Here is a 54,341-nt window from a genome sequence, read left to right on the forward strand (position 1 = left end):
TGCCGGGCGTGCCTGCGTCCGACGCTCGGCAACGCGACCCTGCCGCTGCTGCGAGCGCGCCGCCTGACGCTGCGCCGAACGCGACTGCGTCCGACGCTCGGCAACGCGAGCCTGCCGCTGCTGCGAGCGTGCCGCCTGACGCTGTGCCGAACGCGACTGTGTCCGACGCTCGGCAACGCGCGCCTGTCGCTGCTGCGAGCGCGCCGCCTGACGCTGCGCTGGCCTTGCCTGCGTTCGACGCTCAGCGACACGTGCCTGGCGCTGTTGCGAACGCGCGGCCTGACGCTGCGCTGACCGCGCCTGCGTCCAACGCTCGGCGACACGCGCCTGTCGTTGCTGCGAGCGTGCTACCTGACGCTGTGCCGAGCGTGCCTGGGTCCGACGCTCGGCAACGCGTGCCTGTCGCTGCTGCGAGCGCGCCGCCTGACGCTGTGCCGAGCGCGCCTGCGTCCGACGCTCGGCAACGCGCGCCTGCCGCTGCTGCAAACGTGCCGCCTGACGCTGGGCCGAGCGTGCCTGCGTCCGATGCTCGGCAACGCGAGCCTCTCGTTGCTGCGCGCGGGCCGACACGCGCCGATCTGCGCGTGCAGCGGCGCGGTTGGCGTAGCGCCGTTCGCGCTGCGCCTCGCGTTGGCGGTCCGCCCGGACCATTCGGCGGCTGTCGGCGCGCGATACCGGGCGATCGGCACGTGCTCGATAGAAGCGTGGCGCCTCGCCGGCGAAATCGTTGCGGCGCCAGTCGGCGAAGCGTTGCGCCGCCGCGCGTCGGGCGCGGCGTTCATAGCGGATGCGCGGTCGGTCGTTCAGTGACTGGCGGGCGCGATAGTCGCTCCACGCCGACACGCGGTCGCGCGCGGCGGCCCATTGCTGGCGCGCGCGGCGCACATAGGGCTGGCGCTCGGCCCAGAGCGGTGCTGCGACACGGCGGCGCGCGCCGCGATACGACACACGGCGCAGATCGCGGCCGCGCGCCAGATACTGGCCGGCGAGCGGAAGAAACGCGCCCGCTGCGGCATAAGGAAGGATTCCACCGCCATTGTCATACACGGCGACGAGGCGATCATCAGCGAAGCCATAGCTGCGCCACGGATCGCGGACCATAAACGGGGCAGCGCCGCCGGGTTCGTAATAATAATAGCGATACCCGTCGTCGATCGGTTCGGCATAGATCGAATGGCCGCCGGCCGCATCCCAGCCCCAGGGCTCGATGCCGTCGTCATAGGCGAATCCGTAATCGGGCGGGGAATCGCCGATTACGTCGAACAGCGTGTCGGCACGGTCGATCCAGGCATAGCCATCATCCCCTGCCCCGCCCCAGCGCGCCGGCGCTGCGGGCGCAAGTGCAGCCGCCGGCGGCGCGACCCGATACGGCGTCTGCGCCACCGGCGCGAGCGGCAGCGCATCGGGCAGCGGCGGCAGCGCCGCGGTGTCGACCGGCGGGTCGAGCGCTGGCAGGAAGGCCTGAAGATTGGCAGGCGCCGTCGCGCCGGTTTCGGCGGGTTCGCCACAGCCGGCGAGAAGCGTCGCCGCGCCGAACATGCCGGCCGTCAGCAGGCGGCGTCGCATCGCGTCGAGCATGGTTGATCTCCTTGAACACAAGCATCAATCGCCCGATGCTAGCGTCCGGTTCCTGAACTCGCCGTGGCCCCGCCGTTCATCGGCGAGCAGTCAGCCGCGCAGCGCCAGCAGCGCGAGCAGAAAGGCGCCGATCAGCGCGAGCATGTGCACCAGCGGCAAGGGAAGCAGGCCGACGCGGTTCCAGTCGTCGCGCTTCGCGCGGCGGCGATCAGCCCAGCCGCTTGCAACTGCCACGACAAGCAGCGCAACCACTGCGCCCCATAGGGGTTGTTGCGGCCATATCGCCTGTTGCATCGTCGCCATCTTCATCTACCGTCCGCCTCACCCCTATGCTCGAGGAAGCATCATGCGCCAGACCCTGATTGCGTTCGCCATTGCCACTACCGCGGCGGCGGTCACGTCGGTTGCGGTCGGTGCCCCGCAGAACCAGCGCGCGGCGATCGAAGCCGCCGTTGCGGCGCCGACGCGGACGCTGGCGAACGTCGCGCGCGATGGCGCACGCCACCCGGTCGAGACGCTCGCCTTCTTTGGCGTCGAGCCCGACGATACGGTGGTCGAGCTTTACCCCGGCGGCGGCTGGTATACCGAGATTCTCGCGCCCTATCTGGCCAGCAGCGGCAGCCTGTGGGTCGCCGCGCCGATGCCCAACGGCGTCAAGGGCGTGCAGACACTGATGGCGAAGGACGCCGCCACCTATGGCAAGCTGCGCGTCGCCTCGTTTCCCGCGGGTGATGCCAAGGTGCCCGATGGCGCCGCCGACGTCGTGCTGACGTTCCGAAACATTCACAACTGGCACATGGGCGGCGCCAAGAATGCGCAACTAGCGTTCGCCGAAGCCTTTCGCATGCTCAAGCCCGGCGGCACCTTCGGCGTCGTCGAGCATCGCCTGCCCGAGGCGCGGCCCGACGGCGATCAGGACAAGTCGGGGTACATGAAGACCAGTACCGTCGTTGCCTATGCCAGGAAGGCCGGGTTCGAGGTCGTCGGGCAGAGCGAGGTCAACGCCAATCCCAAGGATACCGCTGACTGGGCGCAGGGTGTCTGGACGCTGCCGCCGGTGCTGCGTCTCAAGGATCAGGACCGCGCGAAATATGAAGCGATCGGCGAGAGCGACCGCATGACCATCCGCTTCCGCAAGCCGGCCTGACGCGCGGAGCCGCGCCGCGTTCAGGGCATGCGGAAACTGATGGTCTGCTGCGTGGCACTGCACGCGACTTCGGTATCCGGGCGGTGTGAGGCGCTGAACCACATTGCACGCGCCATCTCGTCGGCCGATGCGCTGAACATGCGCGGCGGATATGCCATCAAGGCGCGCTGGTTGGTCGCCCTTCCCTTCGCGGTCACGTCGAATTCGAGCCGGACCCAGCCTTCGAACCCCATATTGATCGCCTCTTCGGGATAGCTGATCGCGTGACCGCGCGCGGCAGGCGCCACGCCGATGACGGCACATTGCTGCGCGGTAAGTCCGGTGGCCGCGATACTCTGCTGCGCTTTTGCCACATCGCCGGCGCCCGCGGCGAGATCGGCCCGTTGCAGCAGCGCGTTGATGCGCAGCGGACGCGTCGGCTCCAGGCGGTCGTCGGCCACGACTGCATCGATCAGCCGCGCCGCGTCCTCCGGAGGCTTGCTGCGCGCACGCGACCGTGCCGTCTCCAGCCGCAGCGTTGCCGCCGTCATCGGATCGCCTGCATAGTCGGGCTGCGCCAGCAACGCGCGTGCCGCCTCGCGGAAGCCGCGTGCGCCGTCATTCTCGAGGATAGCCCGCTGGATCGCGATCCTCGCGTGGACCACGACCGGAGCCTCTAGCGTCCGCGCGAGAGTCTCGGCCGCGTTTATCGGCCCCCTGCTCGCCTTCGCATCGATCAGCGGCGACGTTGCGAGCCACAGCGCCGCCTGTAACCGCATCGAGGGTGTGGCGGTCGTGCTGTCGATCGCGCGCTGCATCTCGAGCAGCAATCGCGCATCGGGTGTCAGCGGGTCGATCGGTGCGGCGCATTGAAGCTCGAGCCATTCAGCGACCGCGCGATTGAGCGGTGCGAGGAGCGAGAGCCGGTCGCCGGCCTCGGTGCAGCGCAGCTCGATACGCGTCGCAGCGCGATAGAAGGCGGGAACCTTCGATGCCGACTCGGCGCTCCATGACCAGCCGAGCACTGCCTGCGCGAATGCCAGCGCCTTGCTGCGTCCGCCCGTGACATAGATCGGCTCGGCATAGGCGACCCAGCCCTTCTCGTGCAGGCCGAACTCGATGATCGCGTGATCGTCGCGCGTCGGCCCGCCCGGCAGGCCGCAGGGCGGCGCCTCGAACACCGCTGCACTCGTGAACGGCGCCTCGCTGATCCTGCCGGCGCCGGTATAGGCGAGATACTTGCGCGCGGCTTCGCGATCGCCCGTCATGTCGGCGGCCAATGCAAGATCGCCGCGCGTGGCCACCTCGCTCAACGTCGTGCGCAACGTGAGGCCGCCCTGCGCCGTGAGCGACTTGCGCAACTCGGCATAGGCCTCCTCGGTGCGACCCGCATTGAGTAGTACGCGGCCATGCTCGGTGCCGATACGTGCGCGCAGATCGGGCGTGGCATCGGGGCCGGCAAGGCTCGACGCCTCGAACGCGTGGCGCTCTGCGGCGCCGTCGCCATCGAAGCGCTTGAGCGCCGCGAGCATCAGCAGCGGCTGGATTCGCGCCAACGCCTCGGACAGCGCGAGCGCGCGCTCGGCGTCGGTGATCGCGCTGGCATAGTCGAGCCGCCGACGCGCCGACGCCGCCAGTTGCAGATAGGCCGCGCGCACGTCTCCCTTGAACTCATCGCCCGCGCGCTCGAGCACGGGCAGGCCTTTCCGGATCGTCGCCTCGCCCGCCTCGGGCTCGCCGCGCAGGATGAGGCAGCCGCCCTTGCGCACGTTGATCGCCGCGCCGACGATGCCGCGCCGCCCTGTCGGAGTCGCCTCGACCGCCTCGAACGCCGTGATCGCTTCGGCACAGCGCCCTTCGGCCGCGGCCTTCGATGCTGCATCGAAGCGCTGCTGCAACGTCTGCGGTGGCTGCGACGCTGCCTGCATCGCCAGCGCCAGCGCGCCGCTCGTCACCATCGTCGCCAACATCGTACCTGCCCCCCGCCAGACGACCATGCTATCGAGCGGTCATGCGGCTGTCGAGAAACCATCGGATACAGATGCTTGGCGCTGCTCTGCTGCTGCTGGCGCCCGGTGGCGTCGTGCACGGCAGCGCACAGCCCGTGGACGATCCAGCGATCGTCGCGGCGCCCGACACGCTCTATCTTTTCGTCGCCTCGTGGTGTGCGCCGTGCCGGATCGAGCTTGGCCAGCTCGACGCGATCGCCGCCGGCGCGGCACCCGCGCGCGTGCGCGTCGTGCCCTATGACCGTACGCGACCGACCCATGCCATGCTGCGCGCGATCGCGCCCGAGCGGCGCTGGATCCCCGAGACGCGCGCCGACCGCGCGCTCGCCTCCGCGCTAGCACGCAATGCCCACGCGCTTCCCTATAGCTTTCTCACCGATGCCGCAGGGCGGCCGTGCGCATGGCATCGCGTCGGCCTTACCGGCCGTGCGGCGGCCGCGATGCAGGCCCATTGCCGTCGCGGTGCGCCAGGCGAGGATGCGTTACGGTAAGACCTTACGGCGGGGGCGAGAGCGACCTTCAGCCGGCGGCGACATAGCATTCGACGCGGCAGCGCCACTGATCCGCGCTGCGCACCCATTCGGCCAGATACTGCCCCGACAGCGCCGGCGCCGATCCGATCGCGCCGCCGGACCATCGGCCCGTCTCCGCCGCGACGTTTCCGCGCGCCTCTATGCGCAGCGGCGTGCGCACGTAGGTCTGGCGGTCGTCGCCCCTAAAGGCCGCGCGCCATGCCTTGCGGATCGCGGGGATGCCCACCAGCGCGGTGCCGCCCGCGGGCACCAGTATCGCATCGGCGGTGAGCATTCGTACGGCGCCATCAGGGTCGCCCTCGGCGATCGCCGCATTCCACGAAAGACGGGTTGCGCGGATCGCCGTTTCGGCGTCGTCGGCTGCTGCGAGGATCACTCGGCGGCCTTCGCCACCCTGCCGCCGTTCATTACGAAGGTTACGCGCTTCAGGGTCGTCACATCGGTGAGCGGGTCGCCCTGGACGGCGATCAGATCGGCCGCCTTTCCTGCTTCGATCGTGCCGATCTCGGCGGACAAACCCAGCAAATCCGCGGCGTTGACCGTGGCCGCGGCGATCGCCTGGGCGGGGGTCATGCCGTATTTCACCATCAGCTCGAACTCGTCGGCATTGCGGCCATGTTTCGACACGCCGGCATCGGTGCCGAACGCGATCTTGACGCCCGCCGGCACCGCCTTGGCTAAAGCCTGGCCGGTGATCGAGATGCGCCAGTCGATCTTGGCACGCACATCGGGCGGGTAGGCATCTGGATTCGCTGCAATTCTTTCGAGATAGCCATTCACGGTCGACAGCGTCGGCACGTAATAGGCACCCGTCTTGCGGAAGAGTGCGATGCCGTCATCATCGAGCAATGTGCCATGTTCGATCGAGTCCGCGCCCGATGCCAGCGCCAGCTTGATGCCGTCGGCGCCATGCGCATGGACCGCGACCTTTTTGCCATAGAGCCTGGCGGTCTCGACGATGGCCTTCGCCTCGTCGTCGAACATCTGCGCGCCCAGCCCGGCGCCGATGCGGCTGTTGACGCCGCCGGTGGTCGCGATCTTGATGACGTCGGCGCCACGGCCGATCTGGATGCGCACCGCACGGCGGCAATCGTCGGGGCCGTCGCACAGATTCTCGGTGCCCGGATGGTCGCGCAGGTCCTCGGCGAGACCGAGCCGCGCGTCCATATGGCCCGAGGTGGTCGAGATCGAGCGGCCGGCATCGACGATGCGCGGCCCTTCGACCCAGCCGCGCGCGATCGCATCGCGCAGCGCCAGCGCGCTTCCCTCGTCGCCCAGATTGCGGACCGTGGTGAAGCCCGCGAGCAGCGTCTTGCGCGCGTTCCACAGCGTCTCGTACGCGCTCAGCTGATCGCTCTCGGTGAAATCGGCGAGCAGCCCCTCCTGCCCCGCGCGATCGGAGGCAAGATGGACGTGGCTGTCGATCAGGCCGGGGAGGACCGTCTGCGTCGAGAGATCGATCACGGCGCTGCCGTCGCCCGGCCGCTGATGGCCGTCGAGAACCTGCGCGATGCGACCGCCGCGGATCACGATCGTCGAGGGGCCGCGCGGCGCCTGTCCCGGCACGGCGATCAGGCGCCCGGCGAGCACATGGGTAACGGCTTCGGCGGCGGGCGGCGGCGGCGACTGCTGCGCGGCAAGCGGCATGGCGGCAGTTGCGAGCAGCAAGGCGATAAGGCGCGACATCATTTCCCCCGTCAGACGATACCGCCTTCATCGGACACTGCGCAGGGGAAGGCAACGCGCGTTTCAGCCCGACTGCATCGCCGCGATCAGCCGGTCATCCTCCGCCTTGGCGCGCCGATACGCCTCGCGTTGCGTCAGCCGATCGGCATAGGCACGGAACGAAGGGCGATCGGGCAGCGAGCCGAAGCCGAGGCCCCAGATCACCTGCGCGCCGACATAGACGTCGGCAGCCGTGAAGGCGCTGCCCGCCACATAGTCGCGCCCGTCGAGCCAGCCCGCGAGCGTATCGACCATGCGATCGAAGCTGCCGAAGCCCGCCATCGCCTCCTTGTCCGCGGGCACATCGTAGCCGAGCGCGCGCGCCGTTACCGCCTGTTCGACCGGGCCGGCAGCGAAGAACAGCCAGCGATAGTAATCGGCGCGATCGGCCGGCGGCGGCGCCAAGCCGTTCTCGGGGAAAGCATCGGCCAGATAGGCGCAGATCGCCGGGCATTCGGTGACGACGCGATCGCCGTGGCGGATCGCCGGCACCTTGCCCATCGGATTGATCGCCAGATATTCGGGCGCCTGCATCGAACCGCCATAGTCGAGGATTTCGACGTCATAGGGCGCGCCGGTCTCCTCGAGCATCCAGCGCGCGATCTGCCCGCGCGACATCGGGTTGGTGTAGAGCGTCAGGTCTGCGGCCATTGTATCTCTCCGAGTCTTGGCGGAACGGATAGTGAACGTTACGACCGTGGCGTCAAGTCAGTTCGCGTTCGAACAGCGCCATGGTACGGTCCCATGCGAGCTGCGCGGTCGCGGCGTCGTATCGCTCGGCCGAGGTGTCGTTGTTGAAGGCGTGTTCGGCGCCCGGATAGACATGTACGTCGACGCGCTTGCCCGCCGCCTTGAGCGCCTCGCCCCAGGGCACGCCCGTGGTATTCACGCGCGCGTCGTTGCCGGCGAGATGGATCGCCATCGCGGCCTCGACCTTCGGCGCCTCGGCCGGATCGGGCGCGGGGCCGTAATAGGGTGCGGCTGCCGCGAGTGCCGGGCCGGCGGCCACCGCCAGCCGGTTGACGTAGCCGCCACCCCAGCAGAACCCGACCGCGCCCACCTTGCCCGTGCCGCCGCGCAGACGCGCGAGCCGCGCGATCGTCGCCTGCCCGGCCGCAAGCGCGGCGTCGTAATCGAGCGTGCCGATAAGGTCGCGCGCCGCGTCGGGATCGGCGGGGGTGCCGCCCTGCGGCGTCAGGAAATCGGGCGCGACGGCAAAGAAGCCCGCGAGCGCCACGCGTCGCGCGACACCCTCGATATGCGCGTTGAGGCCGCGATTCTCGTGCACCACGATCACTGCGCCCACCTTGCGCCCCGGATTGCGCGGTGCTGCGAAATAGCCCGTCATCATCGTACCGCCGCCGATGGCGTAGCCGCCCTTACGCGTGACGATGCGCGGATCGGCGGGGTCGATCTGCTGCGCAGCGGCGGCGGCGGCGGGCGCGATCGTCGCGATCAGTGTCTCGGCGGCGGCGACCGATCCGGCGAGCAGGCCCATCTCCCGCAACAGCCGCCGGCGGTCGCGATGCTCGTGCGTGAACGCGTCATAGAGGTCGATGGCGCGGCGACGAAGATCGGACATGGGCGGACGCTCCTGCTGGGAGCGCCGAGCATAGGGCGAGCACGGCGGCCCGCAAGCCGTCAGCGGCGGAACGGGTCCTCGAACAGCGGCTTGGGAGCCTCGCCCGCCTCGCCAAGTTCGGCATCGCGTGCCGCCTGTTCGCGCTCGGCGCGCAGCTGGGTAAGCAGCGCCTCGCGATCGCCCTCGAGCCGCGTATCGGTGGGCGCCTCGATGCCGGCGGCCTTGGCGGCCTTGGCGACGAGCGCGTCGAGCTCGCGCTGCGAGCACAGGCCGAGCGTCACCGGATCCTTGGGCGTGATGTTGCCGATGTTCCAGTGCGTCCGGTCGCGGATCGCCGCGATCGTGGTGCGCGTCGTGCCGATGAGCTTGCCGATCGCGCCGTCCGAAATCTCGGGGTGGTTGCGGATGATCCACGCAATTCCGTCGGGCTTGTCCTGCCGCTTGGATACCGGCGTGTAGCGCGGGCCCTTGGTGCGGCGGACCTGCTCGGGACCTTTCAGCATCTTCAGGCGGTAGGACGGATCGTCCTGCCCCTTCTCGATCTCCTCCATCGTCAGCTCGTGCGCGCGCACCGGATCGCGGCCGGTGAGCTTGGCCGAAGCGGTATCGTCGGCGATGGCCTGCACCTCGAGGATGTGGAGGCCGCAGAACTCGGCGATCTGCTCGAACGAGAGCGCGGTGTTGTCGACCAGCCAGGAAGCGGTCGCATGCGGCATCAGGGGCTGGGCCACGGTGAAGTCTCCGGCGAAAACAATAAGGGCCACCCCTTCCGGGGTGGCCGCTGACCTGCCCGACTTAGTGCACGCGCCGCCCAAGGGCAAGCGTCACGCCACCGCGCGCGTGTCCGTGCCGATGGGAACGAGGGCGGCGAGGAACTGCGCGGCGCTCGCTTCCCAGGTGAAGCCCGCTCCATAGGCGGCGCAGGTAGCGCGGTCGCATCGCAGTGCCGCGGCGATCGCGGCTTCGAGATCGTCGTCGAGCGCGCCGACCTGCGGGCCGATGACGTCGACCGGGCCCGTCACCGGATAGGCGGCGACGGGCGTGCCGCAGGCCAGCGCCTCGATCATCACCAGCCCGAAGGTGTCAGTGCGGCTGGGAAACACGAACACGTCCGCCGCCGCATAGGTCGCGGCAAGCGCGCTGCCAAAGCGCGGGCCGAGGAACAACGCTTCGGGATAGCGCGCCTCAAGCTCGGCGCGCGCCGGCCCGTCGCCCACCACCACGCGCGTGCCGGGGCGGCGCGTGGCGAGAAACGCCTCGATATTCTTCTCGACCGCGACCCGGCCGACATAGAGTTGCACCGGCCCCGGCAGCGCCGCCAGCGCCGGATCGGGAACGACGCCGGCGTGAAAGCAGCCGAGATCGACGCCGCGGCCCCAGTGGCGCACCTGTTCGAGACCATGATCGACCAGCGTCTGCCGGATCGACGGCGTCGAGGCGAGGATCGCCTGCGCGGGCGCGTGGAACCAGCGGATGTAGCGCCAGATCCATTCGGCGGGCACACCCGACCGCGCCGAGACATAATCGGGGAACTGCGTGTGATAGGCCGTGGTGAAGGGCGTGCCGTTGCGCAGGCACCAGCGCCGCGCCGCAAGGCACAGCGGCCCCTCGGTGGCGAGATGGATCGCATCAGGCGCGAAATCGGCGATCAGCGCGCCCACCGTCGCGGTACGCGTCATCGCCAGCCGTATCTCGGGATAGGTGGGGCATGGCAGCGACAGGAAGCGATCGGGCGAGATCACCAGCACCGCATGACCCTGCGCCTCGAGCACGCCGCGCACCGACTGGAGGGTGCGGACCACGCCGTTCACCTGCGGTTCCCACGCATCGGTGACGATCGCGATCCGCATGTTTCGTCAGGCGGCCCTGCGCGTTTCGGCCGCCGCGCGTGCCTCGCCCCTCGCGGCGATGGCGGAGGCCCAGTGCAGGATTTCCATGCGGCCATCCTCATGTTCGACGAGGGCGGTACAGCCTTCCACCCAGTCACCGTCGTTATAATAGTCGATGCCGTCAATATGCCGCTGGTCGGCGGTATGGATATGGCCCGCCACCACGCCATCGACGCCGCGCGCCCGCGCCTCGCGCGCGACGATCTCCTCGAAGTTCGAGATGAACTCGACGGCGTTCTTGACCTTGTGCTTGGCGTATTTGCTAAGCGACCAGTAAGGGAGGTTGAAGGCGCGGCGCCAGACGTTCACCCAGCGGTTGAGCGTCATCATCACATGATAGGCAAGGTCGCCGGCATGCGCGAGCCAGCGGTGCGACAAGGTGATCGCGTCGAACTCGTCGCCGTGCAGCACCAGCAGCCGGCGGCCGTCGGCAGTGGTGTGGATCGCCTGCCGCCTGATCTTCACGCCGCCGAAGTCGAGCCCGGTGAACTGGCGGAACATCTCGTCGTGATTGCCGGGAATATAGGTGATGCGCGTGCCGCGCTTGGCGCGCTTCATGATGCGCCAGACGATGTCGTTGTGCGTCGCGGGCCAGAAGAAGCGTTTCTTGAGCTGCCACCCGTCGAAGATGTCGCCCACCAGATACATCTGCTCGCTGTCGACATGGTCGAGAAAGTCGATGAGCATCTCGGCGTTGCAGCCGCGCGTGCCCAGATGCACGTCGCTGATCCAGATCGTGCGATAGCGCCGCCGCTCAGCGACCGTGACTTCAGTGATCTGCGGTGCGGCGTCAGCGAAGCCGGCGATAGCGTCGAACGGAAGCTGCGTGATCGTGCCCATGCCATGGTTTCCCGCGCATAACCCTTGCCCGAGCCGCCTATGCCGGGGGAATGTTACAACTCGCGGCGCCCGCTGTCATGGCATCGTCATGCAGCCGGCCCGCCGACCTCCAGCACGATCTTGCCCACATGATCGCCGGCTTCCATCCGCCGGTGTGCGTCGGCGGCGTGCGCCAGCGGATAGGTGCGGTCGATGACGGGCTTGAGCCGTCCCGCCTCGACATGCGGCCAGACGGTGCGCCCGAGCTCGTCGGCGACCATTGCCTTGAAGGCGGCGTCGCGCGGGCGCAGCGTCGAGCCGGTCAGGGTCAGGCGGCGGCGCATCACCTCGAAGATCGGGATCGTCGCTTCGAGCCCGCGCTGCACCGCGATCGATACGTGGCGCCCGTCATCGGCCAGGCATTGGAGATTGCGCGGCACATAATCGCCACCGACCATGTCGAGCACCACCGCGCAACCCGCGCCGCCGGTGATGTCCTGCACGCGCGCGACGAAATCCTCGCTCGCATAGTTGATCGCGTGATCGGCGCCCAGACTGCGCGCGGCTTCGACCTTCGCGTCCGATCCGGCGGTGACGATGATCGTCAGGCCGAACAGATTGGCGAGCGCAATCGCCATCGTGCCGATGCCGCTGGTGCCGCCATGCACCAGCACGGTATCGCCTTCGGAAGCGTAGCCGCGCTCGAACAGGTTGGTCCACACGGTAAACAACGTCTCTGGGATCGCCGCCGCCTCGACCATCGTGAGTGCCGCCGGCACCGGCAGGCACTGGCCTTCGGGCGCCACGGCATATTGCGCATAGCCGCCGCCGGCGATCAGCGCGCACATCGGCTGGCCGATCAGCGCATCGTTGCCGCCCTCGCCCACGGCGACCACTTCGCCCGCGACTTCGAGGCCGGGAATCGTGGGCGCACCCGACGGCGGCGGATAGCCGCCCTTGCGCTGGAGAATGTCGGGGCGATTGACGCCTGCGGCATGGACCTTGAGCAGCACTTCGCCCGCTGCCGGCGTGGGCACAGGACGCTCGACGGGCACCAGCACCTCGGGGCCGCCCGGCGCAGCCGGATCGATCGCGGTCATCATCGCCGGCACTTGCATCGCATTCCCCCCGTGTCGGCGGCGACTTATTGACATCGCGAGCGCGGGGGTCAACGTTTGGCGTATGGACGCCGACGACAATCTTCCGCGGCGCAGCGACGATCCGGTGGCGATGCTGGCGCGACAGGATCTCGATCCGCTGTCGGTCGCCGAGCTCGACGCGCGCATCGCCGCGCTCGAGGCCGAGATCACGCGCATCGCCCGGCATCGTGACCGTGCCGTTAACCATCGGGCAAGCGCCGATCAGCTATTCAAGCGATGACGGGCAGGGGCGCCGGACGAAGCGGGACCTTCGATACCGGCGATGGACCAGCGGCTTGATGCGCGGCCTTCCCCACCCGACATTGGACGAAAGGACCGCGCGTCCATTCGCGGCCCAGCCGGAGTAGAATACCCCATGCCATCGTTCGCATCCGCCCTCGAATCCACGCTGCACAAGGCGCTGGAGGCCGCGTCGTCGCGTCGGCACGAATATGCGACGCTCGAACATCTGCTGGTCGCGCTCGTCGACGACGAGCATGCCTCTAAGGTGATGGCCGCGTGCGGCGTCGATCTTGGCGAGCTGAAGGCGGCGGTGGCGCGCTATCTCGATACCGAGCTCGAGGCGCTCAAGGTCGACAGCCATTCGGATCCCACGCCCACCAGCGGCTTCCAGCGCGTGGTGCAGCGCGCGATCCTGCACGTCCAGTCGTCGGGCCGCGACGAGGTGACGGGCGCCAACGTGCTCGTCGCGCTGTTCAGCGAGCGCGAGAGCTATGCCGTCTATTTCCTCCAGCAGCAGGACATGAGCCGGCTCGATGCGGTGAGCTTCATCAGCCACGGCGTCGGCAAGGGCGGCGCGCCGTCCGAAACGCGCGAAGTGAAGGGCGCCGACGACGACAAGCCTGCGCAGAAGGGCAACGACAAGAACCAGAAGGGCGAAAGCGCGCTCAAGCAGTTCTGCGTCGACCTCAACGAGAAGGCGAAGAACGGCAAGGTCGATCCGCTGATCGGCCGCGGCCCCGAAGTCGACCGCACGGTGCAGATCCTGTGCCGCCGCTCGAAGAACAACCCGCTCTATGTGGGCGATCCCGGCGTCGGCAAGACCGCGATTGCCGAGGGGCTGGCGCGCAAGATCGTCGAGGGCGACGTGCCCGAGGTGCTGCTGCCCGCCGTCATCTATTCGCTCGACATGGGCGCGTTGCTTGCGGGCACGCGCTATCGCGGCGATTTCGAGGAGCGGCTGAAGCAGGTCGTCAACGAGCTCGAGAAGCTGCCTCACGCGGTGCTGTTCATCGACGAGATTCACACGGTGATTGGCGCCGGCGCCACTTCCGGCGGCGCGATGGATGCCTCGAATCTGTTGAAGCCGGCGCTGTCGGGCGGGACGATCCGCTGCATCGGCTCGACCACCTACAAGGAGTTCCGCAACCACTTCGAGAAGGATCGCGCGCTGCTGCGCCGCTTCCAGAAGATCGACGTCAACGAGCCGTCGGTCGAGGACACGATCAAGATCCTCGCCGGCCTGCGCTCGGCGTTCGAGGGGCATCACTCGGTCAAGTACACGCCCGATGCGATCAAGTCGGCGGTCGAGCTTTCGGCGCGCTACATCAACGATCGCAAGCTGCCCGACAAGGCGATCGACGTGATCGACGAAGTCGGCGCGATGCAGATGCTGGTGGCGCCCTCGAAGCGCAAGAAGGTCATCACGCCGAAGGAGATCGAGCAGGTGATTGCCACCATGGCGCGCATCCCGCCGAAGACGGTGTCTTCGGACGACACGCGCGTGCTCGCGAACCTCGAGACCGATCTCAAGCGCGTGGTGTTCGGGCAGGATGCCGCGATCGGCGTACTCTCGTCCGCCATCAAGCTCAGCCGGGCAGGCCTGCGCGATCCCGACAAGCCGATCGGCAACTATCTGTTCTCCGGCCCCACCGGCGTCGGCAAGACCGAGGTTGCGCGCCAGCTTGCCGAGATCATGGGCATTCCGCTCCAGCGCTTCGACATGAGCGAGTATATGGAGCGGCACAGCGTCAGCCGCCTGATTGGCGCGCCTCCGGGTTATGTCGGCTACGATCAGGGCGGCCTGCTGACCGATGCGGTCGACCAGAACCCGCACAGCGTTCTGCTGCTCGACGAGATCGAGAAGGCGCATCCCGACCTGTTCAACATCCTGTTGCAGGTGATGGACAACGGCAAGCTGACCGACCACCACGGCAAGACCGTCGATTTCCGCAACACCATTCTCATCATGACCACCAATGCCGGTGCGTCGGACATGGCAAAGGAATCGATCGGCTTCGGCGAGATCGCGCGCGAGGACGTTCAGGAAGAGGCGGTGAAGAAGCTCTTCACGCCTGAGTTCCGCAACCGCCTCGATGCGATCGTGCCGTTTGGCTATCTGCCGACCGAAGTGGTGGCGCGCGTGGTCGACAAGTTCATCCTCCAGCTCGAGCTGCAACTCGCCGATCGCGGCGTGCATATCCGCCTCGACGAAGATGCCAAGGCGTGGCTCACCGAGCGCGGCTATGACAAGCTCTATGGTGCGCGGCCGATGGGCCGTCTGATCCAGGAGAAGGTCAAGCAGCCGCTCGCCGAGGAATTGCTGTTCGGCAAGCTGCTGCACGGCGGCGAGGTCAATGTGAAGCTGAAGGACAACGCGCTGTCCTTCGAGATCGTCCCCGCGCCGCCGCGCAAGCCGCGCAAGAAGGGCGGCAGCAAGACCGAGGCCGCCAAGGCCTGAACGATCCGGGCGGCGCGCAGTGCGCCGCCCGCATCCCTTTCATGATGATCGCAATCGGCGGCGTCGTTAGCGCGTCGGCAAGGCTTGATGCGCTACGAGCGGCCGATGCTATGGCTCGCGCTCTTTTCGCTCGGCTTCCCGCTCATCGTGTTCGCGGGCTATCCGGCGGCGATGCTGTTCGCGGCGAAGTTCGTCGGGCGGCGGCCGACCGCCACGGGCGCGATGCCTTGTTCGCTTTCGGTGCTCATCTGCGCGCATAACGAGGCCGCGCATATCGGCGCCAAGATCGCTTCGGTGCAGGCGGCGCTCGCCGGCTGGCCGGGCCGGCACGAGATCATCGTCGGCGACGATGGCTCGACCGACGACACCGCCACGATCGCCGAGGCGATGGGCGTGCGCGTGGTCCGCTGCGCGCGCGGCGGCAAGGCCGCGGCGTTGCAGCGCATCGCGCGGATGGCGTCGGGCGAGGTGCTGGTGATGACCGATGCCGACCCGCTGTTCGAGGCCGATACGGTGCGCGCGCTGCTCGCGCCGCTCGACGATCCGCAGGTGGGCGCCGTCGCGGGACGCGTCGATACGCTCGCGGCGAAGGGGCGCGTGGCGGGTTTCGCGGCGGCCGACCGGTTGTTTCGACGCTACGAGGCGGCGTTGCGCGACGCCGAAGACCGGCTGTTCGGCTGCATTTCGGCCGATGGCGGGCTGTATGCGATCCGTGCGGCGCTAATGCCGCCGGTGCCCGCCGACGTCACCGACGATTTCTGGGTAAGCACCGCTGCCGTCGCTGCCGGCCGCCGAATCGCCTATGCCGATGATGCGCGCGTCTGGGAGCACAGCATCGCGGGCAATCGCCGGCAGTTCCGCCGCCGGGTGCGCATCACGGTGCGCGGGTTGACCGGGCTGTGGCGGCGGCGTGCGTTGATGAACCCTGCGCGCACCGGCTGGTATGCCGTCGGTCTGGTCCTCCACAAGCTCGGGCGTCGCGTGGCCCCCGTGGCGCTGGTGCCGCTGCCGATCGCCAGCACGATGCTGGCGGCGGGTGGCAGCCTGTTCTGGACGCTGGTCGCCTTGGCTTCGGCGGGCGTCGCCGTCGCGACGCTGGCGGCTCAAGCGGGGATCGCCCTGCCTCGCCCGTTGCGTCTGCTCGCCAATGCGGGCCTGCACCTTGCAGGACTGGCGACGGGCGCGGTGCTGTTCGCCTCCGGCCGGCGCTATGCGCAATGGACGCCGCAAAAGATCGCGCCCGCATGATCCGCGCCACTCTCGTCGCGAGTGCGGCCGCAGCGGGCGGGCTTGCCCTGTGGGCGACGGCCGAGCCGCGGAACGACGCCCTGTCCGCAGGTTTCCGCGAGGATTTCGATCGCGGCCTGTGCATCGCGCCCTGCCCCGGCGCGCACTGGGCGATCGCGCAGCAGGAGGATGGCGACGTCGCGGTTCGATCGGCACCCGATCGCGCTGGACGGGCACTGCACGCCAACACGCGTGCGCGTCGACCGGGTCGTGTCGCCAAGGCCGACCTGGTCGCGCGCTTCGTGCCGATCGCGCCGGGCACGATCGTGACCGTCGCATTCGATCTGCGCATCCCGGCGGGGCGCCCGCGCAATTCGTTGCAACTCGTCGACCTCGAATGTGCGAGCTGCGGCGAAGCGGGCAATCCGGGCATCCGGCTGTATCTGCGCCACGGCCGCCTGCGCATCGACCGCGCCAAGATCGGCGAACGCCACGCCTGGGTGCGCGACGACGCACCGCAGATCGCGCCAGATCGCTGGCACCGCATCGTGTGGCGCACGCGCATCGGCGATAAACGCATGGGCGAGACGCGCGTGCTGCTCGACGGCGCCGAAGTGCTCGCCGCGCGCGGCGCGACCACCGCCGCGCTGCCCCGCCGTCATGTCGACCGCGTGCAGATCGGCATCACCGCCAGTTCGAACGACGTGCCCGCCGAGGCATGGTTCGACAATGTCGACATTGCGCTGTCGCGCTAGGCAGGCGATCCGGCGAACAGATCGACGACATCGAAGTCCTCGCCCTCGGCCGCAAGCAGCAGCGTGCGGTGGCAGACATGCGGGTCGCGCTCGAAGCAGAGCAGCGCGGATGGTTTCTCTTGCGCCAGCGCACGCATCCGTGCCGCCGCTGCCTGCGCCTCGGGCAATTCGAGCTGCCCGGCATACACCGCCTCGAGCGTTGCGCGATCGCCCTTCTTGGCGGCATCGCGACCCGGTTTGGGCGTGCCCAGTGCCTTGAGGTGCACATAGTCGATGCCGCGCTCGGCCAGCGCGGCGGCAAGCGAGGATTTGGAAAAGCCGGGACGGCGCGACAGGGGCAGCTGCCGCACATCGATCAACCGCGCGACACCCGCGCCTTCAAGCGCGCCGAGCAGTTCGTCGACCGTCGCGCCTTCGTAGCCGATGGTGAAGATCGTCTTCATCGAACCGAGATGGTGGCCGTCCGCCCGATTGCCAGCCGATCGACCACGCCCCGCGCGATCAGCGCTTGCGCTGCGAGATATAGCGGCCACACCAGCAGCGTCGGCAGCGCCGACTGCGCAAGCGCGCCGCCGCGCGCAAAGATGAGCAGGTCGGAGGCGACGAAGAGCACCGCGCCCAGGCCCACGCGATAGCGCGCAAAGGCGCTCGTCCACGCCAGCCCCGCCATGCTGCCGAGGATCGCCGCATAGAGCACCACCAGCGCGTCGCGCGTCAGCAGCGCCGCCGTTGCCGTCGTGCCGAACGGGAGCAGCCAGCCGAGCAGCCGCTGGCTCGCCGATATCGACGGGCGGCGGTGGCGTGCGAACAGCGCGATGGCGAGCAGATGGCCGAGCGCGAAGGCGATGCCCCCCGCCACGAAGCCGATGGCATCGAGCAGCACGTCACCCGTTGCGCCGAGCGCCAGCATCGCCGCGAGAATCCAGCCGTCGCGGCTCGTGGCGCGCCGTGCTGCCCAGAGCGCGAGCAGGCCCACGCCAGCCCCTTTCCAGGCGATCACTGCCCAGCCATCGATTTCGGCCCACGCCGCGAGGCTGTAGCTTGCGCCGATCGCGACTGCCGCCCAGTACAGTCCCGCACCGCCGTCGCCGCTCTTGTCCATCGTGCGACTCGCCCCTACCCGTCCTATCGACATGAACGCACAAACGCACGACGTCCACATCATCGGCGGCGGCCTTGCCGGGTCGGAAGCCGCATGGCAGCTCGCGCGCGCGGGCCTGCGCGTCAAGCTCTCGGAGATGCGCGGCGGCGGCGAGACCACGCCGGCGCATCAGGGCGATGCGCTCGCCGAACTCGTCTGCTCGAACAGCTTCCGCTCCGACGATGCCGAGCGCAACGCGGTGGGCCTGCTCCATGCCGAGATGCGCGCGCTCGATTCGCTGGTCATCGCCTGCGCCGATGCGCATCAGGTGCCCGCCGGCTCGGCGCTCGCGGTCGATCGCGACGGGTTTTCGGCGGCGGTGACGCAGGCGCTCGAGGCGGAGCCGAACATCACGATCGTGCGCGAGCGCGTCGATGCGCTGCCCGATACCGGCCTGGCCATCATCGCCACGGGGCCGCTCACCGCACCGGGGCTGGCCGAGGGAATCGCGAACGCCACCGGCGCCGACGCGCTTGCCTTCTTCGATGCGATAGCCCCCATCGTCCATGCCGAATCGATCGACATGAGCGTCGCGTGGAAGCAGTCGCGCTGGGACAAGGCGGGGCCGGGCGGCGACGGTAAGGATTACATCAACTGCCCGATGGACAAGGCACAGTACGAAGCGTTCCACGCCGCGCTCATGGCGGGCGAGAAGGCCGCGTTCCGCGAATGGGAGAATGTGCCCTATTTCGACGGCTGCATGCCGATCGAGGTGATGGCCGAGCGCGGGCTCGACACGCTGCGCTACGGCCCGATGAAGGGCGTGGGGCTCGACGATCCGCGCACCGGGCGCTGGCCGCACGCCTGCGTGCAGCTGCGGCAGGACAATGCCAGCGGCACGCTGTGGAACATGGTGGGCTTTCAAACCAAGCTGAAGCATGGCGAGCAGGTACGCATCTTCCGCACGATCCCCGGCCTCGAACATGCCGAGTTCGCGCGGCTGGGCGGGCTGCACCGCAACACCTTCATCCGCTCGCCGGTGCTGCTCGATGGCACGTTACGATTGAAGGCGCGGCCCAATCTTCGCTTCGCGGGGCAGATCACCGGCTGCGAAGGCTATGTCGAGAGCGCGGCGATCGGCCTGCTCGCGGGCCGCTTTGCCGCCGCCGAGTTGCGAGGGCAGGCATCGGCCCCGCCCCCCGTCGAGACGGCACTCGGCGCGTTGCTCGGCCATATCACCGGCGGCGCCGATGCCGAGACCTATCAGCCGATGAACGTCAATTTCGGGCTGTTCCCGCCGATCGAGGGGCGCACCAAGAAGGCCGATCGCAAGCTGATGTACACCGCTCGGGCGCGTGAGGCGTTCGGCGCCTGGCAGGCCGCGCTGCGGTAGAACGAAAGTCGCCTCAGCCCTCTTCGCCGGCGGGCGGACAGGCAGCGGCGCGGCGCGGGGCGCGGCGCTTGGGCGCAGTCGTGGCGAACTCGCTGCGGTCGAGCGTACGTGACCGGTCGGCATCGGCGTCGGCGAAGCGCGTCGTGGTGCGGATCGCCCATTCGTCGAAGCTCAGGCGACCGTCGCCATTGGTGTCGAGCTTGGCGAACGCCTTGCGCCGGCTGGCCAGATACTCGTCGCGCGTGATGCTGTCGTCGCGATCCTTGTCATAGCGGTCGAAGCGCTTCTCCTCGCGCGTCTTCGGCGTCGCTTCGGGCACGCGGACTTCGGGCACTGCATCGGTGGCGGCTTCGCGATCATCGGCGGCGGGCGGGTCGGGCGGCGCTGCCAGCGCCACGCGCTCGCTGGCGCTGGTGCCGAACAGGAAAAGACCGGCACCGCCAAGCAGCAAGGCCGCCAGCGCGCCCACCAGATATCGCCACATGTCGCTCTCCCCGCTTCCGCGCTTCGGACACAGGCTAACCGATTGGCGGGGCGGGGCAAGCCGGCGCTGGCTGATCCTAGCGGCCCGTCAGCCGGTGCCAGCCCAAGCGCACGATCCGCTGCGGCGTGGCGGCCGGCGGGGGGAGCGCGGGATCGGCGCGCAAATCCATGTGCGCCTGATGGAGCAGCGCGCCGAGGCTGCGCAGGCGTGGCGACCAGCGCGGCTTCAGCGCCGCTTCGAGGTGATACAGCGCCGCCTCGCGACCCTCACCGTCACGCAGGGCGAGGTCGGCGAGCGCCCATGCGCGCCCGGCCTGAGCGAGCCGGGCGTCGGCGGTGCCCAGCACCTTGCCCGCTGCCACGAACAGCGTCTCGCCGCGCAGCGCATGCCCGGCGCGGCGCGCGTCGTCGTCATCGGCCTCTTCGATCAGCGCTTCCCAGCCTTCGACGATCCGCGCGAGCGTTGCGCCCGGTATTCCGACGGGCAGTATCTCCGCCTCCAGCGCGCGGAGTACGGGTTGCGCCGGCGCCGGTGCATCGTCGAGCTTGCCCAGCGCATCATGCCACCAGCTGTAGCGCATCTGCGCGAGCATCGGCTCGCTTGTGGCGACGGGCACTGCCGCGAGCGTATCGTCGAGCGCGAGCAGCGCGCTCAGTCCGCCATGCGCGGGCGACGGCGCATAGGACAGGATCAGCCGCCGCTCGGCCGCGCGAGCAGCTGCGCGGCGATTGTCTGCCGCATTGGTGGACGCCGCGTTAACCATCTCGTTTCAGTCGCACTTATCGCTTTTGCGCGCATAGGCCCTGCTTGGACTTCATTGTCAAACACGGGCGGGGCATGCACGAAAAGCCGATCACTGCCGGGGGCGAGCGCGGCTTTCTCTCGCGCCTGCTGCACGATCGCGCGGGCAACACGATGGCGATCGTGGGTGCGGCGATGTTTCCGCTGGTCGGCATGGTCGGCGGCGGCTTCGACCTGTCGCGCATGTACATCGTCAAGACGCGGCTGCAGCACGCCTGCGACGCCGGCGCGCTGGCGGGCCGCAAGGCGATGGGCGGCGGCACCTGGGCGCAGCAGAGCGGCATGCCCAACACCGAGGCGCAGCGCTTCTTCGACGCCAATTTCCGCCGCGATTCGGGCAGCACGCTTGGCGTGTACGGATCGAAGGACGTCACGCGCCAGTTCGCCGAAAGCGCCGGCAAGGTGACGGGCACGGCCACCGCGGTGCTGCCGATGACGCTGATGCGCGTGCTGGGCAAGACGACCGAGACGCTCACCGTCACCTGCGACGCCGAGATGCGCCTGCCCAACACCGACGTGATGTTCGTGCTCGACGTCACGGGCTCGATGAACTGCAAGGCGGGCGACACGAGCTGCACCAACAACGGCAACGTGCCTGCGACTGATTCGAAGATCGAGGGCCTCCAGGTCGCGGTAAAATGCTTCTACGAGATCGTCGCGCGGCTCGATACCAGTGCGCCCTGCGTGGCGGGCGCGCCTTCGGGCGGCACCGGCAGCGCGGTGCAGATCCGCTTCGGCTTCGTGCCCTATGCGTCGAACGTCAATGTCGGCAAGATCCTTCCCGTCGGCTTCATGGCCAACAGCTGGAAGTATCAGTCGCGCAAGCGCGACGGCAGCGAATGGTCCGACTGGTATTATCGCGGCGTCGCCTATCCAGACTGGCGAGGCAACTGCGCTGCGGCGCAAGCGAACACGGCAACGCAGGAGAACCGCGTCCAGAAACGCTATGTCTGGCAATATGGGCAGGACATGTGCGTGTACGAGCGCCGCGACTTGCAGCCGCGCTGGCACTATGCGTTGCACGATATCGACGTATCCGGCCTCAAGAACGGTACGGGCTATCGCGACAGCTTCACCGTCGCCGGCGTGAATAACGACGGTTCGGATCGCACGGTCGACTGGAGTGGATGCATCGAAGAGCGCCAGACGGTGCGCGCCACGAACTTCAGTCCGATTCCCGCCGGCGCCAAGGATCTCGACATCGATCTGGTGCCGACCAGCGGCGACGTGACCACGCAATGGGGGCCGGCTCTGCCAAGCGTCATCTGGGCGCGCAACGTCACGTCGAACTGGAACGAGATCAACACCGCCGAGACGCGTACGACCACCAACTACTACAACAACGTGCCGTTCGAATGCCCCACGGCCAGCCGCAAGCTCCAGCAATGGCCCGACGCCACGGCGTTCGATGCCTATGTCGACAGTTTCCGTGCCAGCGGCTCGACCTACCATGACATCGGGATGATCTGGGGCGCACGCCTGTTGTCGCCAACGGGCATCTTCAGCGCCGAGAACGCGCTCACGCCGCAAGGCGGGGAAATCGAGCGCCACCTGATCTACATGACCGATGGCGACACCTCGACGATCAACAGCAATTACACCGCCTACGGACTCTCGATCCTCGACCGTCGCCAGACCGACGCCGGCGAGGTGCCGAGCAACGCGACTCTGAACGACCAGGTGAACCTGCGCTTCGCCGCGGTATGCGAGGCGGTGAAGAACAAGAACATCACGCTTTGGGTCGTTTCATTCGGCGGCGGTATCAACACTGACACCGAAAACCGCCTGCGTGCCTGCGCGTCGAGCAACCGCTATTTCACCGCAAGCGATTCAGCGGCCCTGCAGACGACATTCAAGTCGATCGCCGACCAGATCTCCGCGCTGAGGCTGACGAGGTGATCGCGCGCACCCTTCAGGATCGCCGCGGCGCCACCATCGTGGAATTCGGGCTCATCGCGCCGGCCTTCTGCCTGATGCTGCTCGGCGCGTTCGACGTTGCGCACACGCTCTACATGCGCGGCGCGTTGCAGGGCGTGTTGCAGAAGGTGGCGCGCGATTCGACGCTCGAGAGCGGCAGCGAGGCGCAGCGCATGGCAGTGCTCGACGGGCGCGTGAAGAGCCATGCCAAGGCGCTGGCGCACAACGCGACGATCGACATCAAGCGCCGCTATTACCGCACCTTTTCCCAAGCGGCTGCGGCGCGCGCCGAAACCTGGACCGACACCAACGGCAACGGCACCTGCGACAATGGCGAGCCCTATGAGGATGCCAATCACAATAATGGCTGGGACAAGGATGGCGGCGATGCCGGGCAAGGCGGCGCCAAGGATGCGGTGGTGATGACGGTGACGGTCGAATACCCCGCTTTCTTCCCGCTGCGCGGCCTGCTCGGCAAATCGGCTGCGAACACCAAGGTCGTCGCCACCACGATCCTGCGCAACCAGCCCTATGGCGACCAGAGCAGCTATGCCGCGCCGGTATCGCGGAACTGCGCCGCATGATGCGGGTCGCGACCCGGTTGCGCCGGCTGGCGCGCGACGCGAGCGGTCTTGCGCTGACCGAATTCGCCTTCTCGCTGCCGGTGCTCATGCTGATGGGGCTGACGGGCGCCGAGATCACCAACTACATCATCACGCGGATGCGCGTCAGCCAGATCGCGCTGCACCTGGCCGACAATGCTGCGCGCATCGGCAGCGGCAGCACGCTGCAGGCCAAGGAGATCAGCGAGGTCGACATCAACGACCTGCTCACCGGGGCGGGCTATCAGTCGGGTGAATTGAAGCTCTACGAGCGCGGCCGCGTCATCATCTCGAGCCTCGAGCAGGACCCGGCCAATAGCGGCCGCTACCGCATCCGCTGGCAGCGCTGCCGCGGCAACCGGCCGTATAATTCGCCGCACGACAACACCAAGACCAACCTGGCCGGCATGGGCCCGGCGGGGCGGCAGGTGATCGCGCCGGTCGACGGTGCGACGATGTTCGTCGAGGTCTATTACGAGTACAAGCCGCTGGTGAAGAACGCGCTCGCCCCCTCGACCACAATGGTCGAGATCGCGTCGATGATGGTGCGTGACCGCCGCGCGCTCAACGCCGGCACCAACGGCGTGGTGCAGGTATCGGGCGAAACGCCCGCGTCCTCGACCTGCTAGGCGATCACATCTCGCCGCGCGCGCGGCGCAGCGCATACCATTTCGCCACATTGGCATTATGCTGCTCGAGCGTGTCGGCGAACACATGGCCGCCGGTGCCGTCTGCAACGAAATACAGTGCCGACGACTGCGCCGGATCGAGCACGGCATCGATGCTCGCGCGGCCGGGATTGGCGATCGGCCCGGCGGGCAGCCCCGCCATCGCATAGGTATTGTAGCCGTTGCGCGCGCGCAGCTCGGACCGCAGGATGCGCCGGCCGAGCGGGCGCCCCTTGGTGACCGGATAGATGACGGTCGGATCGGCCTGCAGCGGCATCCCGCGCTTGAGCCGGTTCGAATAGACTGCCGCCACGGCGCGCCGCTCCTCGGGTTTGGCGGTTTCCTTCTCGACGATCGACGCGAGGATCACCGCTTCGCGCGGCGTCGATACGGCGATGCCAGGCTTGCGCGTGGCCCATGCCTTTTCGAGATACTCGTCCATCGCCGCCTGCATCCGGGCGAGTACGGCAGCGCGCGTGTCGCCGCGCTGGTAGCTGTAGCTGTCGGGCAGTACCGATCCCTCGGCGGGCACCGCGACCGTACCTTCGAGATGCTCGGCCGCCATCAGCGCGTCGTGCACGAGGACCGACGGCGTGCCTTCGGGCACCGTCACCAGCCGCTGGAGCACGCGGCCCGATTGCATCAGCGCCAGCAGATCGGCGGGGCTGATGCCGGCGGGCACGGCATATTCGCCCGCACGCACCGGCGCGCCCGATCCGAATATGCGTGCGAACAGCCGGAAGCGATCGGCCGAGGCGAGCGCCCCGGCCTTTTCCATCTCCTGCGCCGCGCGCGTGAGCGAGGCGCCTTCGGGCACGATCACGCTGGTTTCGCGCGCAAGCGGCCCCCCGCCCGTCCAGTTCTGGACGACGAGAAACATCGCCGCGATCAGCGCCAGCCCGGCGAACAGCCCGATGCAGCCCAGCCGCTTCACGAGCGGGTGCCCCGGTCGCTCAATCCATCGCCTTCATCACGAGCGACGCATTGGTGCCGCCGAAGCCGAACGAGTTGTTGAGCACCGCGCGCACGCGGCGCTCCTTGGCCTTGTGCGGGACGAGATCGACGCCGGCGCAATTCTCGCTCGGATTGTCGAGGTTGAGCGTCGGCGGCACGATGCCGTCGCGCATCGCGAGGATGCAGAAGATCGATTCGACCGCGCCCGCGCCACCCAGCAGATGCCCGATCGCCGACTTGGTCGACGACATCGACATGGTGTCGATCGCCGAGCCGAACAGCCGGCGCACCGCGCCGAGTTCGAGCTCGTCGCCGAGCGGCGTCGAAGTTCCATGCGCATTGACATAATCGATGTCCGACAGCGCGAGCCCCGACTTGCGCATCGCCATCTCCATCGCGCGATACGCGCCCGATCCCTCGGGGTGCGGCGCGGTGACGTGATAGGCATCGCCCGAAAGGCCATAGCCGATCACCTCGGCATAGATCTTGGCGCCGCGGGCCTTGGCGTGCTCATATTCCTCGAGCACGACGACGCCGGCGCCCTCGCCCATCACGAAGCCGTCGCGATCGACGTCATAGGGCCGGCTCGCGCGCTCGGGCGTATCATTGAAATTGGTCGAAAGCGCGCGCGCCTGCGCGAAGCCGGCAATCCCGATCGGGCAGATCGCGCTCTCGGCACCGCCCGCCAGCATCACGTCGGCATCGTCCATTGCGATCATGCGCGCGGCATCGCCGATCGAATGCGCGCCCGTCGAACAGGCGGTGACGACGGCGTGGTTCGGCCCCATCAGCCCGTATTTGATGCTCACCTGCCCCGAGATCAGGTTGATGAGCCGGCCATGCACGAAGTGCGGCGACACGCGGCGCGGGCCCTTGGCGGCCAGCACCAGCGACTCGCTCTCGATGCCGGGCAGCCCGCCGATGCCCGAGCCGATCGAGCAGCCGGCACGATAGCGCTCGGGCTCGCTCATGTCGGTCAGCCCGGCATCCTCGATCGCCTGGCCGGCGGCGTCGATGCCGAAGGTGATGAACAGATCAACCTGCCGCTGCACCTTGTGATCGACGCGCTTGCCGGCATCGAAACCATATTCATGCTCGGGCGGCTTCACTTCGCAGGCGATGCGGCAGGCATAGTCGCTGGCGTCGAACCGCGTGATCGTGGCGGCGCCCGACTTGCCCGCGATGATGTTCCTCCACGCGGTCTCGACATCCGCCCCCAGCGGAGTGACGAGGCCAAGCCCGGTTACGACGACGCGACGCATCCATGCATCTCCAAAAACTGAAACAGGCCCAACCCTGCGGGGCTGAGCCTGTCGAAACCCTGTCCATGCCGATAGCCGCGCGGACAGGAACGGGCGGCCCCCGTCGTTCGAACCCTCCGGCGCCCGTCCGGCGCGGCGGAAGGCCGACCAGCCGGGGCAGGCCGGCGGCCCGCCCCGTCAAGGACAATCAGTCCTTGTGCTCGTCGATATAGGTGATCGCGTCCTTGACTGTCGTGATCTTCTCGGCGGCATCGTCGGGAATCTCGACGCCGAACTCTTCCTCGAACGCCATCACCAGCTCGACGATGTCGAGGCTGTCGGCACCCAGATCATCGATGAAGCTCGCATCTTCGGTGACCTTCTCGGCCTCGACGCCCAGATTCTCGACAACGATCTTCTTCACGCGATCGGCGGTGTCGCTCATTCCCAATGTCCTTTTGTGGGTATCTTTCGGATTCCTGAACGCACCTAGAGCGGTGCATCGGGGCTGGCAAGTGGTTGGAAGGGGGCGGGCGCCCACCCGCCTTACAGCATCGCCATGCCGCCGTTGACGTGCAGCGTCTGCCCGGTGACATAGCCCGCTTCGCGGCTGGCGAGATAGACGACCGCAGCGCCGATATCCTCGCCGCTGCCGAGGTCACCCGCGGGAATGCGCGCCGTGAGCGCCGATTTCTGTGCTTCGGGCAGTACCTCGGTCATCGCCGAGCGGATGAAGCCGGGTGCCACGCAGTTGACGGTGATGCCCCGGCTGGCCAGTTCCTGCGCCAGCGCCTTCGACATGCCGACCAGCCCGGCCTTCGACGCGGCATAGTTGGCCTGCCCCGGATTGCCCGTCGCGCCGACGACCGAGGTGATCGACACGATGCGGCCGAAACGCTGCTTCATCATCGGTCGCGCGGCGGCGCGTGCGAGACGGAAGGCGGCTTCGAGGTTGACGCGAATGACCTGGTCCCACTCTTCGTCCTTCATCCGCATCGCCAGATTGTCGCGCGTGACGCCGGCATTGTTGACGAGAATGTCGAGCCGCCCGAGCGCTTCGACCGCCTGCGGCACCAGCGCGTCGACCGCGGCCCCGTCGGACAGGTCGCACGGCAGCGCGACATGATCGCCGCCCAGCCCCGCACGAAAGGCGTCGAGCTTGGCGGCATTCGACCCCGAGACGGCCAGCCGCGCGCCCTGCGCCGCCAGCGCCTGCGCGATCGCCGAACCGATCCCCCCCGAAGCGCCGGTAACCAGCGCCGTCATGCCTGTCAGGTCGAACATCTTACGCCTTTCGATTTGCTCATGCGGTCGCATCGGACCGCTCAGATATCCTTCAGCAGCGCCTCGATGTCGTCCATCGAGATCGCGCTGGCGGTGGCCGCGTCGGGTACGGTGCGCTTCACCATCGGGCCGAGCACCTTGCCGCCGATTTCGACGAAGTCGCTCACGCCAGCCGCCGCCATCGCTTCCACCGATTCGCGCCAGCGGACCATGCCCGTCACCTGCTCGACGAGCAGCGCGCGGATGACGGCCGGGTCGGCGACGGGCGCGGCGGTGACGTTGGCGTAGAGCGGCACCAGCGGCGCCTGCATCGTCACGTCGGCGAGTGCGGCTTCCATCGCCTGCGCCGCCGGCTGCATCAGTTCGCAGTGGAAGGGCGCTGATACCGGCAGCAGGATGCCGCGCTTGGCGCCATGCTCCTTCGCCAGCGCCACGGCACGCTCGATCGCGCTACGCGTGCCCGACAGCACGACCTGCCCCGGATCATTGTCGTTGGCGATAGTGCAGACCTCGCCCTCGGCAGCGGCATCGGCGATCGCCTGCGCCTTGGCGCGATCGGCGCCCAGAAGCGCCGCCATTGCGCCCTCGCCCACGGGCACCGCCGCCTGCATCGCCTGCCCGCGAAGCTTCAGGAGGCGCGCCGTCGTCGCCAAGTCGAAGCTGCCCGCGGCGCACAGTGCGGTATACTCGCCGAGCGAGTGGCCCGCGACGAAATCGGCCTTGTCGGCCAGCCGCACCCCGCCCTCGCGTTCGAGCACGCGCAGCACCGCGATGGCATGCGCCATGATCGCCGGCTGCGCATTCTCGGTGAGTGTCAGTTCGCTTTCGGGGCCATCGGCCATCAGGCGGAACAGGTTCTGGTCCAGCGCATGATCGACTTCCTGAAACACCTCGCGCGCCACCGGGCTGGCGGCGGCCAGTGCCGTGCCCATGCCCACCGACTGGCTGCCCTGGCCTGGAAAAACGAACGCGCGCATCGCCGATATCCTTGTTTGTCGCGGAAGCCGCCGCCTACGCCCGAACGCCGAAAGCTTTCAAGTCCTGCGCCGATTGCGACAATTGGCGACGCTTTTGGCCACCACGCGACAAAGTGCTGCGACAGCCGCGGCCTAGTTTGATTTCAACGCCGGGGCAGTCCCGGCTCGCAAGATCAAACGAGGAGAAGCATCATGTTGAACAAGGCCATGCTCGCCGCCGTCGCGATCGGAACCGCCGCCGTCGCGATGCCCTCCCCCGCAGAAGCACAGCAGCGCACTGTAGTGAAGGAGCGCGGCAACCGCACCGTCGTCGTCCAGCGCGGCAATGGCGTGCGCGAACGGACCGTTCTCAACCGCCGCGGCAACGTCGTGCGCCAGAATGTGCGGGTGAACCGCCCGATCCAGCGCAACGTCCGCATCGCCCAGCCGGCCTACCAGTATCGCAGCTGGCAGCGCGGACAGCGGTTCAACCGGGCATTCGCGCCCAATTACCGCCAGATCGACTATCGTACCTATCGCCAGCGCGGCCTCTACGCGCCGCCCCGCGGCTATCAGTGGGTGCAGTCGGGCAATGACGCAGTGCTGGTCGCACTCGCCAGCGGCCTGATCGGCGCGGTCATCGGCGGTGTCGTGTTCTAAGCGGAAACCAAAGCGCCACACGGGGCGACGGGACCATTAGGTTTCGTCGCCCTTGTCGCGTCAGCGCATCGTCTCGGGCTCCCAGGGGTGGCAGCGCCGCTGCCGGATCCAGCGCGTGGCGATCCATTTGCGCCCCGCCGTCACCGCAAGCCCGGCATGTTCGGTGCGCGGATCGGCGCGCCCCTCGGCATCGAGCGAGCGAAACAGCAGCGCGCTGCCCGCCTCGGGCGCGACATCGAGACCCAGCTTGCCGAAACGCGTCGCGCCACCCTCGAAATCGGCGTTCAGATAGACGATCGCCGTCACCGCGCGCTGATTGGCGACGCCAGGCAGCGTATCGAGATGCGGGCGATATTCCTGCCCCGGCGCGTAAGCCAGCACATGCAGTGGCTCGCCCGCGTCGATCGGCGTTCCGGTGGCGTCGGCGATCCGCCGGTGCAGCGCGTGCAGCACCGCATCCTCCTCGCTCGGCGCGAAGTTGGTGCCGAGCGACGTGCGCACCGGATGCGGCCGCCGCTGGCCGCTTGCGGGATCGACGACGAACGAAGGTTGCAACCGCGGTTCGGCGCGCGCGATCACGTGCCGCGCCGCAGCTTCGGTGGCGAGGCCCGGCACGATGGCGATCCAGGGATCGACGCTCAGCACGCGCGGCGCGTTCAGCGGGGCGGCGGCGAGTGAAGTGGCGATAGCGAGCGTCGCGGCTACCGCGGGGTCGATTGCCGCCGCTGCGCGCCATGCGGCATCGGCGGCTCCGGCATCGGCAGCAGTGCCGGTCCCGGTGGCGAGCAGCGCGGCATGCAGCGTGTGCGCCTCGACCATTCCGGCCGCCGCCGCGGCGCTTGCCAGCCGGTAGCCCTCGGCGAGCAAGCGCGGGCCATGCAATCCCCATAGCCGCCACTGCGCCAGCACCAGCATCGCCTGCGCGTCACCGCTGCCGGCGCGCTGCTCGACCATGCGAGCGGCGGCCTGCGGCCCCTGCTGGCGGGCAATCGCGGCGAAATCGGCCTCGAGCGTCATCGCCTCGATCCTTCGCGCGAAAGCCGGCGAGGGGCAAGCCGCGCTTGCATTTCGCCGCCGGTTGCGCCAAGGCGCGCGGGCTTCGTGCGGCGGAACGCGGTTCCGGCGCCCGTTGCGCATTACCCGACGACAGCCGGAGGGGCGCCGCACATGGGGTGCGCGTCAGCGATCGGCCAAGACAGGAACGAAGGCATGGCTCTGTACGAGCACGTCTTCCTTGCGCGCCAGGATCTGGCACAGGCGCAGGTGGACGCACTGGCGGAAAACGCCACCAAGATCATCGAGGACAATAACGGCAAGGTCGTCAAGACCGAGACGTGGGGGCTGCGCAGCCTCGCCTATCGCATCGCGAAGAACCGCAAGGCGCATTACGTGATGCTCGAGATCGACGCGCCCGGCGACGTCGTTGCCGAGCTCGAGCGCCAGACGCAGATCAACGAGGACGTGATTCGCTACATGACCGTCCGCGTCGACGAGCATGAGGCCGGTCCCACCGTGATGATGCGCAAGGGCGAGCGCGACCGCGAGCGCCGCCGCGACCGCGACGATCGCGGCGACCGCGGCCCGCGCCGCGACCGCGAGGAAGGGGAGAACAACTGATGGCCCGCCCGTTTTTCCGCCGCCGCAAGAGCTGCCCCTTCTCGGCCAAGGACGCGCCGCGCATCGATTACAAGGATGTGCGCCTGCTCCAGGGTTTCGTGTCGGAGCGCGGCAAGATCGTACCGAGCCGCATCACCAGCGTTTCGGCCAAGAAGCAGCGTGAACTGGCGCAGGCCATCAAGCGCGCGCGCCATCTGGGCCTGCTGCCCTACGTCGTGAAGTAAGGAGGGCCGGTCCCATGCAAGTCATTCTGCTCGAGCGCGTCGAGAAGCTCGGCCATATCGGCGATGTGGTGACGGTGAAGGACGGGTTCGCTCGCAACTTCCTGCTGCCGCGCAAGAAGGCGCTCCGCGCCAATGAAGCCAACCGCAAGGTCTTCGAGGCCAATCGCGAGCGTCTGGAGGCCGACAACGCCGCCCGCCGCACCGATGCCGAGAAGGACGCCAAGACGCTCGACGGCGTGTCGGTGACGCTCATCCGCCAGGCATCGAACACCGGCCAGCTCTATGGCTCGGTTGCGGTGCGCGATCTGGTCGAGGCGCTGGAGGCCGAGGGCCACAAGGTGAGCAAGAACCAGGTCGTGCTCGACAAGCCGATCAAGGCGATCGGCCTGCACGAAGTGAAGGTCGCGCTGCATCCCGAGGTATCGGTGATGGTGAAGGCGAACGTCGCGCGCAGCCCCGAAGAGGCCGACATGCAGGCCCAGGGCGTCGACGTGATGGCGGCGATGTTCGAGAAGGAGGAAAGCGGCTTCATCGAGGAGCGCGATCCCAATCTCGAAGCCGGCGAGATCGCCCGCGAAGAGGCTCCGGCTGACGAAGCCGCGAACTGATCGTCAGATCAGGATCACGAAGAAGGGCCGCCGGCACTGCCGGACGGCCCTTTTTTGTTGCCTCGAACCGACGCGAGCGCCGGCGCAGCGCCGCAAGACTAGGTCAGGGAACGGCGACGCACGCGCCGACGACGGCTGCCAACGGGATGAGTGCCATGATGATGGGCATTGCCTTGCGCATGATATCACTCGTTATTTCTGAGACTGTTTCTGTTTCGGTTGCAAAATGCGCGCCGAGCGCGAAGGTTGCATCCCGATGAACAGCAGCAATCCGGCACGTCGCTTTGACGATGCCTCGAAACGCCTTGCCGATCGACTGACAATGACGGTCAGTCATAGCGCGCGAGACCTCGCGTGAGGCCGCTCGTTGCCGGCGACTGGGCGCCCTGGGTCGCCTATCGCGCTGCCGGGCATGACGGCATGCTCAACCTGAGCAGTTCGGCAGGTGCGCCGCAGCTCGTCGCGCTGATCGGTTCGGCTGCCGTTGCTGCTGCCAGCGAGGCGTTGGCCTTGCTCGCCACGGCGGATGCGCGGCTCGCGGCGGCGGGGGTGGCCTGTCGCACCGTCACGATCGATCCGCGCGACCTGACCGCCGGGCGCGTGGCGACGCGCAACGCGATGATCGCCATCGATGATCGCGACCGCAGCGTGTCGGTCGCCTTTGGTGCCTGCGCCGGTGAGGGCGACGATGTTAAGTACGCGCCATGCGTATTGCTGCTCGATCGCCGCTTGCAGGTTGTCGGCCGCTACCGGCTGGTCGAGATCGCGACGGCGATCGCCGATGTGATCGCGCTGGCCGGCGATGCCGATCCCGGCATCGACGCGCCGGTGCTGACGGTGCCCCGCCTGTTCGAGCCCGAACTCTGTGGGGCGTTGATCGCCGCCTATGAAGGTGGCCAGCAGACCGAGTCGGGGTTCATGCGCGATATCGACGGCCGCACCACGCTAGTCATGGACGCGAGTTTCAAGCGCCGGCGCGATCACCCGATCGAGGATGCGAGGCTGCGCAGCGCCATCGCGGCGCGCGTGCATGCGCGGCTGGTGCCCGCGATCAAGCGCGCCTTTCAGTTCGATGTGACACGCATCGAGCGATACATGGTCGCGGCCTATGATGCCGACAGCGGCGGCTATTTCCGGCCGCATCGCGACAACACCACGCACGGTACCGCACATCGCCGCTTCGCGGTGACGATCAACCTCAACAGCGACTATGACGGCGGCGACCTACGCTTTCCCGAGTTCGGTACGCGCACCCATCGCGCGCCCGAAGGCGGTGCGGTGGTGTTCAGCTGCTCGCTGCAACATGAGGCGACGCGGGTGACGCGCGGCCGCCGCTACGCGTGCCTGCCTTTCCTCTACGACGATGCAGCCGCCGCGATCCGCGCCGAGAACCAGTCGAGGCTGGCCGAAGGCGTCCCTGTCTACTCGGCCGGCGAAGCGAGCTAGGCGTTCCGTCGCCGGCCGTAGCGGCCCCAGGTGAAACGCGAGGACAGGGCGAAGTTCCAGACGGCACCGACGACGATGCCCGCCAGCGCCGATACCGCCCAATAGTTCGACTGGCCCTGATGCAGATAGGTGGCGACGCCGACATTCGCCGCGAGCCCGACCGAACAGACGAGCGCGAACGACAGCAGTCCGCCCGCCAGTTCGCGCGCGCCCTTCAATCGCCGATCGCGATAGGTGAGCGCGTTGTTGAGGAAGAAGTTGAAGGTCATTGCCACCAGCGTCGCCACGACCTGCCCCGGCACGAACGCGGCCTCCCCACCGAGCGCGATGATCGGCGTCAGCACGCCCATGTGCACGCCCACGCCCAGCGCGCCGATCGCGCCGAACATCGCGAAGCGCACGGGCACGAAGCGGCCGAACATGCGATCGTACAGCGCGATCAGATATTCCATCGCGACGACGTGATCGAGCTTGCTCTCGCCGACCTCGCGCGTGCGGAACACATAGGGCAGCTCGACGAAGCGTAGCGGCCGCGGTGCTGCGGTCATCACGTCGAGCAGGATCTTGAAGCCGATGCCCGACAGGCGTGGGACCAGATCGCGCAGCAACTTCGAGCGGATCATGAAGAAGCCGCTCATCGGATCGCTCAGATCGGCCTTGAGCACATGCCGCGAAAGTCTTGTCGCGAAAGCCGATTTCGCCACGCGATCGCGGTCCCAGTCGCCCGTTCCGCCGCCGCTTGTGAAGCGCGAGCCGATGGCGAGGTCGAGCCCCGGATCGGCCTCGAGCGCGGCGGCCATGCGCGGCAGAAGCGTCTCGTCATGCTGGCCGTCGCCGTCAATCACCGCCACCAGCGGCGCGGCGGTGGCGCACATGCCCTCGATACATGCCGTCGAAAGCCCGCGCCGGCCGATCCGCTGGATGACGCGCACGCGTGGATCGGCTCGCGCCAGCGCGCGCGCCGCCTCGGCGGTGTCGTCGGGGCTATCGTCGTCGACGAAAATCGCTTCCCAGCGCCGTCCCGCCAGCGCCGCATCGATACGCTCGACCATGTCGGCGACATTGCCGCGCTCGTTGAACACCGGGATCACCACCGCCACTTCGAGCGGCGGCTGGTTCATGCCAGCGCCTCGATCACGCGATCGGCCATTTCGCGTGTCGAGAGCGTGCCACCGAGATCGGGCGTGCGCGCACCGCCCGCGATGGCGGCGGCGACGGCGACCTCGATGCGATCGGCGGCATCGCTGAGGCCGAGCGAATGGCGCAGCAGCATCGCCGCCGACAGGATCGTCGCGCAGGGATTGGCCCTGCCCTGCCCGGCGATGTCGGGCGCCGATCCATGGATCGGCTCGTACAGCCCCTTGCCCTGCCCATCGAGCGCCGCCGATGGCAGCATCCCGATCGATCCCGCGCACATGCTCGCCTGGTCGGAGAGAATGTCGCCGAACAGATTGCCCGTCACGATCACGTCGAACTGGCCGGGGTCGCGCACCATCTGCATCGCGGCATTGTCGACATACATGTGGCTGAGCGCGACGTCGGGATAGTCCGCCGCGACTTCGATCACCACGTCGCGCCACAGCTGCGAGGTGTCGAGCACATTGGCCTTGTCGACCGAGCACAGCCGGTGCCGGCGTGTGCGCGCCGTCTCGAACCCCACGCGGGCGATGCGCGCCACTTCGGCCTCGTCGTAGCGCATCAGGTCGCGGCCTTCGCGCAGGCCATCGGCAGTGGTGCCGCGCGACTTGAGGCCGAAATAGACGTCGCCGGTCAGTTCGCGCACGATTACCATGTCGATCGCGGCGGCGATGTGCGGCTTGAGTGCCGAGGCGTCCTCGAGCCCCGCGAACAGCCGCGCGGGGCGCAGATTGGCGAACAGCCCAAGTTGCTTGCGCAGGCCGAGGATTGCCTGTTCGGGGCGCAGCTCGCGCGCCAGCCCGTCATGGCGCGGATCGCCGACGGCGCCGAACAGGATGGCATCGGCGCGGCGCGCCAGATCGAGCGTGGCATCGGGCAGCGGATGTCCCGCCGCATCATAGGCCGCGCCGCCCACCGGCGCTTCCTCGAACGCCAGGTCGAGCGCCAGCGCATCGAGCACGCGGCGCGCCTCGGCAGTCACTTCGGGGCCGATCCCGTCTCCCGGCAGGATGGCGATCAGATGCGGCATGTGCGGCTCTCCCCCTTGGCGTCCGCCCGCCACTAGGGGCGCAAGCGCCGGGCCGCAAGAAAGCGCACCCCGGCGGTACGCATCAGCGCCAGTCGAACGCCAGCGGCGCCTCGCGGAAGGCGAAGCGATCGAGATGGCGCGCGACGGCGCCCTTCAGCCCGTCGAGCTGTTCGGGCGAGGTCGCGTCGATCCGCACCGCCAGCGCGTCTGCCCCGGCATCGAACGTCACCGTCGCATCGCCCGGATGATCCGCGCCGCGCGCATCCCTGGGGAACACCACGCTGCCATGATCGGCAGAGTATTCGACCGCCAAATTATGCGACCAGTGCTTGCACAATTGCTGGAGATAGCGGCTCGCCGCCGTGGTGGGTACGCTGGCCGCGGCCGAAACGGGCGTCATGATATCCTCCTAGATCAGCCCCTGCGAGCGCAGGCTGGTATGGCCGTCGCGGCCGATGATGATGTGGTCGTGCAGCGCGATGTTGAACGGCTTGGCGGCATCGGCGATGGCGCGCGTGATCTGGATGTCGGCGCGGCTGGGGGTGGGATCGCCCGAGGGGTGGTTGTGAACGAGGATGATCGCCGCCGATCCGAGGTCCATCGCGCGGCGCACGACCTCGCGGACATAGACGGGCGCCTCGTCGATCGATCCCTCGTGCATCAGCTCATCGCGCACCAGCATGTTGCGCGTGTTGAGATGCAGGCAGCGCACCCGCTCGATCGGATGCCATGCCATTTCGGCGCGCAGATAATCGAGCAGCGCCTGCCAGTTCGACAGGACGGGGCGTTGGGCGACCTCAGCGCGCAACAGGCGGATGGCCGCGGCATGTGCCACCTTGACCGCCGCCGCCGAGGTTTCGCCCATGCCCGGCACGCGCGCCAGCGCCCGCGCATCGGCGGTCAGCACGCCGCCGATGCCGCCGAACTCGGCGAGCAGCGCCTTGGCGAGCGGCTTGGTATCGCGGCGCGGAATGGCGAGTGCCAGTAGATATTCGACCAGCTCGTGATCGAGCAGCGCCTCGCCATCGTCGAGCAGCCGCTGGCGCAACCGCGCGCGGTGGCCGGCGGCGTGATGGGCAGGCTCGGTCATCGCGTCAAGGCGTAGCAAAGGCGGCGGCGAGCGCAATGGCGAAGCGGCAGGTGCCGCGCAAAGAAGCTGAACGCCAATTTAGCAATGACAGCGACATATCAGCCGGTTAGCCTGCGCATCTGATCGCAAGGAAACGCCGATGCTGCTGACGATCGCCGCGATGCTGCTGGCCCAGCAAATCCCGCCACCCCCGCCTTACGGTAAGGGTTGCGGCAGATACAAAACGCCGACGACTGAGGAGTTGCGTAAGTATCTGGTTGGTCGGGTATATAGCGACCCCCGTTGGAAAAGTGAAAACGCAGTTTTTATTTTTGAGGATGGTACATACAAGCAACACATGCACAATAATCTGTATCAGTCCGGACGATATTGGATAAATGGTCAAACACTTTGCAAGGACGTAGGCAACGATCGCCAAACAATATGTAGTAATATATGTATAATTAATCAAGATAGTTTCTACGTTTTTGACCCCAAATTACGCAAGAATGTGATTCCTGGATATTATAGAATAGGAAAAATATGATGTCACTTCAAAATGTTATTTCCAGGATAAAGTGGTACGATGGGGAACGCACGGTAGCAGCCAAATATCACACGCTTAGCCTGCGCATCTGATCGAGAGGGAACGCCGATGCTGCTGACGATCGCCGCGATGCTGCTGGCCCAGCAAATCCCGCCGCCACCACCTCCCGGCAAGGGATGCGGACAGTATCACAAGCCTACCGAAGCTGAGTTGCGAAAGTACCTGGTGGGCAGGACGTATTTCACGGTTGTGGCCAAATGGTCCTTTCGAAAAAATTGCTTTTCAATGGTCGCTTTGAGGGCACAGAAATGTATCATGCCAAAACGAGCGGCACCCATAGAATTAGAGCAAGCGAGCTATGCATAGCGACGCAAACCGAAAAATTTGCAAATAATTGCGCAACAATATGTATTGTTGATAACGATAGGTTTTATTTGGTAGACTATCGGCAGCGTAGAAACATTATTGCAGAGCTAGCCTATATTTTGGGAAGTTGAAAATGGATTTGCCAGAGGTACTGTCAAAGGTTTCTTTTTTGACGGAAACAATTGGACCACTCGTCAAGGTTTTCAACCCTTGGTCGCGACGGAACAGACGACAAGCTTTTCCTGAATGCAATGTCTGATTTGTACACGCAATCAAGCACCATGCGAACTTTGCTGAATGCGTGGGACGATGATATCCGTCTGGCATTTTCCATCGGTCAGCCAGGTGCTACTGTGCCGGTTCTGGGCGATCAATCTTACGTGATTATCGATCTCGCAAAAGCGGCAACTGCGCGCTATCTGAACGCTCAAGGCCAAGTCGTCGTGGAAGATCCTCGCCTTATTCTGGCACATGAGTTGATCCATCTGGTCACGACATTGGAGGATGTCGAATACGTTTTGGTCGGGACCGAACCGACCTACCCCGAAGCCATGCAGAATCGCAGCGATTACGATCATCGCGGCGATACCGTGCGTTTCACCAAAGCTGTCGCCCGTGAAATGGGACTGTGGGACAATCAACGCGCATCATACCTTGCGTATGAGTATCAGGCCTCCAACTCCCGCGGCTACCTCACATCGCTCGATCCGTCGGTATCGTACAGCAACGGCGACGTGATCGATATCGCTCGCGTAGGATATCCAGACGACGGCACGTCCAACAACGTCATGGATCACCGCGCCCGAACCGACTCAAGCCGCGATCTGATGATGGGCTTCGATGGCGACGATCAGTTGTACGGCGGCGGCGGCAACGATCATCTGTGGGGCGGCGACGGCAACGACCTGCTCGACGGCGGCGACGGCGACGATCGCATCCTTGGCGAGGCCGGCGCAGACCGCGTCATCGGCTCGGCCGGCAACGACTTCATCGATGGCGGCGCGAACCCCGAATACGAGTACGACGTGCTTGATTACACCGCACTCGCCGGTACGATCACGGTCGTTACCCTCAGCGACGGCACTGCTACCGTCGCCAAGAGCCTTGGCGGGACCGACGGCGTCGTGAATGTCGAGGACATCCACGGGACGATCGGCGCCAATGCCTTTACCGTTACGGGCAATGCGATCCACGTATTCGGTGGAGAAGGCGACGACATCTTTGCGATCAGCGACGGCGGCTGGGCCGATGGCGGGGCGGGTGATGACGTCTTCGTCGTGAGCTTCGGCACTGCGATCGGCGGCGACGGTGACGACATATTTCACGTGTCGGGCGGTGGCTTCATCGATGGCGGTGCGGGCGCCGACAAATATTATCTGTCGAGCGCGCTCAACCCGGATGGGTCGGCACCGCACTACATGATCGCCTTCCTCGAGGACGACGACGAACTCTATATGGACGGCATCCGGCTGCTGGGCGCGGAAGTCGAAATCCTCATCGGTTGGGACGATGGTCCCTATGTCGAAAGCTACGAGGAGCATTATTCGTGGCTTGAAGGATCGGGCTTCGGCTATCCCGGCTACGCGACCAAGACGGGCAGCGAACTGTATCTGGGCTTTTCGCCCGACGAGATGCATTTCGGACCCCCGACGATCGTCCTCGAGCGAGGCAGTTACGATGCGCAGGACATGCTCGTCGCGCTGACCGCTGGTGCCACGATCGAGTTCTTTGGCGTCGATGCCGCTGCCGCCGGCATCGCCTATTCCTATGAAATCCATTCCGACGGCTGGTCGTTTGCCGGCCAATGGATGGACAGCAGCTACAACATGCCGTTGATCCCCGCGTGACGCGCCGCCGGCGATCCTCGCCCCCTTGACCGCACCGCCTCGCGCCCGCAACGATCGCGGCAACGAGGAGTTGAGCGCGGCGTGACGGCGCACGAGGATCAGCAGGCGGGCGTCGCCCCGGCGCGGCGATGGTGGCGTCTGCTGCGCGTGCCGCGGCGCGGGCGCATCCCCTTTGCCATCGCGCTGGTGCTGCTCGCCGCGCTGATGGTGCTCTGGGTGCAACGCCGCCCCATCGCATCGGGCTTCATCGACGACGAACTGGCGCGTCGCGGCGTGCCCGCGCGCTACCGCGTCACCGAGATCGGCCTGTCCGAGCAGCGGCTCGAGAATGTCGTCATCGGGGATCCGGCGCGCCCCGATCTGGTCGCCGACTGGATCGTGGTACGCACCGAAGTGGGGCTGGGCAGCGCCACGGTGACGGCGATTGAGGCGGGCGCGGTGCGGCTGCGCGGACGGGTGGTCGACGGGCGGCTGGCGCTGGGAGCGATCGACCGGCTGCTGCCAGCACCTTCGGGCGCGCCGTTCGCGCTGCCCGATATCGCGCTGCGCGTCGCCGATGCGCGCATGCGGCTCGAGACGCCGCAGGGCATCATCGGCCTGAAGGCGAGCGGTGCCGGAAATCCTGCGAAGAATTTCGACGGTCGCATCGCCGCGATATCGGAACGGATCGAGGCCGGAGGCTGCGTCGTCGATCGCCTCGCTACGGCGATGGCGGTGGAGATCGACGAAGGCGCGCCCGCATTGCGCGGCCCGCTGCGCGCCGCCGCGATCGATTGTCCCGGCATGGCGCGCGCGCGCGCGATCGGCTCCGATCTGGTGCTGACGCTTGGCCCCGCGCTCGATCGCTGGGAGGGTCGCGCTGCGCTGTCGGTCGCGCGCGCCGGAGCATCGGGGGTCGGCGTCACCGGGCTTGGCGGCATGATCGATTTCGGCGGCGATGCGGCCGCGACGATGGGGCGCTTCGATCTGACGGCGCGCGGCATGGCGACGGGCCTGGCGCGCGCGACGGGCCTTGCGGCGTCGGGCCGCTACCGCTTCGGCAGCAGCGGCGCGCGCGTGGCGACACGGATGGAGGCCGACGCGCTGGCATTGGCACCCGCGAGCTTTGCCGCCGCGGCAACCCTGCCCGACGCCACGGCGGGCACGCCGGTGGCTCCGCTGGCCCGCCGCTTGGCCAATGCCGTTATCGCCGCGGGCCGGCGCGGACGCGCGAGCGCGGTGGCCGAGCTCGAGATGCGCGGCGCACAGGGCGTCGCGCGCGTGCGATCGCTCGACTATGCCGCGGCGTCGGGCGCGCGTGTGAGCCTTGCCGGCGGCGAAGGGCTGCGCTTCGGCTGGCCCGGTAATCGGCTGTGGATCGACACCGCGATCGAAACCGGCGGCGGCGGGCTGCCCGAAGCGCGGGTCGCGCTCGCGCAGGCGCGCCCCGATGCCGCGATCACCGGGCGCGCGACGATCGCGCCCTATCGCGCGAGCGACGCGATGCTTGCGCTCGCGCCCGTCACGTTCAGCGCCGCTGGCGACGGCACCACGTCGATACGGACACGCGCTGTCCTGAGCGGCCCGCTCCCCGGCGGTCGCGTCGACCGGCTGAGCGTGCCGATCGACGCGCGCTGGAACGCTGCGGGGCGCCTGCTGGTCAATCGCGACTGTGCGCCCGCGGCATTCGAGCGGCTAACGCTCTCGGCGCTGTCGCTAGGATCAACGCGCCTGCGTGCCTGCCCGCTGGGCGGTGCGATGCTGGCCTATGGCGATGGCGGCATCGAAGGCGGCATCGCGCTGCCGGCGCTGCGGACACAGGGATCGCTCGGCGGCTCGCCGCTTGCGCTTGGCGCGGCAAATCTCGCCTTCGCCCTGCGCGACCGCCGGGTGTCGGCCAGCGACGTGCGCGCACGGCTGGGCACGCCCGAGCGGCTGTCGCGGCTCGATATCGCGCGGCTCGACGGGCGGGTCGACGCGTCCGGGATCGCCGGCGATTTTGCCGGTGCCGCCGGCGCGATCGGCAATGTGCCATTGCTGCTGAGCGGCGGCGCCGGAGCGTGGCGGTTTGCCGACGCGACGCTGACGCTCGACGGTAGCGCGCTTGCCGTCGCCGATGCCGCCGAACAGCCGCGTTTCGCGCCGCTCGCCGCGGACGATTTCACGCTCACGCTGGCGGGCAACGCTGTCGACGCGCGCGCCACGCTGCGCGCGCCGGCGACGCAGACCGAGGTCGCCGATGTGACGATCACGCATGATCTGGGTGCCGGCGCGGGGCGCGCCGATCTCGTAGTCGACGGCATCACCTTCACCGAGGCGTTCCAGCCCGACGCGCTGACGCGTCTGACCTTTGGCGTCATCGCCGAGGTCGAGGGCACGATCGCCGGGCGCGGGCAGATACGCTGGAGCCCCGACGACGTCACGAGCGACGGCGTGTTCCGCACCGACGATATCGACCTTGCCGCCGCTTTCGGACCTGTTGAGGGGATCGCCGGCGAGATCCGCTTCACCGATCTGCTGGGGCTCGAGACCGCGCCGGGCCAGAGCGCCGCCATCGCGCTCGCCAATCCGGGCATTCCGGTCGAGAACGGTACGGTGCGCTACCGGCTGACCGGCGAGCAGCGCGTCGCGATCGAAGGCGGGCGGTGGCCGTTCGCGGGCGGCGCGCTGGTGCTCGAACCCACGCTGCTCGACTTCGGGCAGACGGTGCCGCGGCGCATGACCTTCCGCGTTGAAGGCGTCGATGCGGCGCAGTTCCTCCAGCAGTTCGACTTCGACAATCTGAGTGCCACGGGCACGTTCGACGGCGTGCTGCCGATGGTGTTCGACGAGGCCGGCGGCCGCATCGAGAATGGCCGCCTGGCGATGCGCGAGGGTGGCGGCACCATCGCCTATGTCGGCGAGGTGTCGCAGGAGAATCTGGGCACCTGGGGCAATATCGCCTTCCAGGCGCTCAAGTCGCTCGAATATGACCGGCTCGACATGACGATGAACGGGCCGCTTTCGGGCGAGATGGTCACCGCGATCCGCTTCGCCGGCGTCAGCCAAGGCGTCGGCGCCAAGCGCAACTTCATCATCGACCGGCTGGCGCGCCTGCCCTTCGTCTTCAACGTGACGATCAAGGCGCCTTTCCGGCAGCTGTTCGATTCGGTGCAGTCCTATTACGACCCGACCCGCCTGATCGAACGCAACCTGCCCGCGCTGCTCGAACAGCAGCAGCGCGACCGTCCGCCCCGGCCCCCTGCCCCGCCCGTTCAGCCTCCTGCAAGCGAGCCCAAGCCATGAAGCACACAGGATTGATGCGCCCCGTGAAAAACACGACCCTGCACCCCATATCGAGAGCGGCGGCGATCGGGGCGGCGATGCTGGCCGGCGGATGCATCAACGTCGATGCGCCCGACAAGCCGATCGTCATCAATCTGAACATCAACATCACCCAGGAGGTGGTGTATAGGCTGGATGGCGAGGCCAAGTCGCTCATTCAGCAGAATCCGGGGATTTTCTGACCATGCATATCGCGAAATGGATGATCGGGGCGGCGCTCATCGCCGGGATGGGCAGCGTGGGCCATGCCGCGCAGCGCGATCCCGTCTACGCCAACGCGCGTGCCGCCGGGCAGGTGGGCGAGCAGACCGACGGCTATCTCGGCACGATCGGTGCGGTCCCGGCCGAGGTGCGCGACATGGTGCGCGACATCAACATCCGCCGAAAGGCCGCCTATACGCGCCAAGCCGGCAACCAGTCGACGGTCGAGCAGTTCGCCTTCGTATCGGGCTGCAATCTGATCGCGCGGACCGAACCGGGCGAGATGTACCAGACGCCCGGCGGCGGTTGGCAGAAGCGCGGCGCATCGCCGCCCGAGCGCGACCCGCGCTGCATCTGACTTGATCGCAACGCCGCCCGTTCAGATACAGCGTGCGCCGGTCGCACTGCGCGCCTAGAACGCCAGCCATGCGGTTGCTGCTTTCGCTCGCGAGCCTTGGTCTGTTGCTGAACGGTTGCCAGCGACGCCCCGACGATGTGCCCGTGGTGGTCAGCGCGATCGGAACGCAGGCGCGCGTTATCGACCCTGCCCGCGACGCGATAGCACACCCCACGGCGGTGCTGCTCGATGCGGTGGCGCAAGGCCTGGTGCGCTTCGATGCCGCGGGCCAGGTCGAGCCGGGGCTCGCCGAACGCTGGATCGTCATCGACGACGGCACCAGCTACATCTTCCGCCTGCGCGAGGCGCAATGGCCCGACGGGCGGCCGATCCGCGCCGCCGAGGTCGTTGGCAGCCTGCGCCGCGCCGTCGCCCGCGCTTCGCGCATATCGCTGCGCCCGCATCTGGCTGTCATCGACGAGATCGTCGAGATGACGCCGCAGGTCATCGAGGTGCGGCTGTCGCGGCCACGCCCGGACCTGCTTACCCTGTTCGCCCAGCCTGAAATGGCGATCCTCGATCCGCGCGCGGGCGACGGCGGCACCGGGCCGTTCCGCATCGCCTCGGCGGACCCTGATGGCGGCACGTTGCTGCGTCCCATCGCCGATGCGAACGCGCCGGCCGACGAAGCGGCGGACGGGCCCGACCCCGAGCAGTTCGTCCGTCTCCACGCCGAACGTGCCGCGTTGGCGATCGCCCGCTTCGCCGCACGCCGCTCCGATCTGGTCAGCGGCGGCAGCTTTCTCGAGTGGCCGCTCATCGCCGAAGCGCGCGTCGCGCCTGCCAATCGCCGCATCGACCCTGCCGAGGGACTGTTCGGGCTCGCCGTCGTCGAGCGCGAGGGGTTTCTCGCGGCGGTGGAGAATCGCGAGGCGGTGGCCATGGCGATCGACCGCGGCGCGCTTACCGCTGCCTTTCTGCCCGAATGGCAGCCGCGTGACAGCATCCTGCCCGAAGCGCTCGACGCCGCCGGCCCGCCGGCTCGGCCTGGGTGGATCGCCTTCGACCTCGATGACCGGCGCACCGCCGCGGCGGTACGCGTCGCCGCGTGGCGCGCGGCCAATGGCGGCGCTGCCCCCCGTCTGCGCGTCGCGCTGCCCGACGGGCCCGGTGCCAACCTCTTATGGGGCCATATAGGCGCCGCGCTGCGCGCGATCGGTATCGAGGGCGAGCGCGTGGCACTCGATGCCGACGCCGATCTCCGGCTGGTCGATGCCGTGGCCCCCTATGACAGCGCGCGCTGGTATCTGGTGCGCGCCTGCCAGCCCTGCGCAGGCAATGCCGCCGCGCTGATTACCGCCGCTCGCGATGCCCGCACCACGCGCGAGCGCGCCGAATTGCTGACGCGCGCCGATGCCGCGCTTGCCGCCGACCACGCGTTCATCGCGCTCGCGCGGCCGTTGCGCTGGTCGCTCGTGGCCCTGCGGCTGCGGGCATGGCGCGAGAATGCGCGCGCATGGCACCCATTGAATCAGCTTCGACGCGATCCGACATCGTGACCATGGAGAAGCCCCGCCCGATCGACCGCAATATGTTCAGCCGCATGGGCGAAGGCCTGCCCGTGGGCAGCGATGCACGTTCAGTGCGCCGCCGCGTCGAGGCGCTCGAACATCTGCTCGAGCGGCTGTTCGTGGTGCCCGGACTGCCCAAGCCCATCGGCGCCGATACGCTGCTGGGGCTGCTGCCCGTGGGCGGCAGTTTCGTGGGCGCGGCCTTTGGCGCCTATATGGTGTGGGAAGCGCGCAATCTGGGCATGTCGAAGGCGCAGATGGCGCGGATGATGGGCAATGTCGGCGTCGACTGGCTGCTGGGGCTGATCCCGCTCGTCGGCATCATCCCCGACTATTTCTTCCGCTCGAACACGCGCAACCTGCGCATCATCCGCCGGCATCTCGACCGGCATCACCCCGAGAGCGTCACGATCGACGGCTAGCGCCCGCCGCGCCAGATCCTGAGCGGCAGATTGCCGGCGCGGCCGCGCTGGTGCGCGGAGCAGACACGCGCGGCGAAGCGCGTGTCGAGGCACAGCCAGACCTCTTCGAGCCAACCGTCGCGATCGGCGGTGATTCGCATCATCGCCGGCGTCGTGCCGAGGTTGGCGCGCGCGAAGGCCTGCGCGAACTGCGCGGTGGTGAGCCCGCGCCGCCGTGACAGCGCCTGCATGTCGGGATAGCGCAGCCGGCCGTACAGGCTCGACGCGCGGCGGAAATAATTGGCCGGCGTCAGGCCCATGCACGTGCCGTGCTTGGCGTATTCGTGCTGGAGCAGCTGGACCGAGGGCGTGGTGCACAGATTGGCGCGGATGACGCGTTCGGACAGCAGCGGCGCGGCGCGACAATATTGCGGCCAGCGATTCACCCCGTCGCCATCGGGCCAGAGCCCGTGCAGCGTGAAGCCGAAGCCGTTGCCCGCTCCGCACTGGAAGCGTGCGCCACCGCGTGCCGCATTGTCGCGGCAATATTGCGGGTTCCAGGTGAGCGCCAGCGTGTAGCCGCGCGTCGGCACCACGCGGCGCGGCTCGCGCGCGCTTGGCCCGTCGGGACGCGGGCGTTCGATCGTCGCGGGCACCGAGCAGCGATAGGCCTGCGCCAGTGCGGCTGACGGCATGATCGCCGCCACTGACGCTACGACGAGCGCGTGCGGCTTCATGCGAAAGTGTCCGCATCGTCGGCGCTGCCGAACCATGCAGCGGCGTCGGGCCGGAACAGGCACCAGATCGCAAGCACCTGCAACGCCGAATTGAGCGCGCCGAGCGCACCGAGCAGACCGGTGGGATAGCTGCCCGACAGGCCCGACAGCACGCCGAGGACGACCCCGATGACAACCAGTGCGGTGAGCACCCAGCGCGCGATGTTGCTGCCACGCCGCGCAACCAGATACCATAGTAGCAGCGAGACGCCGACGCTGAGGATGGTGCCGCCTACCAGCAGGGTCGAACTGATCGCGCGCAGACCCGCGTCGGCAGGAACCAGCGCCTCGATCATGCCCATGGCCAGCGCGGTGTTCACGACGCCAACGACGACTGAGGCGAGATATAACTGTTCGAAAAGGACAATCGACCGCGGCCGCATGGCGGATACCCCCTTGCCGTTGCATCACGATAGCGCGGCAGGCGGCGCGCGCAATCGGCCGCATCAGGCGATCAGCGCGAAATCCATGCCGATATCGGCGGCGGGTGCCGACTGCGTGAGGCGGCCGACGCTGACATAAGTGACGCCCGTCGCGGCGATCGCGCCGATCGTCTCGAGCGTCACGCCGCCCGATGCCTCGGTCGGCATGCGGCCCGCGACCAGCGCCACGGCCTCGCGCAGCATCGGTGGCGTCATGTTGTCGAGCAGCAGATGCGTGGCGCCGGCGGCGAGTGCGGGTTCGATCTGGTCGATGCGGTCGACCTCGAGAATGATGCGCGCGATCCCCGCGGCAACTGCGCGCCGCACAGCCGCCTCGACCGATCCGGCGACGGCGACGTGATTGTCCTTTATCATCGCGGCATCCCACAGCCCCATGCGATGATTGGTGGCGCCGCCCATGCGCGTGGCGTATTTCTCGAGCGCGCGCAGCCCCGGCAGCGTTTTGCGCGTGTCGAGCAGGATGGCGCCGGTGCCCGCCATCGCTTTGACATAGGCGCGCGTCATCGTGGCGATGCCCGAGAGATGCTGCAACGTGTTGAGCGCCGATCGCTCGGCGGTGAGCAGCGCGCGCGCATTGCCTTCGACGCGCATCAGATCGGTGCCGGCGGTCACTTGATCGCCATCGGCGACGAGCGGCGTGACGACCGCCTGCGGATCGAGCGCGTGGAAGAACGCCGCGGCCAGATCGAGCCCCGCGACCACGATCGCGTCACGACTGTCGAGCGTTGCGGTGAACCGCGCTTCGGAGGGAATTACCGCGTGCGAGGTGACGTCGATGCCAGGGCCGAGGTCTTCGGCTAGGGTCGAGGCGACGAAGGCATCGAGATTGAAATGATCGATCGGGAACATGGCGTCGGCACTATCGGCCGACTGTGTCGTAAACAATGCATTACACTAGAAAATGCCCCGCGGCGTCAGCAAGCGATTGACAGCCCCCCTCGCTTCGGGAAGCATCCCGGGTATCGATCGGTGGGGGCCGGTTACAAACGACTGTTTCGCAATCGATTTTCGATGGCGGTGAAGGGTCCTCCCGACCAGTTCAAGGACGTCTTCCAGGGGAAGGCGCGGGCAGTTTTTTGGGGAGTTTGGCTGTGAATCGTACCACTTTCGATATCGGCAATGCGCGTGTCTCGGGCATCGCCAATCCGTTCCGGCCGGTGGAGCCGGGCATGCATCCGCGCGGTTGCGGTTGCGGCCTGGCGCATGACGGCACCGGCAATGTCGATCCGCGCCTCGTGTCGATCGACGCCTCGGTCGATCCGCGCGCGGGCGAAACCGCCGACAATGGCAAGGAGATCTGGACCCCCGAAGACATCGCGTTCTATCTGAACCGGGCCGGCTACAGCTGGGTGCCCGGCGGGCGCAACACGCCGCAGCGCGGTGATACCGATGCGAACACGATCACCTTCGGCTTCTTCAACACGCAGGACGATCTGATCGGCCAGGGCTATACCTTCGAGTATTTTGGCCAGCCCTATGGCAGCGCCGAGTTCTTCAACTTCGCCTCGTTCAACGCCGAGCAGCGCGCGGCGACGCGAGAAGCGATGCGCTACTGGGACGATGTCGTCGGCGTGCGCTTCCTCGAGACGAGCTCAGCCAATGCCGACATCGCGCTCGGCAATCTGGCCAATGCGCCCGATACGCAGGCCTATGCCTATTATCCGCAGACCGTGCTTTACGGCATTCCTTCGGTCGATGCGCAGGTGCGCAATCTCGGCGGCGACGTGTGGGTGTCGGCAAGCCAGGCTTCGAATTTCCAGCTCAAGGTCGGTGGCTACGGGCTCAACACGCTGACGCACGAAGTCGGCCATGCTCTGGGCCTCGCGCATCCGGGCAACTATAATTTCGGCCCGGGCTTCGCGGTGAATTACGAGAACGGCGCCGAATATTTCCAGGATTCGCGCAACTACACGATCATGTCGTACTGGAACCCCAGCGCGATCGGCGCGGGCGACGTCGACTTCAACACGATGGCGCGCGCCTATGGCGGCACGCCGATGGTGCACGACATCCTCGCCGCGCAGCGCATCTACGGCGCCGACATGTCGACGCGGACCGGCAACACGACCTACGGATTCAACAGCAACGCCGGGCGTGACGCCTTCGACTTCACGATCAACAAGGCGCCGCTCATCGCCATCTGGGATGCCGGCGGCGTCGATACGCTCGATGCTTCGGGCTATGCGACCAACCAGCGGATCGATCTGACGCCGGGCTCGCTCAGCACCATCGGCGGCGTCACGATCGCGCAGGCGCAGGCGATGACGCTCGCACAGGTCAACGCCAACCGCGCCGACCTTGGCTATGGCGCCTTCACGCAGGCGCAGTTCGACAGCTTCAAGGCGAACGCGCTCGCCGATCCCGACTATTATCTCTACCTCAGCGACAATGTCGGCATCGCCTATGGCACGATCATCGAGAATGCCGTCGGCGGCAGCGGCAACGACGTGCTCGTCGCCAACAGCGTGGCCAACATGCTCGACGGCCGCGGCGGCTTCGACATCGTCAGCTACGAGTCGGCGACGATGGGCGTCACCGTCAATCTGCAGACGCGCCAGACCGCAGGCGGGGCCGGCGGCGACCGGCTGCTGTCGATCGAGGGCGTCTATGGCAGCGCGTTCGACGACACCATCACCGGCGACAACAACGACAACGTCATCTCGGGCGGCAGCGGCGGTCGTGATCGCCTGTTCGGCAATGGCGGCATCGACACGCTGACCTATTTCGACAGCCTGACGGGCGTTACGGTCAATATCGGCACCAACCAGACCGCCGGTGGCGCGCTCGGCGACATCATCAGCGGCTTCGAGAACCTCACGGGCTCGGACTTCGGTGACGTGCTTACCGGCTCGTTCTCGAACAACACGATCCTGGGCGGCGGCGGCAGCGACCGTCTCGACGGCGGCTTCGGCGACGACATCCTCGATGGCGGCGCGGGCAGCGACATTCTGACGGGCGGGGCCGGTCGCGATACCTTCACCTTCAGCGACGCCGATGGCAGCTATGATCGCATCACCGATTTCCAGTCGGTGGTCGACAAGATCGATCTGCGCGGCATCGATGCCAATGAAGGCACGGCGGGCGATCAGGCGTTCGCCTTCGTCGGCAGCGCGGCGTTCAACGGTACGGCGGGTCAGCTTCGCTACGCCAACGGACTGCTCCAGGGCGACATCGATGGCGACCGCGTGGCGGACTTCACGATCGAAGTGAACCGGCCGCTGACGATCAACGACCTGATCCTCTAAACAGGCTGAATGAGAAAGGGGCCGCGCGACGGGTGTCGCGCGGCCCCATTTTTTGGCTCCGGCGAAAGCTCAGTCGCCGCTGACGCGAAACGGTCCGAGATCTCCCAATCCGACCGTACCCGACGCCATCGACAGCATCCGGTCGAGCGAGGTCTTGGCCTTGAGCCGCATTCCCTCCTCGATCTCGATCCTCGGCTCGAGATCGCGCAGCGCGACATAGAGCTTCTCGATCGTGTTGAGCGCCATGTAGGGGCAGATGTTGCAGTTGCAGTTGCCGTCGGCCCCCGGCGCGCCGATGAAGCGCTTGTGCGGCACCGCCTTTTCCATCTGGTGGATGATGTGCGGTTCGGTGGCGACGATCAGCGTATCGCCGGGAAACGTCTCGGCGAACGCGAGGATGCCGCTGGTCGACCCGACATAATCGGCATGGTCGATCACGTGCGGCGGGCATTCGGGATGCGCCGCCACCGGCGCATCGGGATGCTGCGCCTTGAGTTTCAGCAACTCGGTCTCGCTGAACGCCTCGTGGACGATGCACACGCCGGGCCACAGCAGCATGTCGCGACCCATCTTGCGGTTGATATATCCGCCCAGATGCTTGTCGGGACCGAAGATGATCTTCTGGTCATGCGGTATCTGGCTGAGGATCTTCTCGGCGGAGGAAGAGGTCACGATGATGTCGCTGAGCGCCTTCACCTCGACCGAGCAATTGATGTAGGTGAGCGCGATGTGATCGGGATGCTGCGCGCGGAACGCCGCGAACTGATCGGGCGGGCAGCTGTCCTCGAGGCTGCACCCGGCGTCCATGTCGGGCAGTACGACGATCTTCTCGGGGCTGAGCACCTTGGCGGTCTCGGCCATGAAGCGCACGCCGCAGAACGCGATGACATCGGCGTCGGTGTCGGCGGCCTTGCGGCTGAGATCGAGGCTGTCGCCGACGAAATCGGCGAGGTCCTGGATTTCGGGCTTTTGATAGTAATGCGCGAGGATGACGGCGTTGCGCTCCTTGCGTAGCCGGTCGATCTCCGCGAGCAGATCGACGCCCGCCAGCGATCCGCCCATGCCGTTGCGTGCGTCCATGATGTTCGAAACCCCCGTGTTACCGGCTCGTCACATGGCAAGCGGCGGTCGCACGATCAAGGGCGCCGCGCGGCGCGCGCATCTTTGATCGCCTGGGCGGGCGACTTCGACACGTCCCAGCGCTCGCCCGAGCGGCGTCCCGGATCGCCGGGGAAGGTCACCAGCACGCGCGCATCGCCATAGCCGAGTGCCGCAAGCGGCGTCGCCATCAGCGCGCCTACTGCCTCGCGACCATGCTCGCGCGCCTGTGCAACGCGCTCGGGACTCATCGCCTCGCGCCGTGCCGCGCCCTGCGCATTTGCCGCGACGCGCCGCGCGAGCTGCTCGCTTGCCTCGCGCGTCACGATCAGCCCGGTGGTTTGCGCCAGCGTCTGGTCGCCCACGCGCACATTGGGCCGCGCGACCATCACGTCGGGCGCGTCGACGACGAGCGTGCGTGTTTCCGCCGACCATTGTACGTCGCCCGGCCCGATGCGTGAGACGTCGACAAAATAGTCGACCGAATAGGGCATCTTCACGAGCTGCTCGGACTTGAGCATGCCGAACCCGCGCACGTCGGTGGCGCGCGACTGCACGGTGCCCGACAATTCGGCGACCTTGAGGCTTGCCAGCCCCGCCAGCCGGGCAGTGACGATCTGCGTGACCGCCGGCCCGTCGGGCTGCGTTGGGTCGGCGGGCGTGACTTGGTATTGCTCGCGGTATCGCTCATAGGCGAGCCAGCCGACGAGCGCGATCACCGCAAGCGCTGCGGCGGCGATCAGCGCGCGCAGCGCCGGCGTGTCGATACGCCTATTGCCTATGCGGCGCGCCATGCGTCGCCCTCCTCCACGGCCAGACCGCGCTGCCGCAGGTCGATAAGATGCGCGAGTACCGATCGCTCGGCTGCCGGCCACATGCGCTGGTCGATCCCCGCATACATGCGCGCCACCATCGCCGGGACCGCCGCCACGTCGTCGCGCAGCAGCCGCAAGATCTGCCCTTCGCGCTGCTTGCGATGGCCGAGCAGCCCGCGCACCAGCCGACGCGGATTCTCGACGACATCGCCATGTGCGGGAAAATAGATGCGATCGTCCTCACGTTCGAACAGCTTCTGCAAGCTCGCCATATAGGCCGCCATGTCGCCATCGGGCGGCGAGACGATCGTCGTCGACCAGCCCATCACATGATCGCCGCTGAACAGCGCCCCGGCCTGCGGAAGCGCGAACGCCAGATGGTTCGAGGTGTGCCCCGGCGTGGCGACCGCCTCGAGCGTCCAGCCGTCGCCATCAATCCGCTCGCCATCGGCCAGCACGCGATCGGGCGCGTAACTATCGTCGAACGCGGCATCGGCACGCGGGCCGAGATCGTCGAGCGCGAGCGGCGCGCAGCCGACCACCGGCGCCTCGACGCGCTCGGCGAGACGGCGGGCGAGTGGGCTGTGATCGCGGTGCGTGTGCGTGACCATGATCGCCGCGACGGGCGTGTCGCCGATGGCGCGCAGCAACGCGGCAAGATGCGCGTCGTCGTCAGGCCCGGGATCGATGATTGCCAGCGTATCGCGCCCGACGAGATGCGTCTGCGTGCCGGTGCCGGTGAAGGGCGTGGCATTGGGTGCCAGCACCCGCCGGACCAGCGGATCGACCGACACCGCCACGCCATAGGGGGCATTGCTCATGTTGCTGACATGGCGGCTCGGCTGCGCAAGGACAAGGCTTACGCGCCGCTCCGGTCTAGCGAAAGCGGGGCCGGCGCGCACGAAGGAAAGCGCCGGCCCCGCTCGCACGTCCGCCGGCGATCCGGCGGACGCCCCTCCCCAGGGGTCAGTTGGCTTCGTCGTTCAGGCCCGCTAGCGCCTTGTCGAGCCCGGCCAGCGCCTCGCGCCGCTTGCCTTCGTCGAGATTGCGATCACGCTCGATCGCGCGGCGTGCCAAGTCGATGCTCCAGCGCGCCTGCGTCCGCCCGACGCGCGCTGATACCTCGGCCCGGCGTGCCGCACGCTCGGCGTCTGTGCGCGCCCGCTCGGCACTCTCGACCTGCCGGGTCACGCGATCGGTGCACAGGATGATGCGCTGGCGGCCGGCCCGCATCTGCGTTTCCTGCACCGGGCCGTCGCCGCCGCACGAGCGGCTGATGATCTCGGGCATCGTCGCCAGCGCGCGCTCGGCCTCGCCGCGTGCACGCCGCGCATCGACGCGCGCCTGGGCGATCGCGCGGCGTTCGGCGGCGGTGGGCGAACGGACTTCGACATTGCCGTCGACGCCATGCTCGCTGAAGCGATAGACCTGAACGTGGCGATCACCCTGCTCGCCGTTCTCGGCCGGCACCGGAGGCTCGGGGGGAAGCGGCGGCTCGGGGACCACGGGCACCTGCGGCTGGTCGGGCATCTGCGGCGGCATTGGCGCGTCGACGACCGGTATCGCCGGGGCAGTCGGCGCCACGCTTGGCAACGGCGGCAGCGGCGGAATGGGTGGCAGGCTGATCGCGTCGATGTCGAGGCCAGTGCGTTCGGCGACGTGCGCCTTCACCCGCTCGGCCGCCTGCGTGCCCGATGCTGTGAACCCGAGCCCGGCCAGCGCCAGCGATCCGATGGCGATCACGCCACCGCCGCGCTGCCATGCCGAGGGCTTCCGGTGCCTGGTCAACATACGCAACCTCCCTTTGACTTCGTTGATGGTGTGCAGGTGGCAGGCGGCCGATACCGCTCCGCCATGCGCCGATTTGACGATGGCGCGACCATAAGCGTGGCGCAGCGCCGGGTGACGGCCGCCCAGCACCAGCGCATCGCACGCCATTTCCTGATCGGCGCGGAAGGCGCGGAACGCGCGCCAGGCGACCGGATTGAACCAGTGCAGCCCCAGCATCACCAGCGCGGCCCAGTTCGCCAGCAGATCCCCGCGCGCATGGTGGCCAAGCTCGTGCGCCAGCGCCAGATCGCGCTCGAGATCGTCGTAGCGCTCGGCGAAATCGGCGGGAAAGGCGACGTACTTGCGCCAGATGCCAAACGCCAGCGGGCCATGCGCGGTGTCGCTCTCGATCATCGTGACCCGCCCGGCGGCAAGCTCGGTAACAATGCGAGCCTGTCGACGCAGCCGCGCGCAGAAACGCGAATGCGCGATGATATGATAGCCCAAGAAGGCGATGACGCCCACAAGCCAGAGCACCGCGGCCCAGACCGGCCAGCCCAGGCCCGACGCTGGCTCGACGGGCAGCATCGCAACGGGCTCGCCCAGAGAGATAACGATGTCTTCGGGCACGATCGCCAGCATCGGCTGCGCCGATGGACGCATTGTGGCAGGCAGCGGCGGCAGCACCATCCGCAGCAGCGGCAATGCCCATAGCGCATAGGCGACGCCGGGGCCGAAGGCGCGACGCACCGGATTGCGGAGCGCAAGGACCAGCAGCATCAGCAGCGTGGTGGCGATGAAGGTCTCGATGGCCCAGCCGATCATTGCTTCAACTCCTTCAGAAGCGCCTCGATCTCGGCGATGTCGTCATCGGTGAGCGCATCGCGCTCGGCGAGATGCGCCACCAGCGGCGTCAGCCGGCCGCCGAACAGCCGGTCGATCAGCTTCTGCGACTCGCCCGCGACATAATCCTCTCGCACCACCAGCGGGCGGTAGCGATAGCGGCGGCCGTCCTCCTCGTGCGCGATCGCCTTCTTGCCGAGCAGGCGACCCAGCAGCGTCTTGACGGTATTGACGCTCCAGTCGCGATCGGAAACGCGATCGGCGACTTCCTGCGCGGTGAGCGGGCTTTCGTCCCACAGGACTTCCATGACGGCATGCTCGGCGTCGCTAATTCGTTCGGTCATACACCCTCTCGTTCACAGGTGTAGTCGTACCGTTTACGAGCGTAGTCAAGCGCGAAGTTTTGGCCGTCGGATTAATTTACAAGCGCGGTGACGGCGCTCGCGACGTTAACCAGCGGGAAGCCCGCATTTAGGTCAGTCGGCCTAATTGGCACGAGCGGTGCAAAGATTGGTCCGCACCC

The 54,341-nt window shown here is 67.7% G+C and carries 58 protein-coding genes; 24 read left to right on the forward strand and 34 right to left on the reverse strand.

Annotation, left to right across the window (positions count from 1 at the left end; translation table 11 throughout):
- Both FBR43_RS07765 and FBR43_RS07770 read right to left on the reverse strand, forming a co-directional pair.
- On the reverse strand, positions 1–1,578 hold a 1,578-nt coding region (locus tag FBR43_RS07765), incomplete at its 3' end, for a hypothetical protein (RefSeq protein ID WP_394344015.1).
- A 90-nt stretch (positions 1,579–1,668) separates the two neighbouring features.
- Positions 1,669–1,887: a hypothetical protein gene (locus tag FBR43_RS07770; RefSeq protein ID WP_249276499.1), complete on the reverse strand. Its 219-nt coding sequence runs from the start codon at positions 1,885–1,887 to the stop codon at positions 1,669–1,671.
- A 37-nt stretch (positions 1,888–1,924) separates the two neighbouring features.
- On the opposite strand from FBR43_RS07770, the gene FBR43_RS07775 reads away from it, so the two are divergent.
- Positions 1,925–2,725, forward strand: a complete 801-nt coding sequence (locus FBR43_RS07775; protein WP_136942621.1) for a class I SAM-dependent methyltransferase — start codon at positions 1,925–1,927, stop codon at positions 2,723–2,725.
- A gap of 20 nt (positions 2,726–2,745) precedes the next feature.
- Here FBR43_RS07775 and FBR43_RS07780 read toward each other — a convergent pair whose 3' ends face one another.
- Complete coding sequence (locus FBR43_RS07780) at positions 2,746–4,674, reverse strand: TonB family protein (RefSeq protein ID WP_169542544.1); 1,929 nt, start codon at positions 4,672–4,674, stop codon at positions 2,746–2,748.
- Positions 4,675–4,745: 71 nt separating this feature from the next.
- Here FBR43_RS07780 and FBR43_RS07785 point away from each other — a divergent pair, with 71 nt between their 5' ends.
- The gene (locus FBR43_RS07785; RefSeq protein ID WP_136942623.1) at positions 4,746–5,204 is read left to right on the forward strand and encodes a thioredoxin domain-containing protein; all 459 of its coding nucleotides are present in this window, start codon (positions 4,746–4,748) and stop codon (positions 5,202–5,204) included.
- A gap of 28 nt (positions 5,205–5,232) precedes the next feature.
- On the opposite strand, the gene FBR43_RS07790 is transcribed toward FBR43_RS07785, so the two are convergent.
- From FBR43_RS07790 to FBR43_RS07825, 8 genes are all read right to left on the reverse strand, one after another.
- Positions 5,233–5,622, reverse strand: a complete 390-nt coding sequence (locus FBR43_RS07790) for a YybH family protein (RefSeq protein WP_136942624.1) — start codon at positions 5,620–5,622, stop codon at positions 5,233–5,235.
- On the reverse strand, positions 5,619–6,935 hold the full coding sequence (locus FBR43_RS07795; RefSeq protein WP_136942625.1) for a metal-dependent hydrolase family protein: 1,317 nt from the start codon (positions 6,933–6,935) through the stop codon (positions 5,619–5,621). The genes FBR43_RS07790 and FBR43_RS07795 overlap by 4 nt, the downstream gene beginning before the upstream one ends.
- Before the next feature lie 60 nt (positions 6,936–6,995).
- Complete coding sequence (locus tag FBR43_RS07800) at positions 6,996–7,622, reverse strand: glutathione S-transferase family protein (protein ID WP_136942626.1); 627 nt, start codon at positions 7,620–7,622, stop codon at positions 6,996–6,998.
- A 52-nt stretch (positions 7,623–7,674) separates the two neighbouring features.
- On the reverse strand, positions 7,675–8,553 hold the full coding sequence (locus tag FBR43_RS07805; protein WP_136942627.1) for a dienelactone hydrolase family protein: 879 nt from the start codon (positions 8,551–8,553) through the stop codon (positions 7,675–7,677).
- 59 nt (positions 8,554–8,612) lie between these two features.
- Entirely contained in the window at positions 8,613–9,269 is a 657-nt protein-coding gene (locus FBR43_RS07810) for a DUF1013 domain-containing protein (RefSeq protein ID WP_249276500.1), read from the reverse strand.
- Positions 9,270–9,377: 108 nt separating this feature from the next.
- Positions 9,378–10,403 carry a glycosyltransferase family 4 protein gene (locus tag FBR43_RS07815; RefSeq protein ID WP_136942629.1) on the reverse strand — a complete coding sequence of 342 codons (1,026 nt, stop codon included), beginning with the start codon at positions 10,401–10,403 and terminating at the stop codon, positions 9,378–9,380.
- A gap of 6 nt (positions 10,404–10,409) precedes the next feature.
- Complete coding sequence (locus FBR43_RS07820; RefSeq protein ID WP_136942630.1) at positions 10,410–11,282, reverse strand: UDP-2,3-diacylglucosamine diphosphatase; 873 nt, start codon at positions 11,280–11,282, stop codon at positions 10,410–10,412.
- A gap of 86 nt (positions 11,283–11,368) precedes the next feature.
- Positions 11,369–12,361 (reverse strand): NAD(P)H-quinone oxidoreductase, encoded by a 993-nt coding sequence (locus FBR43_RS07825; protein ID WP_136944089.1) that lies wholly within the window; start codon positions 12,359–12,361, stop codon positions 11,369–11,371.
- Between the two features lie 82 nt (positions 12,362–12,443).
- Here FBR43_RS07825 and FBR43_RS07830 point away from each other — a divergent pair, with 82 nt between their 5' ends.
- From FBR43_RS07830 to FBR43_RS07845, 4 genes are all read left to right on the forward strand, one after another.
- Positions 12,444–12,641 carry a DUF1192 domain-containing protein gene (locus tag FBR43_RS07830; protein WP_136942631.1) on the forward strand — a complete coding sequence of 66 codons (198 nt, stop codon included), beginning with the start codon at positions 12,444–12,446 and terminating at the stop codon, positions 12,639–12,641.
- A 135-nt stretch (positions 12,642–12,776) separates the two neighbouring features.
- On the forward strand, positions 12,777–15,101 hold the full coding sequence (gene clpA / locus FBR43_RS07835; protein ID WP_136942632.1) for an ATP-dependent Clp protease ATP-binding subunit ClpA: 2,325 nt from the start codon (positions 12,777–12,779) through the stop codon (positions 15,099–15,101).
- A gap of 87 nt (positions 15,102–15,188) precedes the next feature.
- Entirely contained in the window at positions 15,189–16,349 is a 1,161-nt protein-coding gene (locus FBR43_RS07840) for a glycosyltransferase (RefSeq protein WP_212611910.1), read from the forward strand.
- The gene (locus FBR43_RS07845; RefSeq protein ID WP_136942634.1) at positions 16,346–17,083 is read left to right on the forward strand and encodes a hypothetical protein; all 738 of its coding nucleotides are present in this window, start codon (positions 16,346–16,348) and stop codon (positions 17,081–17,083) included. Before FBR43_RS07840 ends, FBR43_RS07845 begins: the two co-directional genes overlap by 4 nt.
- Here the strand turns inward: FBR43_RS07845 and FBR43_RS07850 are convergent.
- Both FBR43_RS07850 and FBR43_RS07855 read right to left on the reverse strand, forming a co-directional pair.
- Entirely contained in the window at positions 17,080–17,526 is a 447-nt protein-coding gene (locus tag FBR43_RS07850) for a DUF488 domain-containing protein (RefSeq protein WP_136942635.1), read from the reverse strand. The two genes, FBR43_RS07845 and FBR43_RS07850, sit on opposite strands and share 4 nt — an antisense overlap.
- Positions 17,523–18,185: a lysoplasmalogenase family protein gene (locus FBR43_RS07855; RefSeq protein ID WP_136942636.1), complete on the reverse strand. Its 663-nt coding sequence runs from the start codon at positions 18,183–18,185 to the stop codon at positions 17,523–17,525. Before FBR43_RS07855 ends, FBR43_RS07850 begins: the two co-directional genes overlap by 4 nt.
- 31 nt (positions 18,186–18,216) lie before the next feature.
- On the opposite strand from FBR43_RS07855, the gene trmFO reads away from it, so the two are divergent.
- Positions 18,217–19,557, forward strand: coding sequence for a methylenetetrahydrofolate--tRNA-(uracil(54)-C(5))-methyltransferase (FADH(2)-oxidizing) TrmFO (trmFO, locus tag FBR43_RS07860; protein ID WP_136942637.1), 1,341 nt, complete (start codon positions 18,217–18,219; stop codon positions 19,555–19,557).
- A gap of 13 nt (positions 19,558–19,570) precedes the next feature.
- Here the strand turns inward: trmFO and FBR43_RS07865 are convergent, their stop codons facing one another.
- Complete coding sequence (locus FBR43_RS07865) at positions 19,571–20,041, reverse strand: EF-hand domain-containing protein (protein ID WP_136942638.1); 471 nt, start codon at positions 20,039–20,041, stop codon at positions 19,571–19,573.
- Between the two features lie 76 nt (positions 20,042–20,117).
- Positions 20,118–20,804, reverse strand: a complete 687-nt coding sequence (locus FBR43_RS07870; RefSeq protein WP_136942639.1) for a hypothetical protein — start codon at positions 20,802–20,804, stop codon at positions 20,118–20,120.
- A 74-nt stretch (positions 20,805–20,878) separates the two neighbouring features.
- Here FBR43_RS07870 and FBR43_RS07875 point away from each other — a divergent pair, with 74 nt between their 5' ends.
- The 3 genes from FBR43_RS07875 to FBR43_RS07885 are packed head-to-tail and all read left to right on the forward strand — an operon-like array spanning position 20,879 to position 23,990.
- Positions 20,879–22,741, forward strand: coding sequence for a TadE/TadG family type IV pilus assembly protein (locus FBR43_RS07875; protein WP_136942640.1), 1,863 nt, complete (start codon positions 20,879–20,881; stop codon positions 22,739–22,741).
- The gene (locus FBR43_RS07880; protein ID WP_136942641.1) at positions 22,738–23,343 is read left to right on the forward strand and encodes a TadE/TadG family type IV pilus assembly protein; all 606 of its coding nucleotides are present in this window, start codon (positions 22,738–22,740) and stop codon (positions 23,341–23,343) included. Before FBR43_RS07875 ends, FBR43_RS07880 begins: the two co-directional genes overlap by 4 nt.
- Positions 23,340–23,990 (forward strand): TadE/TadG family type IV pilus assembly protein, encoded by a 651-nt coding sequence (locus FBR43_RS07885; protein WP_136942642.1) that lies wholly within the window; start codon positions 23,340–23,342, stop codon positions 23,988–23,990. Before FBR43_RS07880 ends, FBR43_RS07885 begins: the two co-directional genes overlap by 4 nt.
- Before the next feature lie 4 nt (positions 23,991–23,994).
- On the opposite strand, the gene mltG is transcribed toward FBR43_RS07885, so the two are convergent.
- The 5 genes from mltG to fabD form a co-directional block, all read right to left on the reverse strand.
- Positions 23,995–24,963 (reverse strand): endolytic transglycosylase MltG, encoded by a 969-nt coding sequence (gene mltG / locus FBR43_RS07890; RefSeq protein ID WP_249276501.1) that lies wholly within the window; start codon positions 24,961–24,963, stop codon positions 23,995–23,997.
- A gap of 19 nt (positions 24,964–24,982) precedes the next feature.
- Positions 24,983–26,245 carry a beta-ketoacyl-ACP synthase II gene (gene fabF, locus FBR43_RS07895; RefSeq protein ID WP_136942643.1) on the reverse strand — a complete coding sequence of 421 codons (1,263 nt, stop codon included), beginning with the start codon at positions 26,243–26,245 and terminating at the stop codon, positions 24,983–24,985.
- A 187-nt stretch (positions 26,246–26,432) separates the two neighbouring features.
- The gene (locus FBR43_RS07900) at positions 26,433–26,669 is read right to left on the reverse strand and encodes an acyl carrier protein (RefSeq protein ID WP_136942644.1); all 237 of its coding nucleotides are present in this window, start codon (positions 26,667–26,669) and stop codon (positions 26,433–26,435) included.
- 101 nt (positions 26,670–26,770) lie between these two features.
- A complete protein-coding gene (gene fabG / locus FBR43_RS07905) occupies positions 26,771–27,508 on the reverse strand; it encodes a 3-oxoacyl-[acyl-carrier-protein] reductase (protein ID WP_136942645.1) in 738 nt (245 codons plus the stop codon).
- Positions 27,509–27,549: 41 nt separating this feature from the next.
- Complete coding sequence (fabD, locus tag FBR43_RS07910) at positions 27,550–28,485, reverse strand: ACP S-malonyltransferase (protein ID WP_136942646.1); 936 nt, start codon at positions 28,483–28,485, stop codon at positions 27,550–27,552.
- 192 nt (positions 28,486–28,677) lie between these two features.
- Between fabD and FBR43_RS07915 the strand changes: the two genes are divergently transcribed.
- The gene (locus tag FBR43_RS07915; RefSeq protein ID WP_249276502.1) at positions 28,678–29,124 is read left to right on the forward strand and encodes an RcnB family protein; all 447 of its coding nucleotides are present in this window, start codon (positions 28,678–28,680) and stop codon (positions 29,122–29,124) included.
- 60 nt (positions 29,125–29,184) lie between these two features.
- Here the strand turns inward: FBR43_RS07915 and FBR43_RS07920 are convergent, their stop codons facing one another.
- A complete protein-coding gene (locus FBR43_RS07920) occupies positions 29,185–30,141 on the reverse strand; it encodes a prolyl hydroxylase family protein (protein WP_169542546.1) in 957 nt (318 codons plus the stop codon).
- A 192-nt stretch (positions 30,142–30,333) separates the two neighbouring features.
- Between FBR43_RS07920 and rpsF the strand changes: the two genes are divergently transcribed.
- Genes rpsF through rplI form a run of 3 tightly spaced genes read left to right on the forward strand, consistent with a single transcriptional unit; the run spans position 30,334 to position 31,573 of the window.
- Positions 30,334–30,741 (forward strand): 30S ribosomal protein S6, encoded by a 408-nt coding sequence (rpsF, locus tag FBR43_RS07925; RefSeq protein ID WP_136942648.1) that lies wholly within the window; start codon positions 30,334–30,336, stop codon positions 30,739–30,741.
- The gene (gene rpsR, locus FBR43_RS07930) at positions 30,741–30,965 is read left to right on the forward strand and encodes a 30S ribosomal protein S18 (protein ID WP_007403456.1); all 225 of its coding nucleotides are present in this window, start codon (positions 30,741–30,743) and stop codon (positions 30,963–30,965) included. Before rpsF ends, rpsR begins: the two co-directional genes overlap by 1 nt.
- A 14-nt stretch (positions 30,966–30,979) precedes the next feature.
- Positions 30,980–31,573: a 50S ribosomal protein L9 gene (gene rplI, locus FBR43_RS07935; RefSeq protein WP_136942649.1), complete on the forward strand. Its 594-nt coding sequence runs from the start codon at positions 30,980–30,982 to the stop codon at positions 31,571–31,573.
- Positions 31,574–31,676: 103 nt separating this feature from the next.
- On the opposite strand, the gene FBR43_RS07940 is transcribed toward rplI, so the two are convergent.
- On the reverse strand, positions 31,677–31,910 hold the full coding sequence (locus FBR43_RS07940; protein WP_136942650.1) for a hypothetical protein: 234 nt from the start codon (positions 31,908–31,910) through the stop codon (positions 31,677–31,679).
- 17 nt (positions 31,911–31,927) lie between these two features.
- Between FBR43_RS07940 and FBR43_RS07945 the strand changes: the two genes are divergently transcribed.
- The gene (locus FBR43_RS07945; RefSeq protein WP_212611911.1) at positions 31,928–33,019 is read left to right on the forward strand and encodes a 2OG-Fe(II) oxygenase family protein; all 1,092 of its coding nucleotides are present in this window, start codon (positions 31,928–31,930) and stop codon (positions 33,017–33,019) included.
- On the opposite strand, the gene FBR43_RS07950 is transcribed toward FBR43_RS07945, so the two are convergent.
- The 4 genes from FBR43_RS07950 to radC form a co-directional block, all read right to left on the reverse strand.
- The gene (locus FBR43_RS07950; protein WP_136942651.1) at positions 33,016–34,140 is read right to left on the reverse strand and encodes a glycosyltransferase family 2 protein; all 1,125 of its coding nucleotides are present in this window, start codon (positions 34,138–34,140) and stop codon (positions 33,016–33,018) included. The two genes, FBR43_RS07945 and FBR43_RS07950, sit on opposite strands and share 4 nt — an antisense overlap.
- Positions 34,137–35,186: a 3-isopropylmalate dehydrogenase gene (gene leuB, locus FBR43_RS07955; RefSeq protein WP_136942652.1), complete on the reverse strand. Its 1,050-nt coding sequence runs from the start codon at positions 35,184–35,186 to the stop codon at positions 34,137–34,139. Before leuB ends, FBR43_RS07950 begins: the two co-directional genes overlap by 4 nt.
- Positions 35,187–35,268: 82 nt before the next feature.
- Positions 35,269–35,586 (reverse strand): DUF2218 domain-containing protein, encoded by a 318-nt coding sequence (locus FBR43_RS07960; RefSeq protein ID WP_136942653.1) that lies wholly within the window; start codon positions 35,584–35,586, stop codon positions 35,269–35,271.
- Positions 35,587–35,595: 9 nt separating this feature from the next.
- Positions 35,596–36,276, reverse strand: a complete 681-nt coding sequence (gene radC / locus FBR43_RS07965) for a RadC family protein (protein WP_136942654.1) — start codon at positions 36,274–36,276, stop codon at positions 35,596–35,598.
- Positions 36,277–36,415: 139 nt separating this feature from the next.
- On the opposite strand from radC, the gene FBR43_RS07970 reads away from it, so the two are divergent.
- The 8 genes from FBR43_RS07970 to FBR43_RS08005 all read left to right on the forward strand — a co-directional run bounded on the left by FBR43_RS07970 (position 36,416) and on the right by FBR43_RS08005 (position 44,849).
- On the forward strand, positions 36,416–36,802 hold the full coding sequence (locus tag FBR43_RS07970) for a hypothetical protein (RefSeq protein WP_136942655.1): 387 nt from the start codon (positions 36,416–36,418) through the stop codon (positions 36,800–36,802).
- A 108-nt stretch (positions 36,803–36,910) separates the two neighbouring features.
- Positions 36,911–37,168, forward strand: a complete 258-nt coding sequence (locus tag FBR43_RS07975; RefSeq protein WP_136942656.1) for a hypothetical protein — start codon at positions 36,911–36,913, stop codon at positions 37,166–37,168.
- 281 nt (positions 37,169–37,449) lie between these two features.
- A complete protein-coding gene (locus FBR43_RS16145) occupies positions 37,450–39,015 on the forward strand; it encodes a hypothetical protein (protein ID WP_212611912.1) in 1,566 nt (521 codons plus the stop codon).
- A gap of 81 nt (positions 39,016–39,096) precedes the next feature.
- Positions 39,097–42,279 carry a YdbH domain-containing protein gene (locus FBR43_RS07985; protein ID WP_249276503.1) on the forward strand — a complete coding sequence of 1,061 codons (3,183 nt, stop codon included), beginning with the start codon at positions 39,097–39,099 and terminating at the stop codon, positions 42,277–42,279.
- Positions 42,276–42,500: a YnbE family lipoprotein gene (locus tag FBR43_RS16440; protein WP_249276504.1), complete on the forward strand. Its 225-nt coding sequence runs from the start codon at positions 42,276–42,278 to the stop codon at positions 42,498–42,500. The genes FBR43_RS07985 and FBR43_RS16440 overlap by 4 nt, the downstream gene beginning before the upstream one ends.
- 20 nt (positions 42,501–42,520) lie before the next feature.
- Positions 42,521–42,877: a YdbL family protein gene (locus FBR43_RS07995; protein WP_249276505.1), complete on the forward strand. Its 357-nt coding sequence runs from the start codon at positions 42,521–42,523 to the stop codon at positions 42,875–42,877.
- Positions 42,878–42,945: 68 nt separating this feature from the next.
- Entirely contained in the window at positions 42,946–44,415 is a 1,470-nt protein-coding gene (locus FBR43_RS08000; RefSeq protein WP_136942658.1) for an ABC transporter substrate-binding protein, read from the forward strand.
- Between the two features lie 2 nt (positions 44,416–44,417).
- On the forward strand, positions 44,418–44,849 hold the full coding sequence (locus tag FBR43_RS08005) for a DUF4112 domain-containing protein (RefSeq protein WP_136942659.1): 432 nt from the start codon (positions 44,418–44,420) through the stop codon (positions 44,847–44,849).
- Here FBR43_RS08005 and FBR43_RS08010 read toward each other — a convergent pair.
- The 3 genes from FBR43_RS08010 to nadC all read right to left on the reverse strand — a co-directional run bounded on the left by FBR43_RS08010 (position 44,846) and on the right by nadC (position 46,896).
- Positions 44,846–45,565, reverse strand: a complete 720-nt coding sequence (locus FBR43_RS08010) for a ribonuclease T2 family protein (protein ID WP_136942660.1) — start codon at positions 45,563–45,565, stop codon at positions 44,846–44,848. The genes FBR43_RS08005 and FBR43_RS08010 overlap by 4 nt on opposite strands.
- Positions 45,562–45,924: a hypothetical protein gene (locus FBR43_RS08015; RefSeq protein ID WP_136942661.1), complete on the reverse strand. Its 363-nt coding sequence runs from the start codon at positions 45,922–45,924 to the stop codon at positions 45,562–45,564. Before FBR43_RS08015 ends, FBR43_RS08010 begins: the two co-directional genes overlap by 4 nt.
- Before the next feature lie 126 nt (positions 45,925–46,050).
- Complete coding sequence (gene nadC / locus FBR43_RS08020) at positions 46,051–46,896, reverse strand: carboxylating nicotinate-nucleotide diphosphorylase (protein ID WP_136942662.1); 846 nt, start codon at positions 46,894–46,896, stop codon at positions 46,051–46,053.
- A gap of 242 nt (positions 46,897–47,138) precedes the next feature.
- Here nadC and FBR43_RS08025 point away from each other — a divergent pair, with 242 nt between their 5' ends.
- Positions 47,139–49,292 (forward strand): M10 family metallopeptidase C-terminal domain-containing protein, encoded by a 2,154-nt coding sequence (locus tag FBR43_RS08025; protein WP_136942663.1) that lies wholly within the window; start codon positions 47,139–47,141, stop codon positions 49,290–49,292.
- Positions 49,293–49,361: 69 nt separating this feature from the next.
- Here the strand turns inward: FBR43_RS08025 and nadA are convergent, their stop codons facing one another.
- The 5 genes from nadA to FBR43_RS08050 form a co-directional block, all read right to left on the reverse strand.
- The gene (gene nadA / locus FBR43_RS08030; RefSeq protein WP_136942664.1) at positions 49,362–50,372 is read right to left on the reverse strand and encodes a quinolinate synthase NadA; all 1,011 of its coding nucleotides are present in this window, start codon (positions 50,370–50,372) and stop codon (positions 49,362–49,364) included.
- Between the two features lie 56 nt (positions 50,373–50,428).
- Positions 50,429–51,184 (reverse strand): DUF4230 domain-containing protein, encoded by a 756-nt coding sequence (locus FBR43_RS08035; RefSeq protein ID WP_136942665.1) that lies wholly within the window; start codon positions 51,182–51,184, stop codon positions 50,429–50,431.
- A complete protein-coding gene (locus tag FBR43_RS08040; protein ID WP_136942666.1) occupies positions 51,169–52,026 on the reverse strand; it encodes an MBL fold metallo-hydrolase in 858 nt (285 codons plus the stop codon). The genes FBR43_RS08035 and FBR43_RS08040 overlap by 16 nt, the downstream gene beginning before the upstream one ends.
- A gap of 145 nt (positions 52,027–52,171) precedes the next feature.
- Positions 52,172–53,800 carry a M56 family metallopeptidase gene (locus FBR43_RS08045; protein WP_136942667.1) on the reverse strand — a complete coding sequence of 543 codons (1,629 nt, stop codon included), beginning with the start codon at positions 53,798–53,800 and terminating at the stop codon, positions 52,172–52,174.
- Positions 53,797–54,162 (reverse strand): BlaI/MecI/CopY family transcriptional regulator, encoded by a 366-nt coding sequence (locus tag FBR43_RS08050; RefSeq protein WP_136942668.1) that lies wholly within the window; start codon positions 54,160–54,162, stop codon positions 53,797–53,799. The genes FBR43_RS08045 and FBR43_RS08050 overlap by 4 nt, the downstream gene beginning before the upstream one ends.
- Positions 54,163–54,341 lie beyond the last annotated feature (179 nt).

Origin of the sequence: Sphingomonas baiyangensis (assembly GCF_005144715.1) — a bacterium.
GTDB lineage: Bacteria > Pseudomonadota > Alphaproteobacteria > Sphingomonadales > Sphingomonadaceae > Sphingomonas > Sphingomonas baiyangensis.

What these genes read in the sequence shown, in the direction of transcription:
- FBR43_RS07770 (WP_249276499.1), bottom strand. Translation starts at nt 1,887, where the DNA reads ATGAAGATGGCGACGATGCAACAGGCGATATGGCCGCAACAACCCCTA.
- FBR43_RS07775 (WP_136942621.1), top strand. Translation starts at nt 1,925, where the DNA reads ATGCGCCAGACCCTGATTGCGTTCGCCATTGCCACTACCGCGGCGGCG.
- FBR43_RS07780 (WP_169542544.1), bottom strand. Translation starts at nt 4,674, where the DNA reads ATGTTGGCGACGATGGTGACGAGCGGCGCGCTGGCGCTGGCGATGCAG.
- FBR43_RS07785 (WP_136942623.1), top strand. Translation starts at nt 4,746, where the DNA reads ATGCTTGGCGCTGCTCTGCTGCTGCTGGCGCCCGGTGGCGTCGTGCAC.
- FBR43_RS07795 (WP_136942625.1), bottom strand. Translation starts at nt 6,935, where the DNA reads ATGATGTCGCGCCTTATCGCCTTGCTGCTCGCAACTGCCGCCATGCCG.
- FBR43_RS07800 (WP_136942626.1), bottom strand. Translation starts at nt 7,622, where the DNA reads ATGGCCGCAGACCTGACGCTCTACACCAACCCGATGTCGCGCGGGCAG.
- FBR43_RS07805 (WP_136942627.1), bottom strand. Translation starts at nt 8,553, where the DNA reads ATGTCCGATCTTCGTCGCCGCGCCATCGACCTCTATGACGCGTTCACG.
- FBR43_RS07810 (WP_249276500.1), bottom strand. Translation starts at nt 9,269, where the DNA reads ATGCCGCATGCGACCGCTTCCTGGCTGGTCGACAACACCGCGCTCTCG.
- FBR43_RS07815 (WP_136942629.1), bottom strand. Translation starts at nt 10,403, where the DNA reads ATGCGGATCGCGATCGTCACCGATGCGTGGGAACCGCAGGTGAACGGC.
- FBR43_RS07820 (WP_136942630.1), bottom strand. Translation starts at nt 11,282, where the DNA reads ATGGGCACGATCACGCAGCTTCCGTTCGACGCTATCGCCGGCTTCGCT.
- FBR43_RS07825 (WP_136944089.1), bottom strand. Translation starts at nt 12,361, where the DNA reads ATGACCGCGATCGATCCGGCTGCGCCGGGCGGCCCCGAGGTGCTGGTG.
- FBR43_RS07830 (WP_136942631.1), top strand. Translation starts at nt 12,444, where the DNA reads ATGGACGCCGACGACAATCTTCCGCGGCGCAGCGACGATCCGGTGGCG.
- clpA (WP_136942632.1), top strand. Translation starts at nt 12,777, where the DNA reads ATGCCATCGTTCGCATCCGCCCTCGAATCCACGCTGCACAAGGCGCTG.
- FBR43_RS07840 (WP_212611910.1), top strand. Translation starts at nt 15,189, where the DNA reads ATGCGCTACGAGCGGCCGATGCTATGGCTCGCGCTCTTTTCGCTCGGC.
- FBR43_RS07845 (WP_136942634.1), top strand. Translation starts at nt 16,346, where the DNA reads ATGATCCGCGCCACTCTCGTCGCGAGTGCGGCCGCAGCGGGCGGGCTT.
- FBR43_RS07850 (WP_136942635.1), bottom strand. Translation starts at nt 17,526, where the DNA reads ATGAAGACGATCTTCACCATCGGCTACGAAGGCGCGACGGTCGACGAA.
- FBR43_RS07855 (WP_136942636.1), bottom strand. Translation starts at nt 18,185, where the DNA reads ATGGACAAGAGCGGCGACGGCGGTGCGGGACTGTACTGGGCGGCAGTC.
- trmFO (WP_136942637.1), top strand. Translation starts at nt 18,217, where the DNA reads ATGAACGCACAAACGCACGACGTCCACATCATCGGCGGCGGCCTTGCC.
- FBR43_RS07865 (WP_136942638.1), bottom strand. Translation starts at nt 20,041, where the DNA reads ATGTGGCGATATCTGGTGGGCGCGCTGGCGGCCTTGCTGCTTGGCGGT.
- FBR43_RS07870 (WP_136942639.1), bottom strand. Translation starts at nt 20,804, where the DNA reads ATGGTTAACGCGGCGTCCACCAATGCGGCAGACAATCGCCGCGCAGCT.
- FBR43_RS07875 (WP_136942640.1), top strand. Translation starts at nt 20,879, where the DNA reads ATGCACGAAAAGCCGATCACTGCCGGGGGCGAGCGCGGCTTTCTCTCG.
- FBR43_RS07885 (WP_136942642.1), top strand. Translation starts at nt 23,340, where the DNA reads ATGATGCGGGTCGCGACCCGGTTGCGCCGGCTGGCGCGCGACGCGAGC.
- fabF (WP_136942643.1), bottom strand. Translation starts at nt 26,245, where the DNA reads ATGCGTCGCGTCGTCGTAACCGGGCTTGGCCTCGTCACTCCGCTGGGG.
- FBR43_RS07900 (WP_136942644.1), bottom strand. Translation starts at nt 26,669, where the DNA reads ATGAGCGACACCGCCGATCGCGTGAAGAAGATCGTTGTCGAGAATCTG.
- fabG (WP_136942645.1), bottom strand. Translation starts at nt 27,508, where the DNA reads ATGTTCGACCTGACAGGCATGACGGCGCTGGTTACCGGCGCTTCGGGG.
- fabD (WP_136942646.1), bottom strand. Translation starts at nt 28,485, where the DNA reads ATGCGCGCGTTCGTTTTTCCAGGCCAGGGCAGCCAGTCGGTGGGCATG.
- FBR43_RS07915 (WP_249276502.1), top strand. Translation starts at nt 28,678, where the DNA reads ATGTTGAACAAGGCCATGCTCGCCGCCGTCGCGATCGGAACCGCCGCC.
- FBR43_RS07920 (WP_169542546.1), bottom strand. Translation starts at nt 30,141, where the DNA reads ATGACGCTCGAGGCCGATTTCGCCGCGATTGCCCGCCAGCAGGGGCCG.
- rpsF (WP_136942648.1), top strand. Translation starts at nt 30,334, where the DNA reads ATGGCTCTGTACGAGCACGTCTTCCTTGCGCGCCAGGATCTGGCACAG.
- rpsR (WP_007403456.1), top strand. Translation starts at nt 30,741, where the DNA reads ATGGCCCGCCCGTTTTTCCGCCGCCGCAAGAGCTGCCCCTTCTCGGCC.
- rplI (WP_136942649.1), top strand. Translation starts at nt 30,980, where the DNA reads ATGCAAGTCATTCTGCTCGAGCGCGTCGAGAAGCTCGGCCATATCGGC.
- FBR43_RS07940 (WP_136942650.1), bottom strand. Translation starts at nt 31,910, where the DNA reads ATGACTGACCGTCATTGTCAGTCGATCGGCAAGGCGTTTCGAGGCATC.
- FBR43_RS07950 (WP_136942651.1), bottom strand. Translation starts at nt 34,140, where the DNA reads ATGAACCAGCCGCCGCTCGAAGTGGCGGTGGTGATCCCGGTGTTCAAC.
- leuB (WP_136942652.1), bottom strand. Translation starts at nt 35,186, where the DNA reads ATGCCGCATCTGATCGCCATCCTGCCGGGAGACGGGATCGGCCCCGAA.
- FBR43_RS07960 (WP_136942653.1), bottom strand. Translation starts at nt 35,586, where the DNA reads ATGACGCCCGTTTCGGCCGCGGCCAGCGTACCCACCACGGCGGCGAGC.
- radC (WP_136942654.1), bottom strand. Translation starts at nt 36,276, where the DNA reads ATGACCGAGCCTGCCCATCACGCCGCCGGCCACCGCGCGCGGTTGCGC.
- FBR43_RS07970 (WP_136942655.1), top strand. Translation starts at nt 36,416, where the DNA reads ATGCTGCTGACGATCGCCGCGATGCTGCTGGCCCAGCAAATCCCGCCA.
- FBR43_RS07975 (WP_136942656.1), top strand. Translation starts at nt 36,911, where the DNA reads ATGCTGCTGACGATCGCCGCGATGCTGCTGGCCCAGCAAATCCCGCCG.
- FBR43_RS16145 (WP_212611912.1), top strand. Translation starts at nt 37,450, where the DNA reads ATGCGAACTTTGCTGAATGCGTGGGACGATGATATCCGTCTGGCATTT.
- FBR43_RS16440 (WP_249276504.1), top strand. Translation starts at nt 42,276, where the DNA reads ATGAAGCACACAGGATTGATGCGCCCCGTGAAAAACACGACCCTGCAC.
- FBR43_RS07995 (WP_249276505.1), top strand. Translation starts at nt 42,521, where the DNA reads ATGATCGGGGCGGCGCTCATCGCCGGGATGGGCAGCGTGGGCCATGCC.
- FBR43_RS08000 (WP_136942658.1), top strand. Translation starts at nt 42,946, where the DNA reads ATGCGGTTGCTGCTTTCGCTCGCGAGCCTTGGTCTGTTGCTGAACGGT.
- FBR43_RS08005 (WP_136942659.1), top strand. Translation starts at nt 44,418, where the DNA reads ATGGAGAAGCCCCGCCCGATCGACCGCAATATGTTCAGCCGCATGGGC.
- FBR43_RS08010 (WP_136942660.1), bottom strand. Translation starts at nt 45,565, where the DNA reads ATGAAGCCGCACGCGCTCGTCGTAGCGTCAGTGGCGGCGATCATGCCG.
- nadC (WP_136942662.1), bottom strand. Translation starts at nt 46,896, where the DNA reads ATGTTCCCGATCGATCATTTCAATCTCGATGCCTTCGTCGCCTCGACC.
- nadA (WP_136942664.1), bottom strand. Translation starts at nt 50,372, where the DNA reads ATGGACGCACGCAACGGCATGGGCGGATCGCTGGCGGGCGTCGATCTG.
- FBR43_RS08035 (WP_136942665.1), bottom strand. Translation starts at nt 51,184, where the DNA reads ATGGCGCGCCGCATAGGCAATAGGCGTATCGACACGCCGGCGCTGCGC.
- FBR43_RS08040 (WP_136942666.1), bottom strand. Translation starts at nt 52,026, where the DNA reads ATGAGCAATGCCCCCTATGGCGTGGCGGTGTCGGTCGATCCGCTGGTC.
- FBR43_RS08045 (WP_136942667.1), bottom strand. Translation starts at nt 53,800, where the DNA reads ATGATCGGCTGGGCCATCGAGACCTTCATCGCCACCACGCTGCTGATG.
- FBR43_RS08050 (WP_136942668.1), bottom strand. Translation starts at nt 54,162, where the DNA reads ATGACCGAACGAATTAGCGACGCCGAGCATGCCGTCATGGAAGTCCTG.